Source organism: Enterobacter sp. MF024, assembly GCF_005843915.1.
GTDB classification, from domain to species: domain Bacteria; phylum Pseudomonadota; class Gammaproteobacteria; order Enterobacterales; family Enterobacteriaceae; genus Enterobacter; species Enterobacter barmai.
The window spans coordinates 337,887-393,948 of the sequence record NZ_VCBB01000001.1 but is presented as its reverse complement, the minus strand read 5'-3'; the positions used below and the strand labels follow the sequence as shown (position 1 = coordinate 393,948).

Sequence of the window (56,062 nt, the reverse complement as noted above, 5' to 3'; positions counted from 1 at the left end):
TATACTTATTAGCGCATTCTGATAAATACGAAAATTATTAAGTATTAACGGGAGCCGGAGTGCTCCCGTTTTAGCATGGATGGCCTTTCGGCAAGGGTTATCTCCCTTCCTCTGTTCTACGTCGGATATTAGCCTCGCGGGTCACACCGTGAGATTTCTCACAAACCATAAAGAGCGGCTACGCTGTTTAAGGGTTCTGATCACATCATGTGGTGGAGAAGCTATGAGTTCATCGTGTCTGGAAGAAGTCAGCGTTCGCAAAGATAACTGGTACCGGATAATCAATGAAATGCTGAGCCGTGCAGGGATCACCATCAACGGCCCGGCATCCTTCGATTTGCAGGTCAAACACCCCGATTTTTTTAAACGCGTCCTGCAGGAAGGGTCGCTTGGCCTTGGCGAAAGCTATATGGACGGCTGGTGGGAGTGCGAGCGCCTCGATATTTTTTTCAATAACGTCCTGCGGGCGGGCCTGGAGCAGCAGTTGCCCAGCCACCTGAAGGATACCCTGCGTATTGCCGCTGCCCGCCTGTTCAATCTGCAAAGTAAAAAGCGCGCCTGGATTGTCGGCAAAGAGCATTACGATCTCGGCAACGATCTGTTCAGCCGCATGCTCGACCCGGCCATGCAGTACTCCTGCGGTTACTGGAAACAGGCGGCCAGCCTTGAGCAGGCGCAGCAGGACAAACTGCGCCTCATCTGCGAAAAACTGCAGCTGGAACCCGGCATGAGGGTGCTGGATATCGGCTGCGGCTGGGGTGGTCTGGCGGAGTTTATGGCGCAGCACTATGGCGTCAGCGTGGTGGGCGTCACCATTTCAGCGGAACAGCAGCGCATGGCGCAGGCGCGCTGCGCCGGTCTGGATGTCGCTATTCTGTTGCAGGATTACCGGGATCTCAACGACCAGTTCGATCGCATTGTCTCGGTGGGGATGTTCGAACACGTGGGGCCGAAAAACTACCCGACCTACTTTAAGGTGGTGGATCGCAACCTGAAGCCCGACGGCCTGTTCCTGCTGCACACCATCGGCTCCCGAAAAACCGACCATCGCGTCGATCCCTGGATAGATAAGTACATCTTTCCGAATGGCTGTTTACCGTCAGTACGCCAGATTGCGAATGCCAGCGAACCTCATTTTGTGATGGAGGACTGGCATAACTTTGGCGCTGACTACGATACGACGCTGATGGCCTGGCATGAGCGCTTTATTGCCAGCTGGCCGGAGATCGCCGACAACTATTCTGAACGGTTTAAACGGATGTTCAGCTATTATCTGAACGCCTGCGCCGGGGCGTTTCGCGCCCGTGATATTCAGCTGTGGCAGGTGGTATTCAGCCGCGGCGTGGAGCACGGCCTGCGGGTAGCCCGCTAAATAAAATACCCCGGCATGCCGGGGTATTTTTTATCACGCGTCGTTGAGCGTCTGCTGGATGGCGGCGGCCTCTTTTGCCGCCAGCACGCGCTCCACGGTATCCACCACCGCCTGGGTTTGCGGATCGATTTCGATATTCACCCTGTGGCCCAGCTTTTTGCTGCCGAGCGTCGTGCGCTGCAGCGTCTCCGGGATCAGGTGCACGCAGAAGCGGGTCGGCGTCACTTCACCGACGGTCAGGCTGATGCCATCCACGCCAATAAAGCCTTTATAAAGGATGTATTTCATTAACGACGGATCCTGAACCTTAAACCAGATCTGGCGGTTATTTTCCGAAGTCAGGATTTTGGCAATTTCTGCGGTGGTCATAATATGGCCCGACATTAAATGTCCGCCAATTTCGTCGCTGAATTTCGCGGCGCGCTCAACGTTAACAATATCGCCTTCAGCCAGGTCGCCAAGATTGGTGATGCGCAGCGTCTCTTTCATTAAATCGAAGCTGATCAGGTTACCGTTAATCTCGGTTACCGTCAGGCAACAGCCGTTGTGTGCAACCGATGCCCCGGTCTCCAGCCCATCGAGCATCTCATCCGGCAGGGCGACGACGTGGGTGCGGAAGTTGGGTTTTTCATCAATGGACACCAGCTTCGCGGTGCCCTGCACAATACCAGTAAACATGCTTACGACTCCTGTTTGTTCTTTCGGTGATAACACCGTTTAATCCCACCACAATAACAGTTGAAAAAAGAGGTTGCCAGTACCCACCTTTTCTGGCGATTTTTTCACTAGATAAATAGCTTATCCCCGCTACAATAGCTGGACTTCCCCGCATCTTCTTTTTGCTGTTTTCTCGCAGCGACTTTTATTCTTTCAAATAACAACAATATCAAAGGTGTTCACGTGCAGAAGTACATGAGTGAAGCGCGTCAGTTATTAGCTCTGGCAATCCCGGTGATACTCGCGCAAATCGCCCAGACCGCAATGGGATTCGTTGATACCGTAATGGCGGGCGGCTACAGCGCCACCGACATGGCGGCGGTGGCTATCGGCACCTCTATCTGGCTGCCCGCTATTCTCTTCGGCCACGGCCTGCTGCTGGCGCTAACGCCGGTTATCGCCCAGCTGAACGGCTCCGGGCGTCGCGAACGTATCGCCCATCAGATCCGCCAGGGCTTCTGGCTGGCAGGCTTTGTTTCGGTGTTAATCATGATCGTGCTGTGGAACGCTGGCTATATTATTCACGCCATGCACAATATCGATCCGGCCCTGGCGGATACCGCCGTCGGCTATTTACGCGCCCTGCTCTGGGGTACGCCGGGATATTTATTCTTCCAGGTGATGCGTAATCAGTGTGAAGGCCTGGCGAAAACCAAACCGGGCATGGTGATGGGCTTTATCGGCCTGCTGGTCAATATTCCGGTGAACTACATCTTTATTTATGGTCATTTCGGCATGCCGGAACTCGGCGGTGTCGGCTGCGGCGTCGCTACCGCGGCGGTCTACTGGGTGATGTTCTTCGGCATGCTCTCTTACGTGAAGCGCGCCCGCTCGATGCGTGATATCCGCAGCGAGCCGGGTTTCAACAAGCCGGACATGGAGGTGGTGAAACGCCTGGTGCAGCTCGGCCTGCCTATTGCCCTGGCGCTGTTCTTCGAAGTGACGCTGTTCGCCGTGGTCGCGCTGCTGGTCTCACCGCTGGGGATCGTGAACGTGGCCGGACACCAGATCGCCCTGAACTTCAGCTCGCTGATGTTCGTTCTGCCGCTGTCGCTCGCCGCCGCGGTAACCATTCGCGTGGGCTATCGCCTCGGCCAGGGCTCCACGCTGGAAGCGCAGATCGCGGCCCGCACCGGAATTGGCGTAGGGATCTGCATGGCGGTCTGCACCGCGCTGTTTACCGTCACGCTGCGGGAGCAGATCGCCCTGCTCTATAACGACAACCCGGAAGTGGTGCTCCTCGCCTCCCAGCTGATGATGCTGGCGGCGGTGTATCAGATCTCCGACTCCATCCAGGTGATCGGCAGCGGCGTGCTGCGTGGCTATAAAGATACGCGTTCGATCTTCTTTATTACCTTTATCGCCTACTGGGTGCTGGGCCTGCCGAGTGGTTATATCCTGGCGCTCACCGATCTGGTGGTGGATCGCATGGGCCCGGCCGGTTTCTGGATGGGCTTTATTATCGGCTTAACCTCTGCCGCGATCATGATGATGCTGCGCATGCGGTATTTGCAGCGCCAGCCCTCCAGCGTGATATTGCAACGCGCCGCGCGTTAAATACCCACCAGCCGCCTGCGGGCGGCTACTTTCTCTTCATTTTGCGCGGGAATACAGCAATCGCGTGAAATCTGAAAGAAATTTGCAGTTTGCCTCTTGCCTCGTGCGGCCACTGCCGCTAATATCCGTCCCCGTTGTCACACACAACATTGCGTTCATAGCTCAGTTGGTTAGAGCACCACCTTGACATGGTGGGGGTCGTTGGTTCGAGTCCAATTGAACGCACCATTCTGCGTCCGTAGCTCAGTTGGTTAGAGCACCACCTTGACATGGTGGGGGTCGTTGGTTCGAGTCCAATTGAACGCACCATTCTGCGTCCGTAGCTCAGTTGGTTAGAGCACCACCTTGACATGGTGGGGGTCGTTGGTTCGAGTCCAATTGAACGCACCATTCTGCGTCCGTAGCTCAGTTGGTTAGAGCACCACCTTGACATGGTGGGGGTCGGTGGTTCGAGTCCACTCGGACGCACCATTTCAGTCCTGAAATGGTGCAACTCCTCTTCTTATCTGATTTATCGCTTTCAGCCTCGTTTCTGAGTTGCTCATCACCCGTTTTCTACCACACTTATCCTGCATGGCATTATTCCCATGGATTCGGTAAAAAAACAGCAGGTGGACACAATGAAAAAGATCGCCATTGTCGGGGCTGGCCCCACCGGTATTTATACCCTCTTCTCGCTTCTGAAACTGAACACACCGCTCTGCGTCACCGTCTATGAGCAGGCCGAAGAGGCAGGCGTCGGGATGCCCTACAGCGATGAAGATAACTCGCGCATGATGCTGGCCAATATCGCCAGCATCGAGATCCCGCCCCTGTTTTCGACCTATCTCGAGTGGCTGCGCACCCAGAGCGACGCCCATCTGGCGCGCTACGGCGTGCAAAAATCCGCCCTGCACGACCGGCAGTTCCTGCCGCGTATTCTGCTGGGCCAGTATTTCCGCGATCAGTTCCTGGCGCTTGTCGGGCAGGCAAGAAAACAGGGCTTTGAGGTTAACGTCCTCGAGTCCTGTCAGGTCACCGACGTCGAGGCCACGCCTGACGGAGTCAATCTGTGGGCCGAGGGTGAAACCGAGCCTGAGCCGTTCGATCTGGCCGTTATCGCCACCGGCCACGTCTGGCCTGATGAAGATGCCGCCTCGCGCTCCTTCTTCCCAAGCCCCTGGTCCGGGCTGATGGAGGCCAAAATCCCGGCCTGTAACGTCGGCATTCTTGGCACTTCGTTAAGCGGGCTGGACGCGGCGATGGCCGTGGCCATTCAGCATGGCAAATTCATCGAGACCGATGATGAACAGATCCATTTCCAACTGGATGAGTGCAGCGAGGCGCTGAAGATTGTGCTGATGTCCCGCTCGGGCATCCTTCCCGAAGCCGATTTTTATTGTCCGATCCCCTATGAGCCGTTAACTATCGCCACGGAACAGGCGATTGACGCGGCCATCGAGCAGGGTTCAGAGGGCTTGCTCGACCGCATCTTTGAACTTGTCGTTGCCGAGCTCAAGCATGCCGATCCCCAGTGGAGTGACGCGGTAGCGTTAGAGACCCTGACGGCCGACAGCATTCGCGACGCCTGGTTTGCCGACCGCGAGAAACATGGCCCGTTCCGTTGGGCGGTCTCTAACCTCAATGAAGTGGAGCGCAACAAGCGCGACAAACGCACGGTGCCGTGGCGCTATACGATCCTGCGGCTGCACGAGGCCGTCGAGAAGATTGTTCCCCACCTGACGAAAAAGGACCGGGAGCGCTTTAAGGTCGGGCTGGCGCGCGTTTTTATCGACAACTATGCGGCGATCCCGTCTCAGTCCATCCGCCGACTGCTGGCCCTGCGCGAGGCGGGCATCATCAGCATTCTGACGCTGGGTGACGACTATGAGATGGCGGTAAAAGAGGACCGGACGGTGATCGAGGCCCGGGGCGAGGTCGCGTATTTCGATGTCTTTATCGATGCGCGCGGGCAGAAACCGCTCAAGACCAAAGACCTGCCGTTCCCGGTGCTGCGCCACCAGCTGGAATCCGCCGGAGAAGACATACCCGACGTGGGGGACGATTACACCCTGCTGGCACCGGAGTACCTGCGCGGGCGCATCGCCTTCGGCGCACTGCCGTATCTGATGCACGATCGCCCCTTTGTCCAGGGTCTGGTGGTCTGTGCCGAGATCGGCGAGGCGATAGCGAAAGCCGCCGTCCAGCCCGCCTCGCGGGTGCGCAGACGGCTGGACTTTACGGACGAGTAAACGCGGTTTCGCAGGCGGCGGCCAGCGCCAGCAGCGGGGCTTCATCCGCCGCTGGCGAAAGAATTTCCAGCCCCACCGGAAAGCCGCTCCGCGTTCTGCCGCAGGGCAGCGTGATGGCGGCGAATCCGCTGATTGCTGCAAGCTCCGGCGCGCAGCCGGGGGGCATTTTCTCCAGGCTCTCCGGGATCCGGCTCACCGTCGGGTAAAGAAAACCGTCTAAACGTTCCTGCGCCGCTCGTTGTGCCAGAGCCTGACGCAGCCGACGACGCAGCTGCCGTCCGGCGAGCCATGCCGGAGTTTTCAGCCTGTCGCTGGCGAGCATCTGCGTCAGCAACGGTAAAAACTCTGGCAAAAATCGTCCTGAAGCGACAATCGCCCGCAGATCGCCGGGCGCGCCCGGATGCTGTTTTAGCCAGGCGTCAAACCCCACCCGAAATTCATACAGGCTCAGGCAGGTTACCACCTCAATTTCCCCCAGGATCGGCAGGTCTGTCTCCACAAGCGTCGCGCCGTGACGCGTCAGCCGCGCAAGGGCGGCGTGCCACACCTCATGCTGCTGAGCATCAACGCCCTCCAGGGCGCGGATCGTTCCAAAGCGCACTCCTTTCAGCGAAACCGGCTCAACGGCGCGCGGCCTGTGGCCGTGGAGTATCCCGTGCAGCAGCGCCGCATCCTGCACGCTGTGGACCATCGGCCCCACCGTATCTTTACTCAGGGAGAGCGGCGCAATCCCCTCCATCATGGCCCGGCGCAGGCGGGGTCTTAGCCCCACCAGCCCGGTGTAGCTGCACGGGATGCGGATCGAACCGCCGGTATCGGTGCCGAGTGCCCCTTCCGCCATGCCGGCAGCCACCGCCGCCGCGCTGCCCCCGCTGGAGCCGCCTGCGGTGATGCCGGGAAACAGCGGATGGTGCACGTCCCCGCCGAGTGAGCTGCGGGAGCGGACGTCAAAAGCAAACTCGGACATATTGGCCCGGGCGAGAATAATCGCCCCGGCGGCGCGTAATCTTTGCACCACCAGCGCATCGGTGGTAGGTCGAAGCGCGGCCAGCGCCTCGCACCCTGCCGTGAGCGGTTGTCCGGCGCAGGCAATATTATCTTTGACGATCAGCGGCACGCCGTGCAGGGGCCCCAGCAGCTGGCCGCGACGGCGCAGCGCCTGGCACTGTTCCGCCTCGGCCAGCGCGTCCGGGTTTACCCCAAGTATGGCGTTCAGCTGCGGCTGGGCGGCGATAATCGCCAGCCGCCGGGCTATTTCCTCAACGCAGTCCCTGGGGGGAATCAGCCGTTGTTTTTTCATACCGTCCCTTATCATGCCGGAGGCCAGGCCTGCGCCCGGCCTCCCGTCGCCGTTAGTCGCGCAGCCCGGAGGTGATGGCGTCCAGCGCTTCCGGACGCAGGCGGATCTCCGCCGCACGGCGGTGGCCCTGCATCCCCTCGGTACGGCTCTGGCGGATTGCCGGTTCCGCAATGGCGGCGATGCCCTGCTCGTCGATCCACTGATGGGTACAGATTTTAACGTAGGCTCCCACCCACAGCCCGCCGGTGTAGCGCGCCGCCGCCATGGTGGGCAGGGTGTGGTTGGTGCCGCAGCATTTATCCGAGAAAACCACGCTGGCGTTCTGGCCGATAAACAGCGAGCCGTAATTGCGGATTTTCGCCGCGGTGCCGTGCGGATCCCGGGTATGGACCTGCAGATGCTCGGTGGCCATGTAGTCGGCGAAGGCGATCAGCTGCTCTTCGCTGTCGCACACCACGATCTCCCCCTGGCGACGCCAGGCTTCACCCGCCGTCGCGGCGGTCGGCAGCGTGGTCAGCTGGCGTTCGATCTCGGCCAGGGTTCCCTCGGCAATCGCCCGGCTGGTGGTCGCCAGCCCGACGCGGGTATGAACGTCATGTTCGGCCTGCGCCAGCAGGTCGGCGGCAATAATGCGCGCATCGGCGCTGTCGTCGGCGATGGTGAAGATTTCGCTCGGTCCCGCCAGGGCGTCAATCCCCACCTTGCCGAACACCTGGCGCTTGGCCTCGTTCACAAAGGCGTTGCCCGGCCCGACAATTTTATCCACCGCCGGGACGCTCTCAGTGCCCCAGGCCATCGCCGCTACCGCCTGAGCGCCGCCGATTTTAAAGATGCGATGGGCCCCTGCCAGGTGACAGACCGCAATCATCGACGGGTGCGCCGCGGGCGGCAGGCAGGCGATAATCTGTTCGCATCCGGCCACCGTGGCGGGCACGATGGACATCACCGGCGCGGAGAGGATCGGGTAGCGCCCGCCCGGGACGTAGCAGCCCACCGTCTGGACCGGAATGATCCGGTGCCCCAGATGCACGCCAGGCAGGGTTTCCACCTCCAGCGGCTGCATGGTGGCGAGCTGGGCCTCGGCAAAGCGACGCACCTGGGCGATGGCAAACTCGCTGTCGCGGCGGGTCTGCGGGTCCATCTCGCGCAGCGCGGTTTCGATCTCCTCAGGGGTGACTTCGAACTGCGCCGGGACCACCTTATCAAACTGCTGCGAGAAGTCTCTCAGGGCGGCATCGCCCTCGCCCTTCACGCGCTCGATAATGGCGCTGACCTTATCGGTTAACGATTTGTCGGCCTGCGCGTCCTGCCCCTGGGGACGTTTGATCCAGCTCACCTGGTCCACGATTGACTGTACAGACATTATGCTTCCTCCATTTGACCCAGTTTGATTTGTGCCAGCAGCGCCAGATGATCGTAAATCACCCATTCGTCGACGATTTTGCCGTTGATAATGTGGTAGTGAGACATACCCATCACGAACAGGCGTTCCCCGGTCGGTTTACCCAGCTCGCCGTAGCCCAGGTGATGGCCCTCGATGATCCAGCGAATCGCCACCTTGGTGCCGCCTTCCTCGCACGGATTGGAGCAGATATGCTGCGGCAGCCAGGCGCCATCGGGGATCATGCCGATCAGGGCCAGCGTCTGGTGCGTCACCGACGCCGTGCCGTACAGCTCTTTCATCAGCGGGCCGTGCCACTGGACGTTCGGCGCATAGACCTCTTTGATCTTGCCGAGCATGCGGCGGTTGTAGATTTCGTGCATCCAGCGCAGGCACTGCTCTTCGGTGTCGGTATGGGCAATGGAGACATCGCAGACCATCTCCGGCGGATACTGCCCCAGCATGCGGCCGTTTTCGCCGATGTCGGTGACGCGAAAACCCTTGTCGAACTGCTCTTTCGCCATGTTGTAAGCGATTTCGTCGGTGTTCAGCCCCAGCTGCTTCATCAGGGACATATTGTCGCTCACCACCCACTCACGGTAGATCTTGTTCTCGTGGATCATGCAGTCGGCCACGGTGCGGGTGACAAAGGTGCGGTTGGTCGGTTTGCCAAGGTGGCTGAACTGGGTGTGACGCCCGCTGCCGGTCACCAGGTGCGAGGTATAAAAACCGTCCACGTCGTTACCGTTCCAGATAACCTGCGTTGCCATACCGCGACGTTCCGGGAAGGCCACCAGACGCTGGAGCGTATCCTGCACCACCTGCTCGCGGGTATAGAGGGTGCCGAGCGCGTTATATAAAACGCAGTTGTGGGTATAGTGGGTGTAAATTAATCCCACGTCGCGTTCATCCCATATTTTATGGGTGCAGCGAACAATATAATCGACAATATCGGTATAACACTCATCGAACCCGCGTAATGATTGCGCGCGGGGACGTTTCTCCGGCACTAAATCAATAAAGTCGCGACGCTCAACCTGTAATACCGGTTCCTCACGGGTGGGCTTATTGTTTTTTTCAGGTACGGCTGGTGCTTTATTCGTTGCTTCAGTGGAAGACATATGAACCCCTGCTTCTGTTTTCAGACAATACGATCCCGCACCCGGAATGGATGGAGAGTGGAGCCGCAATATTTATTGCGGCGGATTTAAAAACGTTTCAGAGAAAAAATATAACGGAGGCGAACCTCCGCTTAATTCACGATTTGCGACCAGATAGCTAATTCATCAATACCAAGATATTCGCGAATAATTAACCCATCGCGCAGTTCAAGCTGGCTGATACCGGTAATCGACACCGGTTTACGGGTCGGCACGCCAAATTTACCGTAGCCGTCGTGCCAGGTCAGGAGCGACCAGCGCAGGGAGATGCGCACCGGCTCGCCAGGATCCCGACGCACGATCAGGTGGTGCAGCTGCACTTCGCTGTCGGCGAATGACGCCCGGTAGCCCGACAGCAGCGCGGCGATCTCCTGCTCTCCCGTGCCGCTGCAGTGGCCCGGAGCATAGAGGGTGGCGGCGGGATGGTACAGCCCCGGCACGGTGCCGCTGTTGCCCCCGGCCCACATGGTCAGATAGCGCTCCACCACGCCGGCAATCGGCCCCTCAACGTCATCCCCGTCCGGGCCCCCCGCCCAGCGGGCGTCGAGCGTTTCTGCGGTGGCAGGGGTAATGCCGAGCTGCTCCTGCATCACCGCCAGATTGCGCGCGAACGCCTGCACGTTTAAGCCGAGCTGGGCGACAATCGCCGCCCGGTCCTGCAGGAGCCACTCCTGGCGCACCGCGCCGTCGGCGCAGATGCGGTCGGCCCAGGTGCGCACCCAGAGGGTTTTGCCGCTGGGCGCGCCGAAGAAGCCTTCGCCCATGTGGCGGATGCAGGCGATGGTGCGCTGGGCGGCGTAGTACTCATTGCCCGGATTCTCGGTCGCCAGAATATCTTCCGTCAGCACAGTGCGCTGGGGAAAGCTGTGCATCGCCTCGAGGGTCAGGCGCATAAACTGCTGCAGGTCGGTCAGTTGCTTTTCCGGGGTGATAAAGACCACCGGCGAGGCGTAAAAGTCGGCGAGCTGGCCGATATCTTTTTGCTCCCAGACCACATGAGTCAGGGTGAGAATAAACTGTTGAATGGAATCGAACTGGGGGCTGAAGCCCGGCAATCTGCTCATTTGTCCTCCTGCGTCTGGAACATGTCATAACCCTCTGCGTCGAGGGCACCCGCATGCGGTCGGCGCGCAGAGTGGCGTACCACCAGCTTGCCCGGCACGGTAATTTGTTCAGGTTCGATAGTGCCGCTGTCGATCTGCTTCATCAGTAACTCCACCGTAGCGCTGACCATCTCTTCAACCGGCTGCGACGCGGAGGTTAAGGCGTAGGAGGCCCAGCCGGACGGGCCGATATCGTCGTATCCCACCACCGAGACATCCTCCGGGATGCGCAGGCCAAACTCGTAGCGCGCCACGTCCATAACGATCACCGCCATATGGTCATTGGCGACAAAAATGGCGTCCGGCGCGGGCGACGTGGAGAAGAGCGCGTAGGCCGCGCGGGCGGTTTCCTGGGCATCGTAGTTGCCGTTCACCACCCGAATATCGTCGATCCCCTGCTCCTGCAGGGCCTGCTGATACCCGCGCTGGCGGGCAATATTCACCGACGAGTCCGCCACGCCGCCCACGTAGGCAAAACGCTTATGCCCTGCCGCCAGTAAAAACTCGGCAATCTGGCGGGAGGCCGCTTCGTTATTGCTGTTGACGCTCGAGGCCATTCCGCTCTCTTCGCTGCGGTTAAACAGCACCACCGGGATCCCGGCGGCCAGGCACTCCTGGGAGAGATCCAGCGACAGCGTGACCGAGGCAAGCACGATGCCGTCCACCCGGTACTGCATGATCTGGTCGAAAATGCGATCCACATTGCCGTCACGATCGCCCACGAACAGCAGCAGGTGATAGTTGAGGGTATCCAGCTTTTGCGCCAGCGCCTCAAGCACCTGCGGGTAAAACTGGTTATCAAAATAGGAGATCACCACCCCGATGATGCGGGATCGGGCCGTGTTGAGCGAGCGGGCGATGGCGTTGGGTCGGTAGCCCAGCTCCCGCGCAGCCTTCAGCACCTTCTCACGCGTTGCCGGTGAGATGCTGGCGCCCGGCGTGAAGGTGCGGGACACCGCCGACTGTGATACTCCCGCCAGCTGTGCCACCTGTTGCGAGGTCACCGCTGTAAAAGTCTTACGTTTCATTACCCGTGTTCCTTATCCCTGACGCTTCCCGAACCGGCGTCTGTGGCAGGTCATTCCCCTGTCACCGCGCCGCAGGAAGCGGGTACTTTTTATACTTACACCATGTTTGCATGCGTATGCAACAGCCTAAATTATTTTTTTCACAATGGTGACAAACGACCTTTACAAAATTGAAACCTTTTCGTAACTTCAATTTTTGAATACGTATGCAGCGCAGTTTTCACACCGTCAATTGTACCGGGCAGATTGGGCAGTATCCAAAAGGATTGAGCCGGTAAACGTTGTACTTGGCTGGTTATAACCCATTAATTCTTAAGAGGTTCACAACCATGTTTCGAGCACTGTTACGCCGACCTGAAGCCCGGCTGTTTTTTATCATCAGCGTGTTGTTTTTTATCTGTATTCACAGCATTGATGCGTTTCTGGCCCCGATGATGATCAATCAGGGGATGGAGCCGCAGGTGATGGGGATCATCATGGGGGCCAGCGGCCTCGCCACCCTGCTGATCCGCTTCCCGCTGGGGATTATTTCCGACGTGGTGAAGAGTCGAAAAATCTTTATCCAGGCCGCGCTGGTGCTGCCGATTATCGCCTGGCCGCTGGCCTGGCTGGAGCCGAACGCCATCACCCTGTACCTGGCCAAAGCGGCTGACGGCGTCACCGCCGCCACCTGGGTGCTCTACAACATCCTGTTTATGCGCTACTTTGACCGCAAAGACGCCCCGGCCGCGGTGGCCTTTCTGGCGCTGGCGGGGCCGCTTGGGGTGTTCCTCGGCAACTGCATCGGCGGCCTGTTGATTCACTATTTTGAGAACAACATCGCATTTTTCGTCTCCTGCGTCTCGGCGCTGGTGGCGCTGTTCCTCACCACCCGCATCCGGGATGTGCATGACCCGGTGAAAGCCCCGACCCTGAAAGCCTGTATCGCCGGGGCCCGCCAGCAGTTGGCCGACCGCTCGGTGTGGCTGATTGGTATTCTGGCGACCCTCGTCATCCTGGTGCCTTTTGCCACCCGCGATACGCTGACGCCGATCTACGCCGAGCAGTTAGGCGGGCGTGCCGGGATCTTAACTTTGCTGAGCAACATCCATCTCATCTTCTACGCCCTGGCCATCGCCCTGTGCAGCAGCCTCTTTTACCCGCGCCTGGGGCTGTTGAAGACGGCGGTGCTGGGCATTGTGCTGCAGGTGGTGTCGACCCTTGGCATCCCCTTCACCAGCAATCTGTATGTCATCTATCTGTTGCAGGCGCTGGCCGGCTTCTCCTTCGGGATGGCGTTCGCGGCCTTTATGTCCCTGAGCGTGGTCAATACCACCTCCGATGAGCAGTCCACGCGCATGGGTCTGTTCCAGACCATCTACTCCTGCGGGATGTTTGCCGGGCCGGTGATCATGGGGGTGATGATGCAGCATATTAACCTCTCGTCCGGCTATCTGTTTATTGCTGGCCTGTCGGTTGTGGCGGCGATTGTCACCCCGCTCTCCGTGCGCTGGGTGAATAACCGTAAAATGCCTGCGTCTGCGGAATTATCTATTAACGGTCCACTCGCGCCCGCGCGCGACCAGTAATTTTTAAACACCCATACATTTATCCCGGCCTGCCGGGAGGACAGTCATCATCTTAACTATGCGAGGACGATATTGTGGCTTATATGCTTAAAACCAGTAAACCGGTTCAGGAACGTCAGGATGCACAGCGACAAATAAGGGAAACGGTAGAGCTTATTCTGGCGGATATAGAAAAACGCGGAAATAAAGCCATTCGCGAATTATCGGTTAAGTTCGACCGCTACGATCGTCAGGATTATCGCCTGAGCGACGCGGAAATTAATGCCTGTATCAATAAACTGAGCCGCCAGGATATTCACGATATCGAATTCGCTCAGGAACAGGTATTTAATTTCGCCCGGGCGCAAAAAGGCTGTCTGCTCGATCTGGAAATTGAAACCCGTCCGGGCGTGATTCTCGGGCATAAAAACATTCCTATTAATGCGGTGGGTTGTTATGTCCCTGGCGGGAAATATCCCCTGCTGGCCTCGGCGCATATGTCGATTATCACCGCCAACGTGGCGGGCTGCTCGCGCATCGTCAGCTGTGCCCCGCCGTTCGGCGGCGAGCCTGCCCCTGCTATCGTGGCGGCGCAAAAAATGGCCGGGGCCACTGAGATCTACGCCTTAGGCGGCATCCAGGCCATCGGCGCGATGGCGCTCGGCACCGATTCGCTGGCTCCGGTGGATATGCTTGTCGGCCCCGGCAACGCCTTTGTGGCGGAGGCCAAACGCCAGCTGTTTGGCCGGGTGGGGATCGATCTCTTTGCCGGTCCGACCGAGACGCTGGTGATTGCCGACGACAGCGTGGATGCTGAAATGTGCGCCACCGACCTGCTGGGGCAGGCCGAGCACGGCGTCACCACCCCCGCCATTCTGCTGACCAACTCGATGACGCTGGCTAAAGAGACGCTGCGGGAGATCGAGCGCCTGCTGGAAAAACTGCCCACCGCCGACATCGCCCGTCAGGCCTGGCACGACTACGGGGAGATCATCGTCTGCGACAGCTACGACGAAATGCTCGCCGAAGCCGACCGCATCGCCTCCGAGCACGTGCAGGTAATGACTCACCGCGACGACTGGTTCCTCGCCAACATGACCAACTTCGGCGCGCTGTTCCTCGGCCCGCGCACCAACGTGGCTTACGGCGACAAGGTGATCGGCACCAACCACACCCTGCCGACGCAAAAAGCGGCGCGCTATACCGGCGGCCTGTGGGTGGGCAAATTCATGAAAACCTGCACCTGGCAGAAGGTACTCAGCGACGAGGCCACCGCCGAGATCGGCAGCTACTGCTCGCGCCTGTCCCTGCTGGAAGGCTTCGCCGGTCACGCCGAGCAGGCTAATATCCGCGTGCGCCGCTACGGTCAGGTGGAGGTGCCTTACGCCACCCCTGCGCCGGTCAGAGAGAAGGTATAAGCCATGACCTTTCCTCAGATGCCCTCCTTTAGCCTGCACGGCAAGCGTGCCCTGGTGACGGGCGGCTCCAGAGGGCTGGGGTTCGCCTGCGCCGTCGCGCTGGCCCATGCCGGGGCGCAAGTGTGGATCGCCGCCCGGGATCGCCAGACGCTGAAGGCGGCGACGACCCTCGCCGCCGAGCGCGATCTGCGCCTGCATCCGGTGGTGCTGGATATCACCGATGTCACCCAGGTTGAGGCCGTAACCGATGCCCTGCCCGCGTTCGATATTCTGGTGAACAGCGCCGGGCTGGCGCGCCACGAGCCGTTTCTGGCGGTCAGCGAGGCGAACTTCGATGCGGTCATGGCGATCAACCTGCGGGCCACCTTTTTTGTCAGCCAGCGGGTAGCGGCCCGGATGCGCGAGGCGCGCATTGCGGGCTCGATCGTTCATATCTCCTCCCAGATGGGCCACGTCGGTGGCCCGAAGCGCAGCGTCTACTGCGCGTCGAAATTTGCGCTGGAAGGGTTAACCAAAGCCATGGCGCTGGAGCTGGGCGAGGACGGGATCCGGGTCAACACCCTCTGCCCGACCTTTGTTGAGACGGCGCTCACCGCCTCGTCGCTGGCCGACCCCGACTTTCGCCGCTACGTGCTGGAGAACATCAAGCTCGGACGCACCGGCACGGTTGAGGATGTGATGGGGCCGGTGGTGTTTCTCGCCTCCGGTGCCGCAGGGATGATCACCGGCAGCGCGCTGATGGTCGACGGCGGCTGGACCGCAACCTGAGGAGACATATGAATAATCACGCCCTGCCGCTGGTGCTGATCGGCGGCACGCTCTGTAACCCGCGCCTCTGGCAGCCGGTGCTCGACAGGCTCAAGGTCTCTGACGTGCGGTGCATTACGCTTGCGGACGCTACCTCGGCGGCGCAAGCCTCCCGCTCGCTGCTGAGCGAACTGCCGCCGCGCTTTCTGCTGGCGGGCTTCTCGCTGGGGGCGATTGTGGCGCTACAGATGGTCGCCGACGCGCCTGGGCGCATTGCCGGGCTGGCGCTGCTGTCGGTGAACCCCCTTGCGGATGCGCCAGAAAATGCCGCTCCCCGTCGCGAGGCGGTGCGCGCTGCCCGGCAGCAGGGGCTGACGAACTGGCTCTCCGCCAGCCTGTGGCCGAAGTACGTTGCCCCCTCGCGTGTGGATGACCAGGCCCTGCACGATCTTATTTGTCTGATGGCAGAGGAGAGTGGCCTTGATACCCTCGCCACACAGACCGAAATCGCCATTACCCGGCGGGACAATCGCGCGGCGCTGGCCGCCCTCGCCTGCCCCATCATCGTTATCAACGGCCTGCACGATCCCATCTGCACGCCTCATCACCACCAGCGGGTGGCGCAGAGCGCGCCTCAGGTGAAGCACGTCACCGTCGCCTGTGCCGGGCATTTCACCCTGCTCGAAGCGCCCGACGAGGTTGCCCTCCCGCTACGTCACTGGATCCAGGAGTGTTTACATGCGTAAGAACAGACTCAGGGCAATGCCGGACGGCAGCGCCATTATTAACGGCTGGCTGGCGATCCCGTCGGGCTACAGCGCCGAGATCGTCGGCCATCAGGGCTTTGACGCGGTCACCGTCGATCTTCAGCACGGCATGATCGACTTCGCCAGCGCGCTGTCGATGCTGCAGGCGCTCTCCGCTACCCCGGCGGTGCCGCTGGTGCGGGTCTCCGATAACGACCCGGCGCAGATCATGCGCATGCTGGACGCGGGGGCCTACGGCATTATCTGCCCGATGATCTCCACCCCGGAACAGGCCCGGCGCTTTGTGGCCGCCTGCCGCTATCCGCCGCTGGGCAACCGCTCCTTTGGCCCGGCCCGCGGCCTGCTCTACGGCGGGGCCGATTACCCGCAGCACGCCAACGATGAAATTCTGACCCTGGCGATGATTGAAACCCGTGACGGGCTGGCGAATCTCGATGCGATCCTCGCTACCGAGGGGCTGGATGGAGTATTTATCGGCCCGAACGATCTCTCGTTAACCCTGACCGGCAGCGCCAGCGCCGAATCGCAGCACCCTGAGATGCTGGCCGCCATTGAGCTGGTGGTCAGCCGCTGTCGTCAGTGGCAGAAAATCGCCGGGATCTTTTGTACCTCCGGCGACGCCGCCGCCCGGCGCATCAGCGAAGGTTTTCAGTTTGTCACCCCGGCGAACGATGTCATGCAACTTGGCCGCGCCTCACGCGAGGCTATCGCCCTGGCGCGCGGCAACGCGATCCCTAAACCCGGCGCTTCAGGCTATTAACAGGAGAGAACATGAAAGCACGTCACATTACCCCGGAACTGGCCCGCACCCGTCTGGTTGCCCCTGAAGATATGGTGTCCTGCAATCTGGCCTTTATCGACTGCAAGCTTCCCGGCTCGCACCTGAAACAGAACTACTCCTTTATTGGCCCGGGCGTGACCCAGTCGTCCGCCCAGGTGGTGAATATCCCGGAACCGCACGGCTTTAACATCGGCGCGGCGGCGATGCCAAAAGGGGTGACCAATAACCTGCACCTGCACTTCACCGCCGAAGTGTTTTTGATCCACGAGGGAACCTGGCGCTTTCGCTGGGGCGCCAACGGCGAAAACGAAGCCGAATTCAGCGCCCCGGCTATCCTCTCTATCCCGACCTGGATCTTCCGCGGTTTCACCAACGTCAGTAAAGAAGAGACCTGCGGCATGGTCTACACGGTGCTGGGCGGGAATAACACTGGAGGGATCATCTGGCATCCGTCGATTCTGGCCGCGGCCAGCGAGTATGGTCTCTACCTGAGCAAGGAGAATATGCTCCTCGACGTCAATGCGGGAGATACCCTGCCGGGGCCGGAGGGGCTGCTGACCCTGCTGCCGGAGCACGAAATCGCCGCCCTGCGCCACTACTCCGTGGAGGAGATGCGCCAGCGGGCGGTGACCGGGGAGGATCGTCGCTGGTCGGCGGCGGGGTTACTCGATTCGGTGCTGCCGGGCCACGGCGGCGAGATCGCCCCGGTGATCGGCTTTGGCATTAGCCAGGATAAACACGCGGAACCGGCTATCGTTAACCCGCACGGCTTCTCCGTTGAGTGGCTGCGCCTGAAGTCAGACCACGTGGTGGGCCGCCACCTCTGCCCGGACGTGCAGGTGATCATGGTCTTTAAGGGCACGCTGGAGGTGACCTGGAATGAAGAAGGCGAAGAGGTGAGCATTGTCGCCCCTGAGCGTTCGGTTATTTCGATCCCGGCGAACAGCTGGCGGCGCTACCGCGCCCTGGAGGGCGACATGGAGTGCATTCTGACGACGGAAGGCGATCAGCGTAAGCGCGTGTACTGGGATCGGGAGATACTCCAGCAGGCAAGAGCGGCGAACCGCTGTCTGGATCCGGATGGGTTTGTTACGGCAGTGGATCTGTTACCGGAAACGGCGAAGCGCGCGGGGCTGAAGCTCGAAGCGCTGCCGTAAGGAACGTCAGGGCGGGTTACCCCGCCCTGAATTCGGCACGTTACTCGAAGTAAACGCCTGGGTTTTCGGACAGAGAGACGAAGGTTTTGGTCTCTTTATCCAGGGCGCGAATGTCGCCGCTTTCGATATCGTACACCCAGCCGTGCAGGCGAATGGCGTTGTTACGCAGGCCGACCGCGACGGAAGGGTGAGTTTTGATGTTGCTCAGCTGGGCGAAGACGTTCTCCTGCACCATGGCATTCACTTTGTCGGTCGGGTTATCCCAGGTTTTGTTTTCCACGACCGCTTTCGCCGCATCGGAGTAACGCAGCCAGTGTGAAACGGCAGGCATCGGCTCGAGGTTAGCGTTGTCGGCAATGGCCTTCATCGCGCCGCAGTTAGAGTGGCCGCAGATCACGATGTCGGTAACGCCCAGCGCCACAACCGCGTATTCGATGGTGGCGGACACGCCGCCCGGCTCTGGCCCGAACGGTGGCACGATGTTGCCAGCATTACGAATGACAAAGAGCTGTCCCGGCTCCTGCTGGGTGACTAATTCCGGCACCAGGCGGCTGTCAGAACAGGAGATGAACAGCGCTTTGGGATTCTGACTGGACGCCAGACTGCGGAACAGGTCTTTACGTTGCGGAAAAACTTCTTTTTGAAAGCTGAGAAAACCTTCAATGATATGTTGCATAGCAATGTCTCATTTTTTTGTGATTGTACAGGCATGATCGAGATCACGGTTTTTGGAGTTTACCCACCGGCCCCGAGTTCAGACAAGCAATATATTTCTGCACCGACCGCATAACAATCTCCCTCGCATTCCCGGCAATGTTCTGCCCTTCAAAGGCGCCGTAGAGGCGTTCGAAGGGGACGTTTTCCAGCCGCGCGGCGATTTCCGCCACCTCACGTGCCGGCAGCGGGAGCATGTTCGGGTAGCTCCACATAAACGACACCGCGTCTTTTCCAGGGGTCACCTGCAGGATATCCCCCGCCAGCAGCGTGCCACCGGCGCGGTTCCAGTGCAGCACCGTGCCTCCGGCAAAATGGCCGCCCAGCCTGTGCAGCGTCACGTCCGGGGCGATCTCAAGCGAGTCCCCTTCCCAGAAGCGCAGCGCCGGGCTGCTTCTCATCACCCACTCGCGATCGCTGGCGTGCAGGTACACCGGGGCGTTAAAGGCCTCCGCCCAGTCCTGCATGGTGGTGTAATAGTGCGGGTGCGAGATGGCGATAGCGTCGATACCGCCGAGGGCGGTTATCAGCGCGTGGGTGGCGGGGTCGAGGTTGGCGATGCAGTCCCACAGCACGTTACCCTGCGGGGTGCGCAACAGGATCGCGCGCTGGCTAATGGCAAAGGCAGGCACGGTTTTGAGCGTTAGCAGATCGGGTTCAATCTGTTGCCACTTGTTGGTATGGGTGCGGGTCAGGGTGGCAAAATCTACCCACGCCTGGCCCGTCGCGGGCACGTACTGGCGTTCATCGTCGCAGATGGCGCAGCGTTGGGGTTCGCGGGGGGCGTCATAGGACGTGCCGCAGGTTTTACATAAGACGATCATCACTCCTCCTGAGCGCGGGTGAGTCATCAGTATGGCAAGGATTATCCTTATGTGCGCTGGGGTGCCTCATCCCATTCTTTTGCTCTATAATACGACCTGGAACAATAACCGAACAAAGCAGGTAAACGATGGAAATTGATCTCAACAATCTGGTGTTTGACGGGCTGGATGAAGCCGAAGAACGTAACGCTGAACGCCTTGAAGATGCGGATAAAAAAGCGCAGGCGATTGTCGCGGACGATGATTGCGGCGACGCCTGCAAGATCTGATGTAAAACGCCGGGTGGCGGCTTGCGCCTTACCCGGCCTACAAAACCGTAGGCCCGTGCAAGCGAAGCGCCGCCGGGCGATTGACTACGACTTCGTCAGGCTTTCAATCGCCTGCTGGGCACAGGCTTCATCCAGATGACCGCCCGGTGCACCGCCAATCCCGATGGCGCCAATCACCTCATCACCCTCTTTCACCGGCAGTCCACCCGCCAGCAACAGGAAACCCGGGATATCTTTTAAGTTTTGCGCGCCCGCATTGCTCTGGGCCGACTCCATCACTTTCCCCGACGCGTTTTTGGTGCTGAGCGCGGTGAAGGCTTTCATCTCGCTGGCTTTCAGGGTATGTGGACCGGCGTTATCGGTGCGCTGTACCGCTTTCACCACCCCGGCGCGATCCACCACCGTGACGCTGACCTGATAATTTTTGGCCGTACAGGCCTGAATCGCCGCGCTGGCTAACGCGTTCGCCTGGGTCAGGGAGAGACTCTTTTGCGTCACGGACTGTGCGTGCGCCGATACGCTGACCATCCCTGCTACACACACTGCCGCCATCATTAACTTTTTCATCGCACATCCTCTGGTAAGTGGAAACAGATGCAGCGTATCGAAGCGGGCGAAGAAATGTTATTCGGTTGACTACGGGGTGATCCTGGTAGTTATACGGATTGTAATTTGTCGTATTCCCGGATGGCCTGCACCAGGCTGGAAACGCCCAGCTTGAGGAACACCGCCGCCCTGTGCGCTTCCACCGTCCGGGGCGAGAGATTCAGCCGGGCGGCGACCTCTTTATTACTGCTGCCTTCCATTAACGCCAGCAGCACTTCATGCTCCCGGGAGGTGAGCTGCTCAAACAGCGCCTTTACGCGTTTCGCCTCCTGCCATACCCCCACGCGCCGCTGGCTCTCTGCGAGCGCGGCGGTGATGGACTCGATCAGCTTGTCGGCGTCCAGCGGCTTGGTGAAGAACTCAAACACCCCGTTGTGAAACGCGCGGCGGCAGGCATCAATGGTGCCATGACCGGTCATCAGGATCACCGGCAGCAGCGGCCACGGCCATTTCCCCTCTTCCAGCCAGGCCAGCCCGCCTTTGCCCGGCATGCGCATGTCCAGCAGCAGGCAGCCGGTCAGCTCTTTTCCTGCCTGCTGCGCGGCGGTAAAGGCGGCAATACTCTCAAAGGGCTCCACGCGCCAGTTCATCCCGGTGAAAAGAAAAACCAGCGACTCCCTGACTGACGCATCATCATCAATTAACCAGATGACGTTATCCATGAACCTGACTCCCGTGGTGAGCAAACTGCAATCTGATCCTGGCTCCGCCTTCCGGCGCATTGTCCAGCGCGAGCGTGCCGTTCATTCGGGTAACTAAAGACTCCGTTAAGGTCATCCCCAGCCCCGTACCGCCCTCCCGCCCGCTGTAAAAAGGCATAAAGGCGTTGTGGAGTGCTTCCGGGGTAAAGCCCGGTCCGCCGTCGGCGATCTCGACGTGCACACGTTCGCCCTCACGATGGCTGCGGATATGCACCCAGCCCGCCGCGCGGTCCTGCTGGGCCTGAATGGCGTTGCTGAGCAGGTTATGCAGCACCTGCTCCAGCCACAATCGGTCGGCGCAGAGGGTTCGGGCATCGGTGGCAAAATCATGGGTAAGGTGAATATGTCTGGCGGTGCGTTCGTGCTCCAGCAGGTTGCCGACGTGCTGCCAGCACTCGGCGAGATCCACTTCACCTAAGGTGACGGCATCCTGGGTAACGTGCTCGCGAAAGCGGGTCAGCAGCTCGCTAATCCGCCGGGTCTGCACCAGCGCCGAGCCCAGGGCCTGGGATACCGCTGCGGGGTTATCCTGATCCAGCTGGCGCTGCGCGCCCTGGATCCAGGTCTGAACCGCCGTCAGGGGCTGGTTGATCTCATGCACGATGCCGGCGGTGATCTCCCCCAGGGTATTGAGCCGGGCGTGTTGATAGTACCAGGCGCGCTGGTCGGCATTCTGGCGCTGCTTGCGCTGCCAGAGGATCAGCCCCCCTGCCGCCACCACAACAGCCCAGCCGATAAACAGCAGGACAAACGGCAGCAGCGTCACGTTAAGCCACGCCGGTCGGGCGTCGGCCAGCAGCACGAAGGGTTGAGTATGCTGGGGAAACTGCCGTTGCCAGTGCCAGAAGGCGTCCGTGGGGGGCGGCGGCAAATGGCCAGTAAGATCAAGGCTGATGCGGGTAAACCGGGGCCAGGCGTTGATGACAGGCGCGAGGTCGATCAGCACCCGGTTCTGCCGCCAGGGGTTGTAGAGCCAGTACTGCGTGCCGGACAGGGGTTCAACCCGGGCGGCGTCGAGGGCGCGTCCCTGGGTCTTTTGCAGGTCATGGATCTGCGGGAATTTTTTGCCCAGCGCCGCCAGATCTTCATCGCCATTCAACAGCGGAAGCACCGACTCATTCTGGGTGAGAACCGCGCCGATCTCCGTATACGCCGTGGCAAATTCACGGTCGAGCTCCCAGAACTGGCGGCGGATCTGTTCGGCATACAGCAGCACGCTGCTGAGCAGGCAGAGCATCAGCCAGATCAGAAGCCCACGCTGGAGAAATTTTTTGCTGTTCATTTATTTAACTGGCGCTGGAGGAAGACGCCAGAGACCTTAGCAGGAAGCTAGGCCGGGGACAAAACTTGCGCTGATTTTTGGATGTCAGCGTCCAGAATGGCAGGCGGTGCGGTGAAGAACGCACACCTCATTCCAGTAGGTTTCCCGCACCTGGCGGTGTTCAGCGTGACGTTTTGTCATGGAACCACTCCGGATCGATGTTGGCGATATCCACGCCATACAGGCTGGCTGCCGGCAGAATGGATTCAATAATACGCTGCGCGCTGTTCTCTTCCGATCTTGCGGTAAAAAACCGCCGTAACGTACTCATCAGTTTGCCCATTGCCTTGTCCTCGTTTGCTCAGCCTGAATGCAGTTAACCAGCATTCTGCCCCCCTGAGAAATACCGATTCCGGCAGAGGATTTGCGCCAGACGCAAAAGCAGTTTTCTTTTACAGCCATGTAACACGCTGTTCACTAATGAGTTTTTTCATATAGCAAAGTCAATATTGGCATTTGGCGACCAGTGCCGGTTATGGGAGCGTATGAGGACAAAACAAGAACAGGTGCAGAGGAATTTATGGCAATACACACAAAACGGGCGCTGGTACTGGCTTTACTGGCAGCAGGCGGGATATTTTCTGCAGAGGTGCAGGCCGACCAGCTGGCGGATATCAAGGCGGCGGGGGTCGTTAAGGTCGCCACCTTCGATGCCAACCCGCCGTTTGGCTCAATAGATGCGAAAAGCCACGAGATCGTCGGCTATGACGTCGATTTTGCTAAAGCGCTGGCGAAGACCCTCGGGGTAAAACTGGAGCTGGTCGCCACCAACCCGGCGAACCGCATCCCGCTGCTGCAGTCCGGCAAGGCGGATCTGATCGTGGCCGATATCACCATCACCCCGGAGCGCGCTCAGGTGATTGATTTTTCAACGCCGTACTTTGTTACCGGCCAGCAGTTCCTGGTTCCGGCCAGCGGCGCGGATAAACTCGACGCCTACAGCAAGGCGCGTATCGGGGCGGTGAAGGGTACCACCGGGGAGCAGGCGCTGCATCAGCGTTTCCCGCAGTCCCGCGTGCTCTCCTATGACGATATTCCGCTGGCGCTGACGGCGTTGCGCAACGGCAACGTGCAGGCGATCACTCAGGACAGCACCATTCTGGCGGGGCTGCTGGCCCAGGCACCGGATAAGGCGAATTTTAAAATTCTCCCGGACCTGCTGAGTAAAGAGGAAATTGGCGTCGGGGTGAAAAAAGGCGAAACCGCGCTGCTGAAGGTGGTGAACGATGAGCTGGTGAAGCTGGAGAAAAGCGGCGACGCGGCCAAAATCTACGATGTCTGGTTTGGCCCACAGACGCCCTCCCCGCAGCCGCGCGCCTTTAAAATAGAAGCCCAGTAATATGCTGTCAGGTCTATTTTCTCGCTCCGCGGCCCGTGCCGCGGATTTTTCATATCTGGAGCAGGCCAGCGTCACCTTCAGTGAGGTGGTGAAACGCTACGGCGATCGCCCGGTGCTGAAAGGCATCAACCTCAGCGTGATGCCCGGTGAAGTGGTCGCCATTCTTGGCCCGTCGGGTTCCGGCAAATCGACGCTGATCCGCCTTATCAACCAGCTGGAAGAGCTGACCTCCGGCGACATTCTGATCGACGGGAAATCCACCCGCCAGCTTCCCCGCCAGGCGTTGCGCCAGCTGCGCAGCCGGGTGGGTTTTGTCTTCCAGCAGTTCAATCTGTACAGCCATCTGACGGCGCGGCAAAACATCGCCCTGGCGCTGAAGCATGTTCACGGCTGGCAGCCAGCCGGGGCCGATGCCCGCGCCGACGCGCTGCTGGCGCAGGTGGGGATGGCGGATAAAGCCGACCACTACCCGGAGGCGTTATCCGGCGGGCAGCAGCAGCGGGTGGCCATCGCCCGCGCCCTGGCTTCCTCACCGCAGATCGTTCTGTTTGATGAGCCCACCTCGGCCCTCGATCCCGAGATGATCGGCGAAGTGCTGCTGGTGATGAAAGCCCTCGCCCACAGCGGGATCACCATGATTGTCGTCACCCATGAGATGCAGTTCGCCCGGGAGATTGCCGACCGGGTGGTGTTTATCGACGGCGGACACATTCTGGAAGTGGCACCCCCGGCGCAGTTCTTTCAGCATCCTGAGCATCCCCGCACGCAGCGTTTTCTACAGAAGGTGCTTAACCCGCTGCATCCGGGAGCGTCCTGATGCCCGCCCTCGACTGGCAGGGGGTGCTGACCGGCCAGCCTCTGACGTGGATCCTGTCCGATTTTCTGACCACCCTGTGGGTGACGCTCGCCGGGATGGCCGTCGCCAGCCTCATTACCCTCTTCTGCCTGGGATTGCGACTCGCCGGAGGCCGCCCTGGCGCAACGATTGTCGCCGTGTGGGTGTCGCTGTTTCGCAATACCCCGCTGCTGGTGCAGTTGCTGTTCTGGTACTTCGCCGCCTGGAACGGGCTCCCGCAGGGTTTTCGCACCTTTGTGATGGACGATCACAGCTGGTCGGTGCTGCCGGGCCAGGTGTGGTGGTTTACGCCAGAGTTTCTCTGCTCCGCCTGGGGGCTCGGGGTCTTTACCTCGGCGTTTTTGACGGAGGAGATTAGCGCTGGCCTGCGCGCCGTCTCTGCCGGGCAACGCGAAGCCGCCGTGGCGCAGGGGTTTTCTGCCTGGCCGCTGCTGCGGCATATTCTGCTGCCGCAGGGGCTGGCGAACGCCTGGCAACCGGTTGTTGGGCAGTATCTCAACCTGATGAAACTTTCGTCCCTGGCCAGCGGCATCGGCTTTGCGGAACTGACCTATCAGGTGCGCCAGATTGAGAGCTATAACGCCCACGCGCTGGAGGCCTTCACCATCGGCACGGTACTGTACCTGCTCACCGGCGTGGTGATGGGCCTGGTGCTGACCAGACTGGGCACCGCAAACCGGCGGCGTCAAAACGTCGCCCCAGCCACCCGGAGTGAGGAGTGAAGAGAGATGTTAGCCGGACTGAACGTGATTACCGATAACCTGAATTACCTGCTCTGGGGGCGGGCTGCGGCCGGGGAGCCCGGCGGCGTGCTGCTGACGCTGCTGATGGCCTTCGGCGCTGCGGCGCTGGCGCTACCGGCCGGGGTTGCGCTGGCGGGGCTGGCGTGGCGTTTTCCGGGAGTGATACGCAAAACCCTGTTTGTCTGGGCGGAGATCATCCGCGGCATCCCGCTGATTTTTGTCATCTTCTGGCTGTGGTATCTGCTGCCGCTGATGACCGGCGGCGATCTGCCGGGGGCGCTGACCGTCACCCTGGCGCTGGCGTGGTTTACCGCCGCCGCGGTGATGCACTCGGTGCTGGCCGGGCTGAGGGCGTTGCCGGACGGGCAATATGAAGCGGCGCAGGCGCAGGGGTTTGGCGCGCTGCAGACCCTGGGGTTCGTTTTGCTGCCGCAGGCGTTGCGCAACACGCTGCCTTCGCTGCTGGGGATTTTTATCAGCCTGCTGAAGGACACGTCGCTGGCGTTTATTGTCAATATGCCGGAGCTGACCACCGTGGCAGGCCAGGTGAACAACCGGGTGCAGATTTACCCGGCGGCTATTTTTGTTTTTACCGGTGTGGTCTATTACCTGCTGTGCTGTGGGGTCGAACAGCTGGCAAAACGCTGGCAGCTTAACCGGCCAGCGCTTTAACGACGGTCTCCATCGCCTGGGTGGTCAGTTCACTGCGTTTCACCCGCTGGTTCGCCAGCGAGGTGCGCAGTACCCCGGCGATGACAATATGCTTTGGCTCCTGCCCTAAATCCCGCATTTCAAGCACGACTTTGCCTACCACGCGGCACATCTCCTGATACAGCGCTTCGTCTTTGGTTACATTGCCCATGACTTTCACTCCATTGCCTTAAAACGCCAGCTTAATTCATTCATCGCCCGTATACAAAAAAAGCCCGGCGAGGGACCCGCCGGGCTTTAATATCAAGCTGATAAATCAGTTGTTAACCGGGATCACCGCGCCTTTATACTTGGTGCGGATCCAGTCCTGGATCTCTTTGGAGTGCAGGACGTCTACCAGCGCCACGATGTCCTTCTTCTTCTCATCGCCACGGTGGACGGTGATGATGTTGGCGTACGGGTTGTTCTCACCGCTCTCTACCGCAATCGGGTCGTGAACCGGATCCAGACCAGCGTCGATGGCGTAGTTAGCGTTGATGACGACCGCAGCGCCTTCATCGTTGTTGTACATCTGCGGCAGCAGAGAGGCTTCAACGTTCGGGGTGAACTGCAGCTTTTTCGGGTTCTCAACGATATCGCTGATGCGCGCGGTCACTTTGTCGATGCCCGGCTTCAGCTTGATCACGCCCTCTTTCTCGAAGATAGAGAGGATACGACCCTCTTCAGAGACCGCATCACGCATGATGATTTTGCCGCCTTCCGGCAGATCTTTCAGCGATTTGTACTTTTTAGAGTAGATACCGATCGGCTCGATGTGGATCGCACCGGCGCTGACGAAATCGTACTCTTTATCCCCGGCGTGATCTTTCAGCACGCTGTTCAGGTAAGGGATGTGCTGGAAGTAGTTGGCGTCGATGTCGCGACCCGCCAGGGCGGTGTTCGGCAGGATGTAGTCCTGGAACGGTTTGATCTCCAGATCGATACCCTGTTTCGCCAGAATCGGCTTCGCCTGCTCCAGAATTTCGGCGTGCGGCGTGTTGGACGCGCCCACGGTCAGGGTGTCAGCCCAGGAGGCAAAGCTCAGGGCGCTCAGGGTTGCTGCGGCGATCAACGTCAGTGTCTTTTTCATGATGATGGTTCCTGTGTGTTATTCGTGTTTATCTTTTATCTAACAGTGAAGTAATGATGTCGCCGCAGAACTGGATAATGAAAACGATGATCAAAATGGTCACCGTTGCCACCAGCGTGACGTCACCATGGTTGCGCTGGAATCCTTCCAGATAAGCCAGATTTCCCAGACCACCGGCACCAATCACCCCTGCCATGGCGCTGTAGCTCACCAGGGCAATCAGCGTCACCGTGATCCCCGAGACCAGGGCTGGCGATGATTCCGGCAGTAAAACCCGAAAAATTAAGGTACTCAGACGGGCCCCCATCGAGCGCGTCGCTTCGATCACCCCTTTGTCCACTTCACGCAGGGCAATCTCCACCAGACGGGCATAGAACGGCGCGGCACCGACAATCAGCGCGGGCAGTGCGGCGTTCGCCCCGAGGATGGTCCCCACCACGGTTTTGGTGAAGGGGATCAGCAGCACAATCAAAATAATGAACGGGATAGAGCGGAACACGTTCACCACAATCGAAATGACGCTGTAGACCGTGCGGTTGTGGAACATCCCACCGCGGGCGGTTAAAAACAGCGCCAGGCCGAGGACCAGACCCAGTACAAAGGTGGCGACGCCGGAGAGCGCCGTCATGTACAGCGTTTCCAGGGTGGCGGCCCAGAGCTGGTCCCATTTCAGGTGCGGGAAGAGATTCTCAGCCATGTTTAATTACCTCGCCTTCAATATCACTGTGCTGCAAATCGGCGAGGATATTGTTAAGTTGTTCTTCCGTTGCCACCACGTGCAGCCAGAGCTGGCCGAATACGCCGTGAGCGGTTTGCGTCATTTTGCCGTGCAGGATGTTAAACGGCAGGCCGTAGCGCAGCGTCAGTTCTCCCACCACCGGCTTATGGGTGCTGTGCCCGGTAAAGGTCAGCTTGATGACGGTGCCTTCCAGATCGTTTGCCAGCTCGGTATTGAAGGTCTCTTCTTCCGCATACTGGCTCACCTGGCGCACAAACTGTTGCGTAATCGGCTGCTGCGGGTGGGTAAAGACCTGCAGTACCTCGCCCTCCTCCACCACCTTGCCGTTTTCCATCACCGCCACGCGGTCGCAGATTTTGCGCACCACGTGCATCTCATGGGTGATGAGCACGATGGTCAGCTTAAAACGACGGTTAATGTCGAGGAGCAGATCGAGGATCTGATCGGTGGTCTGCGGGTCCAGCGCCGAGGTGGCCTCATCGCAGAGCAGCACATCAGGGTTATTCGCCAGCGCGCGGGCAATGCCGACGCGCTGCTTTTGTCCGCCGCTCAGCTGGGACGGATAGGCCTGTTCGCGGCCCTTCAGCCCCACCAGCTCAACCAGTTCCGTCACGCGGGCTTTAATTTTGGCCTTTGGCACTCCGGCAATCTGCATGGAGAAAGCGATGTTCTCGCTCACGGTGCGCGACCACAGCAGGTTGAAGTGCTGAAACACCATACTGATTTTCAGCCGCGCCTGGCGCAGGGTTTCGCCTTTCGCCGCCGAGATGTCCTGGCCGTTAATGGTCACGCTGCCGGTGGTCGGTTTTTCGAGGCCGTTAAGCAGGCGAATTAAGGTGCTTTTGCCCGCGCCGCTGTAGCCAATAATTCCATAAATCTGTCCCTGCTCTATCGCCAGGTTCACATTATCAACGGCCGTCAGCGCCACTTTTCCGTTGTCAAAAATCTTCGAAATATTCCTGAGTACAATCATTATTCGGGTAATCCGTTCGCCTGTGGCGGTTTAGCAGTATGGATGTCCAAATGATAGTAAACAGCCGTTATTAGCTTTTAAATGAATGAAAAGGAATATCTTATAACTTTGAGTGATATGCCGCGCCGCGCGCGGGAAACGGCATATTGCTTATTTTCAGCAATCAATAGTTGAGGAGCGGCAATGGGTAATCGCCATAAAAATGGGGCATTTGCCTTAAGGTTTTTCGCTGGCGCAACATCCTTGCAGCGAACCTTAACGCCTTGATAACAATCCTTTGTGAAACTGCATATAAAATTTTTGAAACGCTGTTTTCATTTTCCTTTTGCGCATCTTTAAGCGTATAATGCGCGCCAAACTCCTGATGAATGGTTTCAGCGCTTGGACTACAAAAAACAACGCACACAACTTACCCTCTCCTCCTGGGCTGAAACACAGGCACACATTCTTCTGCACGCTCAATTGATGTCACCTATCCTTACTGCGTGTCATAAAAAATTTCGCAACACAGGTTTGACTCTGAGGCCCTGCGCCCCCGGAGCGAGAATTCCATATCCTTCCCAACTTAAAGACTAAGACTGTCATGAAAAAGACGAAAATTGTTTGCACCATCGGCCCGAAAACCGAATCTGAAGAGATGCTGACCAAAATGCTGGACGCCGGCATGAACGTGATGCGTCTGAACTTCTCTCACGGTGACTATGCTGAACACGGCCAGCGCATCCAGAACCTGCGCAACGTGATGAGCAAGACCGGTAAAAAAGCAGCAATCCTGCTGGATACCAAAGGTCCAGAAATTCGTACCATTAAACTGGAAGGCGGCAACGACGTTTCTCTGAAAGCGGGCCAGACCTTCACGTTCACCACAGACAAGTCTGTTGTCGGCAACAGCGACATCGTTGCTGTAACCTATGAAGGCTTCACCAGCGATCTGTCCGTCGGCAACACCGTTCTGGTGGACGATGGCCTGATCGGTATGGAAGTCACCGCTATCGAAGGCAAAAACGTTGTTTGTAAAGTACTGAACAACGGCGACCTGGGCGAAAACAAAGGCGTTAACCTGCCGGGCGTTTCCATCGCACTGCCAGCGCTGGCTGAGAAAGACAAACAGGACCTGATCTTCGGTTGCGAGCAAGGCGTTGACTTCGTTGCGGCGTCCTTTATCCGTAAACGTTCTGACGTCGTTGAAATCCGTGAGCACCTGAAAGCCCACGGCGGCGAAAACATCCAGATCATCTCCAAAATCGAAAACCAGGAAGGCCTGAACAACTTCGACGAAATCCTCGAAGCGTCTGACGGCATCATGGTTGCGCGTGGCGACCTGGGCGTTGAGATCCCGGTTGAAGAAGTTATCTTCGCGCAGAAGATGATGATCGAGAAGTGTGTCCGCGCGCGTAAAGTGGTTATCACCGCGACGCAGATGCTGGACTCCATGATCAAAAACCCACGTCCAACCCGCGCTGAAGCCGGCGACGTAGCCAACGCCATCCTCGACGGTACCGATGCCGTTATGCTGTCCGGTGAATCCGCGAAGGGTAAATACCCGCTGGAAGCCGTATCCATCATGGCGACCATCTGCGAACGTACCGACCGCGTGATGCAGAGCCGTCTGGACAACAACAACGACAGCCGTAAGCTGCGCATCACCGAAGCGGTGTGCCGTGGCGCGGTAGAGACTGCCGAGAAGCTGGAAGCCCCACTGATCGTTGTGGCGACCCAGGGCGGTAAATCTGCGAAAGCCGTACGTAAGTACTTCCCGAACGCGACCATTCTGGCGCTGACCACTAACGAAGTGACCGCGCGTCAGCTGGTGCTGAGCAAAGGCGTGGTTCCACACCTGGTGAAAGAGATCGCTTCTACTGACGATTTCTACCGTCTGGGTAAAGAAGTGGCCCTGCAGCTGGTTGAGCGTGGCCTGGCGCAGAAAGGCGACGTAGTGGTGATGGTTTCAGGTGCGCTGGTTCCAAGCGGCACCACTAATACCGCATCTGTTCACGTCCTGTAATAATACCGAACGAATTAATTTGTTTAAAAAGCGTCCTTCGGGGCGCTTTTTTTATTTCCGCTATCAGCCAAACTTATTAAAAAAGCAAATCGGGTTTTTCTATTTAACGGGTACGTTTTCTAAGATGAATCCGATGAAAATTGTCTGTTTTAACACAACATTTTTGACGAAATAGTCAAAACAGGTGTTTCTTTGAGCGAACGATCAAAAATAGGCATATTCCCATCAAAAAAATATTCTCAACCTAAAAAACTTTGTGTAATACTTGTAACGCTACATGGAGATTAACTCAATCTAGAGGGTATTAATAATGAATCGTACTAAACTGGTACTGGGCGCGGTAATCCTGGGTTCTACTCTGCTGGCAGGTTGCTCCAGCAATGCTAAAATCGATCAGCTGTCTTCTGACGTTCAGACTCTGAACGCTAAAGTTGACCAGCTGAGCAACGACGTGAACGCAATGCGTTCCGACGTTCAGGCTGCTAAAGATGACGCAGCACGCGCTAACCAGCGTCTGGACAACCAGGCTACTAAATACCGTAAGTAATAGTACCTGTGTTAATAAAATGGCGCACATTGTGCGCCATTTTTTTTGCCCCGCATTTTGCTCTACTGAATCGCCTGCTCCTGCCCACCTTGTGATGCCGCCACCGGCAAGCGCGTGTTCTGCGCCGACAGCCCCGTACTGTTCACCGCCTGTCCGGCTCCTGTTGATACCACTACCGGGATACCTGCCCGACGCGACAAGGCTTTATTCACCAGCAGTTTATCGCTGCCGCCCTGTGAGACAAATGACGTAAAGGCGCTGGACTGCGCGATTGACACCGTCTGTGGGTTTTCGCCCTCTACCATTGCCAGCGGACGATGCACTTCAACGTAGCGCTTACCGTCCGGCTCAACCGAGAACTTTACCGGCTCATTGATGATCTGCACCCGCGTACCGACCCGGGTCTGGGCGAAAAGCGCTTTGATATCCGGGGCGTTCATGCGCATACAGCCGGAGCTGACGCGCAACCCGACGCTGTCCGGCGCGCTGGTGCCATGGATCAGGTATTCACCGTTGCCTATGCCCAGACGCAGCGCAAAGCGTCCTAACGGGTTATTAGGCCCTGCGGGTACCACCGGGGGCAGTTTGATACCCTGCGCCAGCGAGCGCGCTCTGATGCCCGCCGTTGGCGTCCAGGTCGGATTCGGGATCTTCTGGCTGATTCGCGTGGTGGACACCGGCGTCTCCAGCCCCAGTTGGCCAATCCCCAGCGGATAGACCTGCACGCTGTTTTCACCCGGCGGATAGTAGTAGAGCCGCAGCTCCGCCAGGTTCACCACAATCCCTTCCCGGGGGGTATCCGGCAGCAGCATCTGCGACGGAATGGTGATGACCGTTCCCGGCGCCGGATAGACCGGGGCGATGGTATTATTGGTTTCGAGTATTAAATGCGCAGCGGTATTAAACCGACGCGCGATTGCCTGCAGGTTATTATCACCTTCCTGAACAATATACGTCTGGTTTTGCCCGATAAGCCGGCTGCCCGCCGGTGGCAAAGGATAATCCACCGCCCAGGCGCTATTAAGCGCGCTAAGCGAACCAAAAAGAATGAGAGTTAATAGAGACGCGCGCTTCATACTGAGATTCCTTATTCACTGACGGATCGTCAGAAAGCTGAAAAATCCGCGAGGCGGGAGCCGTCTCGCGGAACAGAATGAGGGCTGTTTAGATAGTTTAGCTAATGTTGGCGGCTTTGGAGCGGATTGCGCGGATCATCGCCTCAAGCCCCTGAGAACGGGACGGCGTTAAATGCTGGGTGAGCGCCATTTTTTCAAACCACGGGCGCACGTCAAAGGCGACAATATCCTGAGGGGACATCTGCTGATATAAAATAAACACGACGGCAATAAGGCCTTTCACTATTGCCGCATCACTGTCGCCCGCTAATTCAATCATCCCGGCTTCATTCTGGTGCATTATTATCCACACCTGGCTCTGACAGCCCTGAATACTATTTTCCGGAACATGGTCGCTTTCGCTAAGGGCAGGCAGACGCTGCCCCAGCTCAATGATGTAGAGGTACTTCTCTTCCCAGTTTGCGCAACGGGTAAAGTTGCGCAGCAATTTGTCTCTGTCTGGCAATGCAGCCATCTCTTACCCTCTTGTTAGCCCAGCAGACGGTGGATACGCTTCAGCCCTGCCACCAGTCTGTCGACCTCTTCCGTTGTGTTGTACATCACCAGCGACGCGCGGCACATCGCCGGTACCTGATAGAACGCCATCAGCGGCATGGCGCAGTGGTGTCCGGTGCGCACCGCCACGCCATAGTTATCAAGAAAACTGCCGACGTCATAGGCGTGGTGCTTGCCGAGATTAAAGGCAATCACTCCCAGGCGACCTGCCGGGCCGTACAGCGTCAGATCCGGCACGCTGGCCAGCTCCGCCAGCGCGTAGCGCATCAGCATCTGCTCATACTCGGCGATGGCATCCAGACCAATGGCTGACACATACTCCATCGCCGCGCCCAGCCCGATAATGCCCCCGGTGTTGGGCGTGCCCGCTTCAAATCGCCACGGCGCGCGTGCGTAGGTGGTGCCTTCGTTCAGGCTGACGGTGGCGATCATCGACCCGCCCCCTTCCCACGGCGGCATGGCCTGTAAAATCTCGTCTTTAACGTAGAGGACGCCGATGCCGTTTGGCCCGTAGAGCTTGTGCCCGGAAAAGACGTAGAAGTCGCAGTCCAGCGCCTGCACGTCCACCGTATGGTGCATCACCGCCTGGGCGCCATCGATCAGCACTTTCGCCCCTGCCAGATGGGCTTTGGCGATAATCTCCGCAACCGGGTTTTCGGTGCCCAGCACGTTGGAGACCTGAGTGATGGCCACCAGCCGGGTGCGTTCATCCAGCAGGCTTTCCAGCCGCTCAAGCTGTAAGGTGCCGTCCTGATTAAGCGGGATCACCCGCAGCTCTGCCCCGACGCGCTCGCACAGCATCTGCCAGGGGACAATATTGGCGTGGTGCTCCATCTGGGTGATGATGATGTTATCCCCCGCGTGAACCTCCGCGCTGCCCCAGCTGTTCGCCACCAGGTTGATCCCCTCGGTGGTGCCGCGCACAAAGACCAGCTCCTCCGGCGAGCGGGCATTTAAGAACGCCGCCGCCCGGGTGCGGACGTTTTCCATCCGCTGGGTCGCTTCGGCGCTGAGGGTGTGGATCCCCCGGTGCACCGCCGCGTAGCCGTGCCGGTAAAATTCCGCTTCGGCCTCGATCACCTGGGCAGGCTTTTGCGCGCTGGCGGCGCTGTCGAGATAGGCAAGCGGCAGACCGTTCACTTCACGGGTCAGGACGGGAAAATCCGCCCGCACTTTCTCTACAGGGAAATTCATGCCACACCTCCAGGCAGACGCAGGCCGATACGCGCCAGCACCTGCTGTCTTAATGTTTCATGCCCGAGGGCCTCGGTCAGTTCGGCAGCGAAGGCGTAGATGATCATCTTCTCTGCCGCCTGTTTGTCGATCCCGCGGGAGCGAAGATAGAACATCTGCTCGTCGTCGATCCGGCCCACGGTGGCACCGTGGCTGCACTTCACGTCATCGGCGTAGATTTCCAGCTGCGGTTTGGTGTCCACCTCCGCCAGGCGGCCCATCAGCAGATTGTTGTTGGTCATCTGCCCGTCGGTTTTAATGGCGTGCTGGGCCACGTTGATCAGCCCGTTAAAGACCGCGCGACCTTTGTCGCTGACGATGGTCTTATGCAGCTGACGGCTGTTGCAGTAGCCCTTGTTGTGCTCAAGCCAGGTGCGGGTGTCGCACACCTCGTTTTTCACCGGCATCGCCAGGCTGTTGATGCGCAGGGTGGTGTTTTCACCGTTCAGCTGGGTGCTGGTGTTATGGCGCAGGACCGCGCCGCCCAGCAGGAAGCTGTGGCTGAACGCCGACCCATCGGCGGCCATCTGCAGATCGTTATGGGCGAAGTGGTGGCTCGCCGCATTCTCAAACGCCAGCTTAATATGGTGCAGCCGGGCGTTGGCCGCCACGTTCATGGTCAGGCGCGCGCCGGTGAAATGGCGCATGTCGTTGAGACTGACGTAGTGTTCAACGATCGTGGCTTCCGCCCCCTCGGCAAGTTCCAGATGGTGGCGATAATGAGCGGTGTTGATCTCCTCACCTGCCAGCCCCTGGGTGATATGCAGCAGGAGCAGCGGCTTCGCCGGGCGGGCGTTACGCTTCACGCTGATATGGGTCACGCTCTGGGCCAGGCTTTCGGTCAGATGCAGGAACAGCTCCGGCTGAACCGCTGTCGGCAGGTTCTGACGTTCGTCGTTGATCACCACTTCGAACCCGCTCTCGTCGGTGCTGTCGCTCAGATCCGCGTTAAAGCGCCCGTCGACAAAGACCAGCCGTGTGGCATCCAGGGTCAGCGCCAGCGCATCGCGGTCGCGAGGTTCAACGCTTGCCGGACGCGCCACGAACTCGCCGTTGAGCAGCCCGTCCAGCGGGGTGTATTTCCAGTTTTCGTGCTTACGCGTCGGCAACCCGAGGCGCAGCATCTGCTGCAGGTGCTGTTGCGCCTGCTCCGAGCGCGTCTGGCCCTGCGCTTCAAACAGACGATGCCACTGCTGCAGCGCGTTACTGCTGTTCGCTAAGCCAGCCATAGCCCTGCTCCTCCAGCTGTTTGACCAGCGTGAAATCACCGGATTTCACAATTCGCCCCTGATAGAGCACATGCACGTAATCAGGCTTGATGTAGTCAAGGATGCGCTGATAGTGGGTGACGATGATGAACGACCGCTTGCCGTCGCGCAGGGCGTTAACGCCGTCGGCAACGATCTTCAGGGCGTCGATGTCCAGCCCGGAGTCGGTTTCATCGAGGATGCACAGTTCCGGCTCAAGTACCGCCATCTGCAGGATGTCGTTACGCTTCTTCTCCCCGCCGGAAAAACCGACGTTGACCGAACGGGTAAGCAGATCTTCCGGCATCTTCAGCAGCTGAATTTTCTCTTCCATCAGATCCTGGAAGTCGAAGCGATCCAGCTCCTCTTCGCTGCGGTATTTGCGCACCGCGTTCAGCGCGGTCTGCAGGAAGAACTGGTTGCTGACCCCCGGGATCTCCACCGGATACTGGAAGGCCATAAAGATGCCCTCTCCGGCTCTCTCTTCCGGCGACAGCTCCAGCAGATCTTTGCCCTTAAAGTCCACCGATCCGCCAACCACTTCGTAATCTTCGCGCCCGGCCAGTGTGGCCGACAGCGTACTTTTCCCGGAGCCGTTAGGGCCCATAATGGCATGCACTTCGCCCGGGCGAACCTCAAGGCTCAGGCCGCGCAGGATCGCTTTATCTTCCACACTGACCTGTAAATCTTTAATGCTTAACATGTGCTTTCCTTAATCCTTAACCGACGCTGTGTTCAAGGCTAATCGCCAGTAATTTCTGTGCTTCCACGGCAAACTCCAGCGGCAGTTCAGAGAACACATCCTTACAGAAGCCGTTGACAATCATCGAGATGGCGTCTTCTTCGCTGATGCCGCGCTGCAGGCAGTAGAAGAGCTGATCTTCGCCAATCCGCGAGGTGGTCGCTTCGTGCTCCAGCTGGGCGCTGTTGTTGCGGCACTCGACGTACGGGAAGGTGTGCGCCCCGCAGTCCGGGCCAATCAGCATCGAGTCGCACTGGGTAAAGTTACGCGCGTTGGTCGCCGTCGGCATGATTTTGACTAAGCCGCGGTAGCTGTTCTGGCTTTTACCCGCCGAGATCCCTTTCGAGATGATGGTCGATTTGGTGTTCTTGCCGATGTGGATCATCTTGGTGCCGGTATCGGCCTGCTGATGTCCGCTGGTCAGCGCCACGGAGTAGAACTCGCCGATGGAGTTATCCCCGCGCAGAATGCAGCTCGGGTATTTCCAGGTGATGGCGGAGCCGGTTTCCGACTGGGTCCAGGACATCTTGCTATTTTCACCTTCGCAGAGGGCGCGTTTGGTGACGAAGTTCAGGATGCCGCCGGTGTTGTTATCCCCCGGGAACCAGTTCTGTACCGTGGAGTATTTTACTTCCGCGTCTTTATGGATGATCACTTCCACTACCGCAGCGTGCAGCTGGTAGCTGTCGCGCACCGGGGCGGAACAGCCCTCGATATAGCTGACGTAGCTGCCCTCGTCGGCGACGAGGATAGTGCGTTCAAACTGGCCGGTTTTCTCGGCGTTGATGCGGAAATAGGTGGAGAGTTCCATCGGGCAGCGCACGCCCTTCGGCACGTAGATAAAGGTGCCGTCGGAGGCTACCGCCGCATTCAGGGCGGCAAAGAAGTTGTCGTTGCCCGGCACCACGGTACCGAGATACTTCTTCACAAGCTCAGGGTGATCGTGGATGGCTTCGCCGAAGGAGCAGAAAATAATTCCCTGCTCGCCGAGCTTTTCCCGGTAGGTGGTGGCCACCGACACGGAGTCGAAGATGGCGTCAACCGCCACTTCACGCCCTTCTCGCACCGGCACGCCGAGCTGTTCGAAGGCCTCTTCCACCTCTTTGCTTAAAAAGGCATTGGCCCCGGTCTGCTGCACCGCACCGGGCTCTGAGGCGCAGGTGTCGTCGCAGTTGCCGCAGGATGGCGCGGAGTAGTAGCTGTAATCCTGATAGTTCAGCTTGTCGTAGTGCGCCTTCAGCCAGTGCGGCTCGTCCATCTCCAGCCAGGCCCTGAACGCATTCAGGCGGAACTCCAGCATCCAGTCGGGTTCATTACGTTTGGCCGAAATGGCGCGAATGACCTCTTCATTGATCCCTTTTGCCAGCTCGTCGGTCTGCAATTGGGTGAAGAAGCCCTCTTTATAATTAATATGGCCACCGGACCAGGTGTTGACATCGTCAGTTGCTTCAGTATGTCGAGACATAATACCGCCTATACCCCAAAACTTTCGCCGCAGCCGCATTCGTTCTGGGCTTTCGGGTTATTGAATTTGAATAACTGGTTCAAGCCTTCGCGCACGTAATCCACTTCCGTACCGTCAATAAACGGCATCGCCTGTAGCGGCACATAAAGTCGGGCACCGTCATGTTCAAAGACCAGATCGTCTTTCTCCGGCTGGCTGACGGTCGTCAGGACATAGCCGAAACCGGCGCAGCCGGTCTGCTTCACCCCTAACCGCACGCCAAGCATGCCTGCCTGTTTGCTGACCAGGTCGCGAATGTGCGCCGCAGCGGCAGGCGTAAGCGATAATCCACGCCACGCGAAATCTGTCGGATCAAACGTTTCTGAATGCTGTTCCATAAGTCCACCTCATGTATTGCGCCCCCTGGGCATAACACCATGTTAGTGATAATGATTATCACTTCAACCCCTCAGTTGCAGGGTCATTCGGCTTAATCGCCCTTTTTGCTTACTTTCATTAAGCATAGACCCTGCTGACGGGCTTATCAGGCCTGAGGGCGAATGTTTAATTTGTTGATAATGCTGAGGATTACGAAAGGAAATCGGCAGAAATGGTCAAAAGCGAAAATATGTATAGAAAATGCCTATTTTTGGGATAGCTCTTTCTACGCTCACTTGATTGCGCCGTGACACCGCTTTTATACGCATCCGGATCATCAACTTTCTCTTCTGCGCAACGATGTCGTTTTGGCTATTTAATGCGTATTTCGCGTTTTGCCTGAATATCCGCTTTATCACCTCAACCCGCTCTCACCCTTGCCGATAAAGACCCTGAGAAATGTAATTGCTTCAGTCCATCTTAAAGGAGTCGACTTGAAAAATTTAAAAATTAGCTCAGGGTTAATGATCGTGCTGGGATTATTTACCCTTATGCTTGTGCTCTCCAGCGGGCTGGGGCTTTATTTCCTCAAGCTCAGCAACAGCTATGTGACAAAGATGAGTTATAACTCCAGCGAACAAAAAGCGTTGAATGCCACCCGCGATAATCTGTTAAGCGTGCGTATATTGATTGACTCAACGTTTCAGGCCAGGATCCATAACGAGCCGGTTGATACGCCGGAAACAATGAACAAAATCAATGCCCTGCTTAAAGAAGCCGATCGGCAGTATCAGCTGTTTGTTGAGATCCCCGGCCTGTCTACCTCGCTGCCAGAATTAGGGCAGCAGATGAACCGCAGCTACAATCAAATGGTTGAGACGGTTAAATTGAATCAGGGAGCATTAAATTCAGACGCTTCCGCGCAGGATATAAAAGCGTTTCTGGACAGCCACCGCGAGCAGATTAACAACGCGCGTAAACAGTGGGACAGCGATTATACCGCTTATATTGCTAAAACTCAGTCAGCATTAGATAAAGTTATTCAGTTCAGCAATAACTCTTATTCGTTTTCGTTAATTCTGATGTCGGGCATGATTATCGTCGCGATTATTATGTTCTTCATGATCAATATCTGGATGCGGAAAACGCTGGTGCGTCCATTGCAGGATGTCGCGCACCACTTCGACAATATTGGTAACGGAAATCTGACAGGGGAGATCCGCGTCACCAGCACCAATGAAATCGGGCAACTGTGCGCCTCGCTGCAGGCTATGCAGGCCGGACTGAACGACACTGTCAGGTCGATTCGAAACGGCGTGGAGACGATCAATATCGGTACGCAGGAGATTGCCTCCGGGAATAACGATCTGTCCCGGCGCACGGAAGAGCAGGCCGCAGCCGTTGTCGAGACGGCGGCCAGCATGGAGCAGATCACCTCTACCGTGAAGATGAATACCGATAACGCGCTTAATGCCTCACAGATGGCGCAGAATACGGCGAAGATCGCCAGCGCGGGCGAAAAGCAGATGCAGGATGTGACGCAAAAAATGGATGCCATCAGCCAGAGTGCGCAGAAGATGGTCGACATTATCAGCGTGATCGACGGCATCGCGTTCCAGACCAATATCCTGGCGCTGAATGCCGCCGTGGAAGCGGCGCGCGCCGGGCAGACGGGCCGCGGCTTTGCGGTGGTGGCAGGGGAAGTTCGCAATCTCGCCCGTCGCTGTGCCGAATCGGCCAAAGAGATCACCACCCTGATAAACGAATCGACGCTCTATATTCAGGAAGGTGCTGCGCTTGCCGGTAAAACCAGCCAGACGATGCTTGAAATCAGCCAATCCGTTGGCAAGGTGAACCAGGTGATGGAGAGTATTGCCCTCGCCTCCGAGGAGCAGCGCCGGGGCGTGGAGCAGATCCGGGTTGCAATCACCCAGATGGATCACGTCACGCAGCAAAACGCCGCACTGGTGGAAGAGGTCGCGACCACGGCCGCAGGGGTTAACGATCAGGCGGATCTGCTGGCACAAAGCGTGGCGGTATTCCGAGTGAAGCCGCAAAGCGTCTGACGCTTTGCCAGACAACCAGCCCCTGTGGGCTGGTTGTCGCATTCCAGCGCGCCATCACGTTCTTAGGCATTCGCGCAGCAAATTTATCTGGGTATTTTTTTCCCGCATTCTGGACAGCAGCACCTGCAGGTCGTGGTCGCTGCCCAGCTGGAATTTCTGCATAACGTCATACTTATGCGCATACACCGTTTTGTAATCGATCTGCAGCTTTTTGGCGATTTCAGGCGTCGACAGCCCCTGATACAGGCTCGCCATGATCACGGTTTGCCGGGGCGATAACGTCCGGTGATGGCAATCGGCGCAGGAGAGGCTGTCGCTCTTTTGCTCATCGCTCTGCAGGGTTTGCCATGCCGCCCGGAAAACCTGATAAAAGTCGTTTAACGGGGCATCCCGCGAGATGAAAACCATCTCTTTAAAACAGCCCGGTAACGTCTCTTTATCGTACTGTTCGCCACTGACCATACCAATCATCACCCCTTTATTGCGGGCCAGTAATTCGGGCGTGCAGATAAAAGGCTCGCCCCGGCAAAGAGAGAGCACAATAATATCGGCATCGCTGATGCTCTCCCGGGTAAATTCCGTAATAAAATTAATCTCACTCAGAAACTGCGTTCTGAATACATCGGCAATGAAATTTTTCAGCGCATAACAGTAAAGTGTCTCTGTCTCTTTAATAAGCACGTTGATGGTCATATCTCTCCTCCACTTCCTGTTTATCGTCTTTCGTATTCAGAATTAGTTGTATTCCAGCGTCGCGACCACCGCGACGCTGAGGGTGCCGGGGGTGACACCGCCGGTATCGGAATAAGCAATCGCCTGCATATTCATGGTGGCGGTACGATCGGCAGCAATATTTTGGGTAATGCTGTTACCCGGGCCTTTTAAGCTCCCTGAGCTGGTTTCAATAATGCCCAGTGCGATATTCGTCGCTGAACCGCTGTTCTTGTAATAATTCGTCCCGGCCACGGGATCGGCGGTTCCGCTAAAGGTGGCCGTCACGCTTTGGGTTGCTGCCGGGCAGTCGGTAAAGGTGAGACTGAAAGGCACGGGCGTGGATGCTGAAGCCGGTGTCACCATATTTTGTGCCTGCATGTTCCCGAGACTGACGTTTACAACCGAGTTTCCCCCGTTAAACACACACGGGGAGGCCACAATTCTGCCTTTTACGGCGATACTGACCGCATCCGTTGCTGCCGCCCCGGCGGTAAACAGGCAGGCGAACGCGGCCGCGATGATATTGAGCGTCATCGACCTTTTCCTTTTATTGATAGGTGAGGATCAGGGTGGCACTGGCATTTGCGATTCCTGTGCTTACCGAGGTTTTGGTTTGATAATAGCGGGCGGTGATTGCGAAACTCTCCTGACCGCCTGTCGTCTGTTTCAGCGCAATGGTGCTGTTGAGTACCAGTGGTCTGCCGTCATAAAGCAACTGCACGCCGACACCGTTAGCGACGCCCGGCGAGCCCTGTCCGGATAGCGCCAGCACGCTGTTGTCACTGAATCCTGGGTACTGAACGCCGCTCAGCGTGACGTTAATATTGGCGCCACTGTCGCAGTTGAGGCCGAGGTTCTGCGTGTTCTGCCCCCGTTCCGGGACGGTGCCAACGGTATCGCCGAAATCACCTGCCGGTATGTCGCCCAGGGGGAACACCAGATTTGGCGTCGTGATGTCACAGGCCACCTGAGTAATCGAACCGGTTCCTGCATAAACCGGGATCTCCGGGGCCGCCGCCCCACCCCGATATTGCTCGGTCCAGGCCACAAACGACACCAGTTGCCCGGTTACCGAACCCGAGGTGATATTGCCGGTTTTCCAGAACTGGATGATCGGCTGGAAGTTGCTGGCATCCACTTCATTCGGATTCGACGACCATGAGGCTGTGAACAGATCGGCCCCGAGCCAGGTATCGCCACTGAATGAGTTTGGTCCGGCGGTGGTTTTCTCATAGTAACCGAGTGAGACCCCAACGCCCGGCAGGTTGGTTTGATACACCCGGCGACCATTAGCGGAGGTAAACGCATAGGTTAATACCCCGCTTTTCATCCCGGTGGTTGAGCCTTCATTTCCGGTTGCCGTGCAGCTGTATGCCAGCGCCATCGAGCCATAAATTTCGTTGCTTATCGCCTGCCCGACGGGAACATCGCGCTGGACGATAATATTGCCGTAATTAACGGAATAAGGGGCGCCGATAGTGGTGTAATCACACCCGTATCCGTAAAGCGGAAATACGATCCCCAGCAAAATTAACAGACGTCTGATAATAGACATTTCGAGTAATCCACATAAATTTATTTAACGGCAAACAACATCGGCACGAATAATATCGCTGGCGGGTTGCTTGTTATTAAGTGTGTAATGAGCCTGGCAACGCTGTTGTTCACCTTCGCCCCACTTCACGGTCAATTTCACATCCGGCTGCAAACCGGTTAAATAAACCTGCCCGCTATCGCCGACAATAAAGCCCGAATTCTGCGCCCCGTTCACCGTGGCAATTGCCCCGAACGGAACGGGCTGGCCATTTTGCCGGGTGAGCGTCATCAGGATCCGCTGCCCGACGCTGGCGACATAGCTGGCCCGCACAATGGCCCCCCGGGTCGGCACAACGGTCTGCACCGTCTGTTCCAGTTCAACGTCGGCGGGCAGGGTGTCGGTCAACAGCGAGATATCGTTTTTCCGGTACGGCGTAATATTGCCGCTCAGGGTATAACCGCGGTAATCCGTCCTGGCCCCCGACTGGTTTTGCACCCCTACCCCGGCAGCCCCCGGCGCTTTGATCAGCACGTTGGTTTCGCCCAGCGCCTGAGAAAAGGTGATGCCGTCTTCGTGGGCAACCACCCCACCCTGCAGGCCGTAATTCAGCCGATCGCTGTGCTGGTCGTAGCTGTAGCCAGCGGTCACTTCACCGTAGGTGCCTTTGTAATCCCCGTTAACGTTGCCGGTATACCCCACATTGTTGGTACCGTACCCCTGCTGGACGTTCCAGCTAAGCGCATTATTTTCCAGCGCGGTGCCGTTGATCCCCAGATTGTGCGTGGTGCCACCGTTCTTACTGGCGGTGACGCTGTAGTTCACCCAGGTCTGCGGCAGGAAGGCCGCCAGCGGAACGCTGATATTGAAAGCGACCATCTGGTCTTTAGCATACCGACCGTCGCTGTTGCTCCCGTTGTGACTGTAGGTGTAGGTCAAGCCGTAACTGACACTACGCCAGAAGTTGTTATAGCCCAGGCTCCATGAGGTCTTCGACTGACCATCGTTCCAGTAATCTTCCCTCATGGCGCTTAAAATCAGAGAGCCGAGGTTATTGCCCAGGGACTGGCTCATGGTTAGCTCGGCACGGTTACGACGCCTTTCGATGAGCGCACTGTCGCTGCCATAAGAGTCCAGCACCTCCTGCATCCCGTAAAAGCCGCGGGTGGAGTAGCGATAGCCGGCGATGGCAAAGTTGGTCCCGGTGCCGATAAAATTCTTGCTGTACCGCGCCCGCCAGGACTGACCGTTCGATTTTTGCTCATCTTTCGGCGTGGACCAGCCCTGGGTGACATCCGCGGAAAAGGCGCCGAAATCGCCCATATTTTTTCCCAGCCCGGCGGCCAGCGACTGGTATTTACTCGCACCCTGAAAACCGCCGTACAGGGTCAGGCCATACGGAAGTCCGTAGATCCCGGTCAGCTGGCTGAACGGCGTCTTATCGACGCGGCTATCCCATGAGCGGTACTGCCCGCCGGTGACGGCGTACTTCAGCTGCCCTTCACGCTGCAAAACCGGCAGGGAAGCAAAGGGCACGGTAAAGTGCTGCACGCTGCCGTCGGCCTCGTTAATGGTGACGTCGAGATCCCCTGCGCCACCGGTCGGGTACATATCGGTAATTTCAAACGCGCCCGGTGCAACATAGTTCTGGTAAATCTGGTAGCCGTTCTGGCGGATAATCACCTGCGCGTTGGTTCTGGCAATGCCGCGCACCACCGGGGCGTATCCCCGGAGCGAATCCGGCAGCATGTCATCGTCTGACGCCAGCTGTCCGCCGCGAAAAGGCAGGCTGTCAAACACGTCGGCCGGTGAGGAGCTGTCTCCGAGCGTCAGCTGGGCTTTCAGCGGGACAATGCCGCGCTGGGCATAGGTATAGACGCTATCCCACTGCGTGTGGCCGTCGTTGTCCCGTGACCAGGTGGTGTAGTTGCGCAGTCGCCAGGGGCCGATGTTGAGGCCCGGTCGCAGGTTGGCGTACTGGCTGCTGTCGTTGCCGCCGTTTTTGTTCAGGTTGTTTGCGCCGCTCAGCGAGTAGTTGAGCATCGCGGCGGTGATCCCGTCATCCCACAGCGCAGGCTGAACATAGCCTCTGGCCTGCATCGACAGCGCAGCCTGCGGGACGCTGATCACCAGGCGCTGGCTGGTAAACTGAAAATCAGTGCTGGCCTGGGGAATGGCCCCCAGACGCGCACATGGCGTACCGGGCTGATTAAGCTGTGGAAAGTGCTCCGTCTTAACGCCCCATTTGCTCAGCATTTCGACGCTCAGACAGGGCTCAAGCCGCGTCTCCCCCTGCGTATCACTGACTTTGTTAAAGGTGATGTCCTGGGTATCCGTCAGCTGACCGTCAAGTATGATATCCACATGGTAAATACCTGCCGCCTGGGAACCTGTTTCAAAACCCTGTAGATCGGCCTTGTCGATGCCTGGATTATCGAGCTCGATTAAATCCGGGTTAAAAAATTCTCGTGCATGAGTTTTATTTAAACCACTCGCCAGGGCAAGGGTAATAAACCATGCCAGCCACGTGATTTTATATCTACTGATGTCCATCTTAACGCTGCTCCATGAATATCACCTTTAACCCCTGTTATTGGTCACAGGTTTGCCGTATGTGCTTCCCCTGTACCGCCAAAATCGCTGATCAATTTAAATACCACTGCACCTGACGTGATTTGTGCAGGCAGAGAGATTGCCGTTTGTGAATGCGGCAATATCCAGGTTGCTTCCGGCACTTTTTTACCCCCGACGGTAATTTCGTTGAAATTCATGACATAGTCGGTAGGGTTAGTAACCTCTATTTTATTTCCACTGCGTCGCCAGGTTAATTTATCGGCCTGCTCCTCTGGTGTTGAGCGCTTTAATCCTGCCGGACGGTAAATTAATTTAATGCGTGTTTTTACGGCAATTTGCAGCGAGTTCTCCACCGTGGTTGCTGAAGGAATCGATTTTATATTCAGCCAGAACAGACTCTCACGATCCTGAGGTAATGCCCCGGTTAATACCACCCGCTCAACGTTTTGCTGTCCTTTATCCAGCCGGTAAAGAGGTGGCGTAATAATAAAAGGCGGCTTTTGCGTGCTGTCACCCGCCGCCTCTATCCACGACTGAATAAGATACGGCGAGTTGTCAGGATTATTTACGTTGATAGACGCTTCTTTTTTACTGCCATCAAAGACAAGGCGAGTTCCGCCAATAACGATACCTGCCTGTGCAGTTGATACGCCGGTCAGAATAAGCAGACTGGAGAGCAGGGTTTTGTGAACGAATTTCATTACATACCTCAGTAACAACGGGGCCGTTTTCCGGCCCCATCTGATATCCGGTCAGGAAATCAGTTATAAACAACAGAGAAGTTGGCGACAGAGTTTGCTGGCCCCGCCGTCACGCTTGACGCCGTGGAAATATACTGAGCATAAAACTTCAGTGTATTATCCTGGGTGCTGCTCAGAACATAGTTGTAGTTATTCTCGCCATGCAGCGGCAGATCGGCTTTATCTGCAGACATCAGATTAATCGCCACCCCGGTCGCCGCACCGGCAACTGAAGAGTTAATGGCCAGCAGGCTTGGGTTAACTAAATCCGGCGCACCGTCAAAACGGACTTTTGCTGAGGTGACGGTAACGGGACAATCTTTTAATATAATGTCGAAGTCTTTTGCTGCGGTTCTGTCCCCCATACCTGCGAATTCTGATTTATAGAAGTTACCAATGACCACAGTCTGGTTTTGCGATGCAACGGCAACCTCACAGGCCGAATCCAGAATATTCCCGGAAAAATTAACCGTCCCTGCTGCCGCGAAGACAGAAGAGGACGAAACGGCAGCGAGAGCTGTTAACGCAACAATAATAATATTCTTTTTCATAAAATCATTTCCTTAATTACTTTTGTCATCACCATTTTTGGGCAAAAGCATCCATAAGGTGTTTATCACCTTTTATTTTTGTATGCCCGCTATGCTGGTTCCTGGGTGTAAATAAAAGAACAAAACCCTGTCTGCATATAAAAGACACTGTCTGTTTTTTACTCACATGGCGGCAATTTATATAAAGACCTCCCCAAACTCAAATTGTTTTTCAGTCTAGTTGTAGACTTTGGGTCAGCTTTTTTTCATTGGCATCACCGACGAAATTCAGCACATCGTGAGGGGCCCCATCTCATTCTTATGAATAGAACCATGCCTGCCCTCGTTGGGTCTATTAATAGACTCAGTAGAAAAACAATGATCAATCATGATGTTAACTAACGAGGCTTGTGTCCGGTCTATTTTTAGACCAAACCCACATATTCCCTGCGTCAATGGTTTTTAAGATAATCCTGCCCGGTAATAACCAGCCGATAATTTGCTTAGATTGAGGTCACCTGATGAATACCCGAATGACGGCGGTAAAGGCCGGTCCCAATACATCTTCGCTGGCGTTAAAACCTTTTGCCGATATAGAAAAACTTATTGCGCATCTTCGACCTTTTACCGAGACCCTGACGGTTAATAAGGGCGAAGTGGTACATTATTACGAGGCGGATGTTCGCCAGTGCTGGCTGTTATTAAAAGGCAGTGTGGCGCTGCATCGCCGTGGCGATGGCGTGGTGCTGAATTCAGAATCCGCACCCTTTATCCTGGGTGTGAGCAGCCAATTGTGCTCGGAGCATTTATATGCCAGGGCGCTGGAAGATTCTGAAGTGGCACGTATGCCGCTGGAGTTATTTAATCAAATCATCGCCAATGATGGGTTATGGGAATATTTTTCCCGGCTGCTGATCTACACGGTTTCCCGCATATATGAGCATTGCTCGCAAATATCGCAGATGTCCGCGTATGACATTATTCGGGTGCAACTGGTGGAACTATTACAGGAACCCGATTCGGTCCGGCTCAATACCACCGCGGCGGCTTACATAAAAAGCCGCACCTACCTTTCCCGAAGCGGCATCATGCGCATTCTGTCAGAGTTGCGTACCGGGGGATATATCACCATGCAGCGGGGCGTACTGCTGGATATTCACCACCTGCCGCAAAAATATTGATGCGGCTGTGTAACCCGTACTTCTCAAAGCCGAGTGGCACTATAATAATCGTCATTACGTCACTCTCAGCTCGCAGGTTATTTTATGTCATCGCCAACAACGCTCCCCGGTTCGGTTCCGCGTGGGTCGCCCTGGTCTCAGGAACTTATTACCCATCTGCAACCCCACGCCACCATTTACGACGCTCAGCGGGGGGAACGCTTTGATCTGTGCGTAAAAGGTCAGGGGATCTGTTATCTGATCATCGAGGGAAGCGTGGCGATCTATCGCCGGAGCAACAATATGCTGCTGTCAACCGCCACCAGCCCTGCGGTTTTCGGCCTGGCGAACCTCACGGATATCTATTTTGACGACTATTTCAAAACCATTAAGCCGTGCAAAATTGGCATTATTCCGGCGGATAAGGTCAACGCTATTTGCCAGCAGCAGGATCTGTGGGGATTGGTTTCCAGCCATCTGATGTTTGTCTATAACCGGCTCTACCACCACATCATGCCCGAGGGCACGCCAACGGCGTATGAGTTAATCCGCAAGCACCTGCTGGAACTGATGAACGAAGATGAGAGTTTTCGCGAAAAGATCACCGCAGAGAGGTATATCCGGGATAAGACGCAGCTTTCACGCAGCGGCGTAATGCGTATTCTGGCCGATCTGAAAGCCGGCGGTTATGTGGAAATGGAAGAGGGCCGACTGATTAAAATTAACAAACTCCCCACTAAATATTGAGTGAATTCGCACATGTTCGCATTGTAAGCGTATTCCGAATCTCAGTCGGATGGCTGAGGCGATCCCCTCCTGGTGCGCTATGCTTTGGCAAAAGGGCAGCATACGGAGGGGAAAATGCTCATTGCACTTGTGACCATCGCCGTCGTTGCCGTCGTCATTACCGGGCTGGTTATCCTGTCTGCCATGCAGGACATTAACAACGATTACTGAGTACCAAAAAGAAAGCCCTTAAGACTACCTGAGGTAATCTTAAGGGCTTCTCGCTCCATCCGGCGCTTATCTCCGGCACTCAATATGGCTTAGCTCTTGAAGGAGCATAGGAATAGTCTCATAAATCTGAGGGTGCGAATTAGCATAAATTGCGGCCCGCCAGGAAGCGATGCTATTTCAACGAGATGGAAAAGCAAAAAGGCCGCATTCGCGGCCTTTTCTTATACTACGGCGGTGGTGAGCCGCGACGTGCAGCACAGCCGGTCCTGCTCATCCAGAATCTCAATCTGCCACACCTGGTGACGTCCGCCGGTATGCAGCGCGCGACAGACGCCGCGCACCCGACCGCTGCGCACGGAACGCATGTGGTTGGCATTCACCTCCAGCCCCACCACCTTCTGCTCCCCTTCGGTGCAGAGATAGCCCGCCACCGAACCCAGAGTTTCGGCCAGCACCACAGAGGCGCCGCCGTGCAGCAGGCCAAACGGCTGATGGGTGCGGCTGTCCACCGGCATAGTGGCTTCCAGTTCATCCTCGCCGATGCGGGTAAACTGGATATCCAGCAAGCCCACCATATTTCCGTCGCTCATGGCGTTTAACGCCTGCAACGTGACCGCGCGTTTCCAGATCATCCCATTATCTCCAGTAAGGCCTGCAGTGGATGGCGCACGCCGCTGCCCTCGACGCGTTTGACCTGGCTACGGCATGAGTAGCCGGTCGCCAGACAGCGGTTACGCGGCAGACGCTGCATCGCCTGGTGCCAGGAGAGCTCGTAGATCCCGAGCGAGTTGGCGTGGTTCACCACCTCATGGCCGTAGGTTCCGGCCATACCGCAACAGCCCACGCTGACGCTCTCCAGCTTCGCGCCAAAGCGAGCAAAGATAGCGGCCCACTGCGCAGGCGCCCCCGGCAGCGCGGTTACTTCGGTGCAGTGCCCGAACAGATACCACGGCTCGCCGCTGGTCTCCGGCGCGGTTTGCGCGTTGACAACCGATGGCAGCCACTCGTGCACCAGCATCACGTGGAACTCGCCGCGCTTGTCGCCGAGCGTCTGTTTGTACTCATCGCGATAGCAGAGCACCAGCGCCGGATCGACGCCCACCATCGGCATGCCCAGCTGCGCCACCCGGCTCAGGAAGTCCGAGGTCTTTTGCGCCGTTTTCGCAAAGCGGTTGAGGAAACCTTTAATGTGCTGCGCTTTGCCGTTCGGTGAAAACGGCAGCAGCACCGGCTGGTACCCCAGCCGCTCGGCCAGACGAATAAAATCGGCCACCACCTGCGCATCGTAATAGCTGGTAAAGGGATCCTGCACCACCAGCACCGTTTTCGCTTTTTGCTCGGCGCTCAGGGTCTCAAGCTGCTCGAGGGTCAGGTTAGCGGAGCGGTGGCCGACCATCTGACGCTGCAATGACGGCGTGGAGAGCAGCGGCAGGTCGATCATGCCGATATGCTTCTCGGAGAGTTTGCGCACCAGCGGCTGGTTGATAAAGAAGTTAAAAGTGCGCGGCGCGCGGGCCATCAGCGGGGCATAGCTCTCCACCGTGGCCACCAGATGATCGCGCATCGGGCGCAGATAACGGCTGTGATAGAGCTGCAGGAAGCGCGAGCGGAACTCCGGGACGTCGATCTTAATCGGGCACTGGGTGGAGCAGGCTTTGCAGGCCAGACAGCCCGACATCGCCTCTTTCACCTCGTGGGAGAAGTCATACTCCCCTTTGCGCGCATGCCAGCTGTTGCGGGTGCGTTCGACCAGGGTACGCAGGCTGGCGCGTTTTTCCGGCAGCTCTTTTTCCAGCGCCAGCGGATCCACGCCGCGGTCGGCGAGCAGACGCAGCCACTCGCGTACCAGCGTCGCACGCCCTTTCGGCGAGTGGATGCGGTTGCTGGTGATCTTCATAGACGGACACATCGGGCTTTTAACATCAAAGTTAAAGCACAGGCCGTTGCCGTTACACTCCATCGCCCCGCGCCAGGACGAGCGCACGGCAATGGGGATCTGACGGTCGAAGGTGCCGCGTTTGACCGCATCCACCTGCATCATCGGGGCGTCAATGCCTTCCGGCGGGCAGATTTTACCGGGGTTGAGGCGGTTGTCCGGATCAAAGGCGGCTTTGATTTTGCGCAGTTCGCCGTACAGCTGCTCGCCAAAGAAGGCCGGACTGTATTCCGCGCGGAACCCCTTCCCGTGCTCGCCCCACAGCAGGCCGCCATACTTCGCGGTGAGCGCCACCACGTCGTCGGAGATCTGCTTCATCAGTATCTCCTGCTGCGGATCGCACATATCCAGCGCCGGGCGCACGTGCAGCACTCCGGCGTCGACATGGCCAAACATGCCGTAGCTCAGGCCGTGGCTGTCGAGCAACGCGCGGAACTCGACGATGTAATCCGCCAGGTTTTCCGGCGGGACGCAGGTATCTTCGGCAAAGGGGATCGGCTTGGCCGCCCCTTTGGCGTTGCCCAGCAGCCCCACCGCTTTTTTACGCATCGCATAGATACGCTCGATGCCGGAGAGATCGTTGCACAGCTGCCAGCCAATCACCCCGCCCTCGCCCCGGGCGATGAGCTCGTCCAGGCGCTGGCACAGGTTCTCAACCTGGCTTTCGATAAGCCCGGCGTCATCGCCGGCAAATTCAACGATGTTGAGGCCAAGCATCTCTTTGTCGGGCACGTCGGTAATCAGCTCGCTGACCGAGTGCCAGACGATATCTTCCCGCGCCAGGTTGAGCACTTTGGAGTCGACGGTTTCCACCGACAGCGCGCGGGCATCCACCATAAAGGGCGCGTTACGCAGCGCAGAGTCGAAGGAGTTGTACTTCACATTCACCAGGCGGCGGACTTTGGGCAGACGAGTGATGTCGAGACGCGCCTCGGTGATAAAGGCCAGCGTCCCTTCGGAACCGGTGAGGATGCGGGTCAAATCGAACTGGCTGAGATCGTCATTAAAGACATGGCGCAGATCGTAGCCGGTCAGGAAGCGGTTCAGTTTCGGGAATTTATCGATAATCAGCTGGCGGTTGTCGCGACAGCGTTCCAGTACGGTGCGATAGATGCGCCCGGTGGTGGTGTTGTCTTTTCCGAGCGTTTCGGCAAGCTGAACCGGCATCGGCTGGGTATCGAGAATATCACCGCCCAGCAGCACCGCCCGCACGCCGAGGACGTGATCGGAGGTTTTACCGTACACCAGCGACCCCTGACCGGAGGCGTCGGTATTGATCATGCCGCCGAGGGTGGCGCGGTTACTGGTCGACAGCTCCGGCGCAAAGAAATAGCCGTACGGCTTCAGGTACTGGTTCAGCTGATCCTTAATGACCCCGGCTTCCACCCGCACCCACCCCTCTTCCGGGTTGATCTCAATGATGCGGTTCATGTAGCGGGACATATCGACAACGATCCCCGTGTTCAGCGCCTGGCCGTTGGTGCCGGTGCCGCCGCCGCGAGGGGTAAAGATTAATGAAGCGAAGCGCTCCTGGGACGCCAGACGGGCAAGGAGTGCCACATCAGCGGTAGAACGGGGAAAAACGACTGCATCGGGAAGTAGCTGGTAGATACTGTTGTCGGTCGCCATCGTCAGCCGGTCGGCATAACGTGTGGCGGTATCGCCGGTAAAACCCTGTTGCTCCAGTGCCTGCAAAAAATTCAGCACCAGCTGAACGACGCCGGGTGCCTGAGAAATTTGTGGGATCATTACTGTCGACCCTGCCCAATCTGAATAGTTGTAGATAATCGTTTGCGTTGTGTCTCACATTTTGTATCACATTTTAAACGTATCCGCCCGACAGAATTACAGGCAGAATCTGCCTGTTAAAAATGGCTGAAATCACTAATGATTATAGTGATGCGGTTTCATGTTCTCGCCGGTCTGCCGGTGTTCTCACAAGGTGAATTTCATTTATGGTCAATCGACACCAGCCCAGGGACGTTGCACAAGTTTTGCTGTCGGTGCTGTTCCTGGCAATCATGATTATTGCGTGTCTGTGGATTGTTCAACCCTTTATTCTTGGCTTTGCATGGGCGGGGACCGTGGTGATCGCCACCTGGCCGCTGTTCATTCGCCTCGAGCGTTTACTGTTTGGCCGCCGGACACTGGCGGTGCTGGTAATGATGGTGCTGTTGGTGCTGCTGTTTGTTATCCCGGTTGCGTTACTGGTGAATAGCCTGGTGGACGGCAGCGGCCCGCTCATTTCCAGCATCACCAGCGGCGATATGACGCTGCCGGAAATGGCCTGGCTGAACGACATTCCGCTGATTGGCGACAAGCTCTATGCCGGCTGGCACAACCTGCTGGACATGGGCGGCAGCGCCATTATGGCGAAAGTGCGGCCCTATATTGGCGCCACCACCACCTGGTTTGTGGGTACCGCTGCCCATCTGGGCCGCTTTGTGGTGCACTGCGTGCTGATGCTGCTGTTCAGCGCCCTGCTCTACTGGCGCGGAGAGCGGGTAGCCCTTGGGGTGCGTCATTTTGCCACCCGTCTGGCCTCGACGCGCGGCGACGCGGCGATGCTGCTGGCGGCGCAGGCGGTGCGCGCGGTGGCGTTAGGCGTGGTGGTGACGGCGCTGGTGCAGTCGGTGCTGGGCGGTATTGGTCTGGCGATCGCGGGGGTGCCTTATGCCACCCTCTTTACGGTGCTGATGTTGTTAACCTGTCTGATGCAGCTGGGGCCATTGCTGGTTCTGGTTCCGGCAATTATCTGGCTCTACTGGAGCGGGGATACCACCTGGGGCACGGTGCTGCTGGTCTGGAGCTGCGTGGTGGGTACGATGGATAACGTGATCCGCCCGCTACTGATCCGCATGGGGGCCGATCTGCCGTTGATTCTGATCCTCTCCGGCGTGATCGGTGGGTTGATCGCTTTCGGCATGATCGGTCTGTTTATCGGACCGGTGCTGCTGGCCGTCTCCTGGCGACTCTTCTCCGCCTGGGTGCACGAAGTCCCGCTACCGCCAACCGATCCCGATGTCCTGCTTGCCACGCTTCACGAAACGGACGAGCCGAAACAGTAAATCTCCCATTCTGGTGGGTACGCCCACCAGAATGTTAAGCATCACTTATCAATTAGCTTGGCATTAAGCACCACTAAACCCTTCAGCGCCCCTAATTCCTTCAATCTACTTCATAAATTCTTCATGCTTTTTAAACTATTGAGACGAATCTGATCGACGCAAAAATTCGCTATGCCTACTATTAGGTCACGGTTATGAATCAACAACATCTTGATTTATAAGCATGGAAATCCCCTGAGTGAAACAACGAATTGCTGTGTGTAGTCTTTGCCCATCTCCCACGATGGGCTTTTTTTTACAATAAAATTCATGCTCCTGCCTGTTATACATTCCACCAGTACAAAACGTAGTCGTTATCAGCGTTCACATATGAGATGTGAGCGGTAACAGGCATGTCAGGTGTGACAGGGGTTGGCGCTGGCGTCGGCGCTGGCGTCGGTGCTGGCGCTGGCGTCGGTGCTGGCGTCGGTGCTGGCGTTGGTGCTGGCGTTGGTGCAGGTGTCGGCGTTGGGGTTGGAGTCGGGGTTGGTACAGGCGTCGGTGGAGTGATATCACTAAACGCTTTGTATTTACCGGTGTTCAGATTGGCGACAATCTCAGCGTAATGCGCTGGACCAAAGGCAGCGACAGTTGCAATGCCTTTAGCATCAACAGAACGTTCAAAACCATACTGGCCTTCTTTGGTAACTGACTTGTTCCAGCCACGCACGCCCTCTTCAGTGTCAAGGGAACCACGCGTGTGAACATGGGAGTAGTCACCACTCTTCACATCGACCATATGTGAACGCTGAGTTGGAGAGACAATGTTAAGGCCAACACGGGTCACTTCGTCGTTTTTAACCACACTGGTGCGATAATCGGCATTTGCAACATCGTTGTATAAAGAGACATGACCGACAGTATTCACACCATTATTCACGCCATGCACGCTGATACCACCCATACCGTCTTTATAGCTACCCGTTGCTACCGCCGTCTTCGTGCCGTTGGTTACCGCGACAGAATGCGAGCGATAGTCTGCAGAAATAACGTTAGTTTCCAGTCGTGTGACATTACCCATAGTGGTCGTTTTGGTACCCACTATCGCACCGTCTTTTACAGCAATAGTACGGCTGGTGTCACCCATGTTAATTGAGCCGCGCGAAAAGCCGTTAAAGGTGTGCCCATTATTAATGCGTCCTGCATTACGACCATTAAAACTATGACCATTGAAAGAATGATTATTAAAAGAATGGCCGCCCATATGACCGCCACCGTGATTACCGTGATTACCGTGAGCAGAGGCAGCAAAAGAACTAAGAATAAGCAAAGCTAAGACAGAACGTTTCATTTTAAATTCCACACTTAAATTAACAGAACAGAGCGGGACGATCATATTCATAAGGATCACCCCGATACGTCAGCAACTATTTGCTGACGCTGAAGAAGCACAATCAACTCTTTAACCGTGATAACTGGCATTATACCAACGGTGATAACACCCTAAATTTCAATACCAGAACCCATGCAACAATACAGTGGGATAAAGCACTGCTCACACACCACACCTGTTTCACAATGTTTGAAACGTTCCATAAATGCAGCGTATTTGTGTTTCGCATTGAGCCTTGAGAATATTTAGCTTTCCATCGCGTGTTAATATTAATTATTTGTTAGCTCCCACCACTATTAATAAAGCGTCGTTCACTTGTGCCCGCTAAGAATGTTCTTACAGGATAAAACAGTCAACGCTGACCGTCCTGAATAGCACAAATGCATCAAATAAAATCAGCGTTAATATCACTGGCTATTTTTTAATCAGTTGAAATATTTACAGAAACCGCACTGGTAAACAGAGCGATAACGTAACGGTTAATGTCCTGAGCATGAAGCATAAAAAAAGGCGAGGACCAAAGTCCTCGCCTTTATTTGTTGCAGAAGCGTGACGTTACTTGTTCAGTTCGGCCAGGCTGAGCCAGGTTTGTACCACAGTGTCCGGGTTCAGGGACAGGCTGTCGATCCCCTCTTCCATCAGCCATGCGGCAAAGTCTTCATGGTCGGAAGGACCCTGACCACAGATGCCGACGTACTTGCCCTGTTTTTTCGCGGCGCGGATAGCCATCGACAGCAGCGCTTTCACCGCCTCGTTACGCTCATCAAACAGCGCGGAGACCACGCCGGAGTCGCGATCCAGACCCAGCGCCAGCTGCGTCATATCGTTCGAGCCGATAGAGAAGCCGTCGAAGTGCTCAAGGAACTGCTCTGCCAGCAGGGCGTTGGACGGGATCTCACACATCATGATGATTTTGAGTCCGTTCTCGCCGCGCTTCAGCCCCTGACGCGCCAGCTCGTCAACCACCGCTTTCGCCTGATCCACGGTACGCACGAACGGCACCATGATCTCGACGTTGGTCAGGCCCATCTCGTTACGCACGCGTTTCACCGC

At 57.3% G+C, this 56,062-nt stretch carries 54 protein-coding genes, 4 tRNA genes and 1 other RNA gene (1 of these 59 running past the window's edge); 25 read left to right on the top strand and 34 right to left on the bottom strand.

From position 1 onward, the window contains the following. Positions 1-223 precede the first annotated feature (223 nt). The gene (cfa, locus tag FFB58_RS02065; protein ID WP_138368825.1) at positions 224-1,372 is read left to right on the top strand and encodes a cyclopropane fatty acyl phospholipid synthase; all 1,149 of its coding nucleotides are present in this window, start codon (positions 224-226) and stop codon (positions 1,370-1,372) included. A 33-nt stretch (positions 1,373-1,405) separates the two neighbouring features. Here cfa and FFB58_RS02060 read toward each other — a convergent pair whose 3' ends face one another. Further along, a complete protein-coding gene (locus FFB58_RS02060; protein ID WP_039029133.1) occupies positions 1,406-2,050 on the bottom strand; it encodes a riboflavin synthase in 645 nt (214 codons plus the stop codon). Positions 2,051-2,272: 222 nt separating this feature from the next. On the opposite strand from FFB58_RS02060, the gene mdtK reads away from it, so the two are divergent. The 6 genes from mdtK (at position 2,273) to FFB58_RS02030 (ending at position 5,877) form a co-directional block, all read left to right on the top strand. Next, positions 2,273-3,646 carry an MdtK family multidrug efflux MATE transporter gene (gene mdtK, locus FFB58_RS02055; RefSeq protein ID WP_039029132.1) on the top strand — a complete coding sequence of 458 codons (1,374 nt, stop codon included), beginning with the start codon at positions 2,273-2,275 and terminating at the stop codon, positions 3,644-3,646. 151 nt (positions 3,647-3,797) lie between these two features. Beyond that, positions 3,798-3,874 (top strand) — tRNA-Val (locus FFB58_RS02050). A gap of 4 nt (positions 3,875-3,878) precedes the next feature. Continuing rightward, a tRNA-Val gene (locus tag FFB58_RS02045) sits at positions 3,879-3,955 on the top strand. 4 nt (positions 3,956-3,959) lie between these two features. Then, positions 3,960-4,036 (top strand) — tRNA-Val (locus tag FFB58_RS02040). Positions 4,037-4,040: 4 nt separating this feature from the next. Continuing rightward, positions 4,041-4,117: transfer RNA gene (locus FFB58_RS02035), tRNA-Val, on the top strand. A gap of 149 nt (positions 4,118-4,266) precedes the next feature. Then, complete coding sequence (locus FFB58_RS02030; RefSeq protein WP_138368824.1) at positions 4,267-5,877, top strand: FAD-NAD(P)-binding protein; 1,611 nt, start codon at positions 4,267-4,269, stop codon at positions 5,875-5,877. On the opposite strand, the gene FFB58_RS02025 is transcribed toward FFB58_RS02030, so the two are convergent. From FFB58_RS02025 to FFB58_RS02005, 5 genes are all read right to left on the bottom strand, one after another. Further along, complete coding sequence (locus FFB58_RS02025; protein WP_138368823.1) at positions 5,864-7,177, bottom strand: amidase family protein; 1,314 nt, start codon at positions 7,175-7,177, stop codon at positions 5,864-5,866. The two genes, FFB58_RS02030 and FFB58_RS02025, sit on opposite strands and share 14 nt — an antisense overlap. Positions 7,178-7,229: 52 nt before the next feature. Then, a complete protein-coding gene (hisD, locus tag FFB58_RS02020) occupies positions 7,230-8,540 on the bottom strand; it encodes a histidinol dehydrogenase (RefSeq protein ID WP_171029918.1) in 1,311 nt (436 codons plus the stop codon). Continuing rightward, the gene (locus FFB58_RS02015) at positions 8,540-9,679 is read right to left on the bottom strand and encodes an ester cyclase (RefSeq protein ID WP_039029128.1); all 1,140 of its coding nucleotides are present in this window, start codon (positions 9,677-9,679) and stop codon (positions 8,540-8,542) included. Before FFB58_RS02015 ends, hisD (FFB58_RS02020) begins: the two co-directional genes overlap by 1 nt. Before the next feature lie 131 nt (positions 9,680-9,810). Next, positions 9,811-10,782 (bottom strand): nuclear transport factor 2 family protein, encoded by a 972-nt coding sequence (locus FFB58_RS02010; protein ID WP_138368822.1) that lies wholly within the window; start codon positions 10,780-10,782, stop codon positions 9,811-9,813. Beyond that, positions 10,779-11,849 (bottom strand): LacI family DNA-binding transcriptional regulator, encoded by a 1,071-nt coding sequence (locus tag FFB58_RS02005; RefSeq protein ID WP_138368821.1) that lies wholly within the window; start codon positions 11,847-11,849, stop codon positions 10,779-10,781. The genes FFB58_RS02010 and FFB58_RS02005 overlap by 4 nt, the downstream gene beginning before the upstream one ends. 329 nt (positions 11,850-12,178) lie before the next feature. Between FFB58_RS02005 and FFB58_RS02000 the strand changes: the two genes are divergently transcribed. From FFB58_RS02000 to FFB58_RS01975, 6 genes are all read left to right on the top strand, one after another. After that, on the top strand, positions 12,179-13,417 hold the full coding sequence (locus FFB58_RS02000; protein WP_138368820.1) for an MFS transporter: 1,239 nt from the start codon (positions 12,179-12,181) through the stop codon (positions 13,415-13,417). A gap of 74 nt (positions 13,418-13,491) precedes the next feature. Continuing rightward, positions 13,492-14,814 carry a histidinol dehydrogenase gene (gene hisD / locus FFB58_RS01995; protein WP_138368819.1) on the top strand — a complete coding sequence of 441 codons (1,323 nt, stop codon included), beginning with the start codon at positions 13,492-13,494 and terminating at the stop codon, positions 14,812-14,814. Positions 14,815-14,817: 3 nt separating this feature from the next. Beyond that, complete coding sequence (locus FFB58_RS01990) at positions 14,818-15,582, top strand: SDR family oxidoreductase (RefSeq protein ID WP_138368818.1); 765 nt, start codon at positions 14,818-14,820, stop codon at positions 15,580-15,582. A gap of 8 nt (positions 15,583-15,590) precedes the next feature. Next, positions 15,591-16,307, top strand: a complete 717-nt coding sequence (locus FFB58_RS01985) for an alpha/beta hydrolase (protein WP_138368817.1) — start codon at positions 15,591-15,593, stop codon at positions 16,305-16,307. Continuing rightward, positions 16,300-17,088 carry an aldolase/citrate lyase family protein gene (locus FFB58_RS01980; RefSeq protein WP_138368816.1) on the top strand — a complete coding sequence of 263 codons (789 nt, stop codon included), beginning with the start codon at positions 16,300-16,302 and terminating at the stop codon, positions 17,086-17,088. The genes FFB58_RS01985 and FFB58_RS01980 overlap by 8 nt, the downstream gene beginning before the upstream one ends. Before the next feature lie 11 nt (positions 17,089-17,099). Continuing rightward, entirely contained in the window at positions 17,100-18,266 is a 1,167-nt protein-coding gene (locus FFB58_RS01975; protein ID WP_138368815.1) for a cupin, read from the top strand. Positions 18,267-18,306: 40 nt separating this feature from the next. Here the strand turns inward: FFB58_RS01975 and FFB58_RS01970 are convergent, their stop codons facing one another. Further along, on the bottom strand, positions 18,307-18,942 hold the full coding sequence (locus FFB58_RS01970) for a carbonic anhydrase (RefSeq protein ID WP_138368814.1): 636 nt from the start codon (positions 18,940-18,942) through the stop codon (positions 18,307-18,309). A gap of 43 nt (positions 18,943-18,985) precedes the next feature. Beyond that, positions 18,986-19,804 carry an MBL fold metallo-hydrolase gene (locus FFB58_RS01965; protein ID WP_138368813.1) on the bottom strand — a complete coding sequence of 273 codons (819 nt, stop codon included), beginning with the start codon at positions 19,802-19,804 and terminating at the stop codon, positions 18,986-18,988. A gap of 128 nt (positions 19,805-19,932) precedes the next feature. On the opposite strand from FFB58_RS01965, the gene FFB58_RS01960 reads away from it, so the two are divergent. Next, positions 19,933-20,073 carry a hypothetical protein gene (locus FFB58_RS01960; protein WP_032617828.1) on the top strand — a complete coding sequence of 47 codons (141 nt, stop codon included), beginning with the start codon at positions 19,933-19,935 and terminating at the stop codon, positions 20,071-20,073. 84 nt (positions 20,074-20,157) lie between these two features. Here the strand turns inward: FFB58_RS01960 and FFB58_RS01955 are convergent, their stop codons facing one another. From FFB58_RS01955 to FFB58_RS22850, 4 genes are all read right to left on the bottom strand, one after another. Beyond that, positions 20,158-20,640: a heme-binding protein gene (locus FFB58_RS01955; RefSeq protein ID WP_039029118.1), complete on the bottom strand. Its 483-nt coding sequence runs from the start codon at positions 20,638-20,640 to the stop codon at positions 20,158-20,160. A gap of 89 nt (positions 20,641-20,729) precedes the next feature. Then, positions 20,730-21,341, bottom strand: a complete 612-nt coding sequence (locus tag FFB58_RS01950) for a LuxR C-terminal-related transcriptional regulator (RefSeq protein WP_138368812.1) — start codon at positions 21,339-21,341, stop codon at positions 20,730-20,732. Next, positions 21,334-22,662: a HAMP domain-containing sensor histidine kinase gene (locus FFB58_RS01945; protein ID WP_138368811.1), complete on the bottom strand. Its 1,329-nt coding sequence runs from the start codon at positions 22,660-22,662 to the stop codon at positions 21,334-21,336. Before FFB58_RS01945 ends, FFB58_RS01950 begins: the two co-directional genes overlap by 8 nt. Before the next feature lie 160 nt (positions 22,663-22,822). Further along, positions 22,823-22,984, bottom strand: coding sequence for a hypothetical protein (locus FFB58_RS22850; protein WP_072036633.1), 162 nt, complete (start codon positions 22,982-22,984; stop codon positions 22,823-22,825). Positions 22,985-23,221: 237 nt separating this feature from the next. Here FFB58_RS22850 and FFB58_RS01940 point away from each other — a divergent pair, with 237 nt between their 5' ends. From FFB58_RS01940 to FFB58_RS01925, 4 genes are read left to right on the top strand one after another with little or no spacing between them, the layout of a single operon-like run. Next, a complete protein-coding gene (locus tag FFB58_RS01940; RefSeq protein ID WP_138368810.1) occupies positions 23,222-24,040 on the top strand; it encodes an ABC transporter substrate-binding protein in 819 nt (272 codons plus the stop codon). A gap of 1 nt (position 24,041) precedes the next feature. Then, positions 24,042-24,857, top strand: a complete 816-nt coding sequence (locus FFB58_RS01935; RefSeq protein WP_138368809.1) for an amino acid ABC transporter ATP-binding protein — start codon at positions 24,042-24,044, stop codon at positions 24,855-24,857. Beyond that, the gene (locus FFB58_RS01930; RefSeq protein ID WP_138368808.1) at positions 24,857-25,618 is read left to right on the top strand and encodes an amino acid ABC transporter permease; all 762 of its coding nucleotides are present in this window, start codon (positions 24,857-24,859) and stop codon (positions 25,616-25,618) included. Before FFB58_RS01935 ends, FFB58_RS01930 begins: the two co-directional genes overlap by 1 nt. Before the next feature lie 6 nt (positions 25,619-25,624). Beyond that, entirely contained in the window at positions 25,625-26,311 is a 687-nt protein-coding gene (locus FFB58_RS01925; RefSeq protein WP_138368807.1) for an ABC transporter permease subunit, read from the top strand. Here FFB58_RS01925 and fumD read toward each other — a convergent pair. The 5 genes from fumD to FFB58_RS22845 all read right to left on the bottom strand — a co-directional run bounded on the left by fumD (position 26,292) and on the right by FFB58_RS22845 (position 29,537). Next, entirely contained in the window at positions 26,292-26,501 is a 210-nt protein-coding gene (fumD, locus tag FFB58_RS01920) for a fumarate hydratase FumD (RefSeq protein WP_032617775.1), read from the bottom strand. The two genes, FFB58_RS01925 and fumD, sit on opposite strands and share 20 nt — an antisense overlap. 105 nt (positions 26,502-26,606) lie before the next feature. After that, on the bottom strand, positions 26,607-27,419 hold the full coding sequence (locus FFB58_RS01915; RefSeq protein WP_039029111.1) for a MetQ/NlpA family ABC transporter substrate-binding protein: 813 nt from the start codon (positions 27,417-27,419) through the stop codon (positions 26,607-26,609). Positions 27,420-27,447: 28 nt separating this feature from the next. After that, positions 27,448-28,116 (bottom strand): methionine ABC transporter permease, encoded by a 669-nt coding sequence (locus FFB58_RS01910; protein WP_032617773.1) that lies wholly within the window; start codon positions 28,114-28,116, stop codon positions 27,448-27,450. Then, a complete protein-coding gene (locus FFB58_RS01905) occupies positions 28,109-29,131 on the bottom strand; it encodes an ATP-binding cassette domain-containing protein (RefSeq protein ID WP_039029110.1) in 1,023 nt (340 codons plus the stop codon). Before FFB58_RS01905 ends, FFB58_RS01910 begins: the two co-directional genes overlap by 8 nt. A gap of 163 nt (positions 29,132-29,294) precedes the next feature. Continuing rightward, positions 29,295-29,537: a hypothetical protein gene (locus FFB58_RS22845; protein ID WP_072036632.1), complete on the bottom strand. Its 243-nt coding sequence runs from the start codon at positions 29,535-29,537 to the stop codon at positions 29,295-29,297. A gap of 177 nt (positions 29,538-29,714) precedes the next feature. Here FFB58_RS22845 and pykF point away from each other — a divergent pair, with 177 nt between their 5' ends. Further along, on the top strand, positions 29,715-31,136 hold the full coding sequence (pykF, locus tag FFB58_RS01895; protein ID WP_039029109.1) for a pyruvate kinase PykF: 1,422 nt from the start codon (positions 29,715-29,717) through the stop codon (positions 31,134-31,136). A gap of 310 nt (positions 31,137-31,446) precedes the next feature. Then, on the top strand, positions 31,447-31,683 hold the full coding sequence (lpp, locus tag FFB58_RS01890) for a murein lipoprotein Lpp (RefSeq protein ID WP_001082307.1): 237 nt from the start codon (positions 31,447-31,449) through the stop codon (positions 31,681-31,683). 62 nt (positions 31,684-31,745) lie between these two features. On the opposite strand, the gene FFB58_RS01885 is transcribed toward lpp, so the two are convergent. The 7 genes from FFB58_RS01885 to sufA all read right to left on the bottom strand — a co-directional run bounded on the left by FFB58_RS01885 (position 31,746) and on the right by sufA (position 38,378). Beyond that, positions 31,746-32,759, bottom strand: a complete 1,014-nt coding sequence (locus tag FFB58_RS01885; RefSeq protein WP_039029108.1) for a L,D-transpeptidase family protein — start codon at positions 32,757-32,759, stop codon at positions 31,746-31,748. A 97-nt stretch (positions 32,760-32,856) separates the two neighbouring features. After that, positions 32,857-33,273, bottom strand: a complete 417-nt coding sequence (sufE, locus tag FFB58_RS01880) for a cysteine desulfuration protein SufE (RefSeq protein WP_039029107.1) — start codon at positions 33,271-33,273, stop codon at positions 32,857-32,859. Positions 33,274-33,287: 14 nt separating this feature from the next. Further along, entirely contained in the window at positions 33,288-34,508 is a 1,221-nt protein-coding gene (gene sufS, locus FFB58_RS01875) for a cysteine desulfurase SufS (protein WP_138368805.1), read from the bottom strand. Continuing rightward, on the bottom strand, positions 34,505-35,776 hold the full coding sequence (gene sufD / locus FFB58_RS01870; RefSeq protein WP_138368804.1) for a Fe-S cluster assembly protein SufD: 1,272 nt from the start codon (positions 35,774-35,776) through the stop codon (positions 34,505-34,507). The genes sufS and sufD overlap by 4 nt, the downstream gene beginning before the upstream one ends. Continuing rightward, the gene (sufC, locus tag FFB58_RS01865) at positions 35,751-36,497 is read right to left on the bottom strand and encodes a Fe-S cluster assembly ATPase SufC (RefSeq protein ID WP_039029104.1); all 747 of its coding nucleotides are present in this window, start codon (positions 36,495-36,497) and stop codon (positions 35,751-35,753) included. The genes sufD and sufC overlap by 26 nt, the downstream gene beginning before the upstream one ends. 16 nt (positions 36,498-36,513) lie before the next feature. After that, the gene (gene sufB / locus FFB58_RS01860) at positions 36,514-38,001 is read right to left on the bottom strand and encodes a Fe-S cluster assembly protein SufB (protein WP_039029103.1); all 1,488 of its coding nucleotides are present in this window, start codon (positions 37,999-38,001) and stop codon (positions 36,514-36,516) included. An 8-nt stretch (positions 38,002-38,009) separates the two neighbouring features. Continuing rightward, complete coding sequence (sufA, locus tag FFB58_RS01855) at positions 38,010-38,378, bottom strand: Fe-S cluster assembly scaffold SufA (protein WP_138368803.1); 369 nt, start codon at positions 38,376-38,378, stop codon at positions 38,010-38,012. A 474-nt stretch (positions 38,379-38,852) separates the two neighbouring features. Between sufA and FFB58_RS01850 the strand changes: the two genes are divergently transcribed. After that, a complete protein-coding gene (locus FFB58_RS01850) occupies positions 38,853-40,424 on the top strand; it encodes a methyl-accepting chemotaxis protein (protein WP_138368802.1) in 1,572 nt (523 codons plus the stop codon). A gap of 54 nt (positions 40,425-40,478) precedes the next feature. Here FFB58_RS01850 and FFB58_RS01845 read toward each other — a convergent pair whose 3' ends face one another. The 6 genes from FFB58_RS01845 to FFB58_RS01820 are packed head-to-tail and all read right to left on the bottom strand — an operon-like array spanning position 40,479 to position 46,537. Next, positions 40,479-41,117: a LuxR C-terminal-related transcriptional regulator gene (locus FFB58_RS01845; protein WP_138368801.1), complete on the bottom strand. Its 639-nt coding sequence runs from the start codon at positions 41,115-41,117 to the stop codon at positions 40,479-40,481. A gap of 42 nt (positions 41,118-41,159) precedes the next feature. After that, on the bottom strand, positions 41,160-41,672 hold the full coding sequence (locus FFB58_RS01840; RefSeq protein WP_138368800.1) for a fimbrial protein: 513 nt from the start codon (positions 41,670-41,672) through the stop codon (positions 41,160-41,162). Between the two features lie 13 nt (positions 41,673-41,685). Then, a complete protein-coding gene (locus tag FFB58_RS01835; RefSeq protein ID WP_138368799.1) occupies positions 41,686-42,693 on the bottom strand; it encodes a fimbrial protein in 1,008 nt (335 codons plus the stop codon). A 24-nt stretch (positions 42,694-42,717) separates the two neighbouring features. Next, positions 42,718-45,225: a fimbria/pilus outer membrane usher protein gene (locus FFB58_RS01830; protein ID WP_138368798.1), complete on the bottom strand. Its 2,508-nt coding sequence runs from the start codon at positions 45,223-45,225 to the stop codon at positions 42,718-42,720. A gap of 44 nt (positions 45,226-45,269) precedes the next feature. Further along, a complete protein-coding gene (locus tag FFB58_RS01825; protein ID WP_138368797.1) occupies positions 45,270-45,947 on the bottom strand; it encodes a fimbria/pilus periplasmic chaperone in 678 nt (225 codons plus the stop codon). Between the two features lie 59 nt (positions 45,948-46,006). Beyond that, positions 46,007-46,537, bottom strand: a complete 531-nt coding sequence (locus FFB58_RS01820) for a fimbrial protein (protein WP_039029096.1) — start codon at positions 46,535-46,537, stop codon at positions 46,007-46,009. 500 nt (positions 46,538-47,037) lie between these two features. Here FFB58_RS01820 and FFB58_RS01815 point away from each other — a divergent pair, with 500 nt between their 5' ends. Together FFB58_RS01815 and FFB58_RS01810 are read left to right on the top strand one after the other, a co-directional pair. Then, positions 47,038-47,697: a helix-turn-helix domain-containing protein gene (locus tag FFB58_RS01815; RefSeq protein ID WP_039029095.1), complete on the top strand. Its 660-nt coding sequence runs from the start codon at positions 47,038-47,040 to the stop codon at positions 47,695-47,697. Between the two features lie 84 nt (positions 47,698-47,781). Further along, complete coding sequence (locus FFB58_RS01810; protein ID WP_039029094.1) at positions 47,782-48,423, top strand: winged helix-turn-helix transcriptional regulator; 642 nt, start codon at positions 47,782-47,784, stop codon at positions 48,421-48,423. A 431-nt stretch (positions 48,424-48,854) separates the two neighbouring features. Here FFB58_RS01810 and menI read toward each other — a convergent pair whose 3' ends face one another. Beyond that, complete coding sequence (gene menI / locus FFB58_RS01805) at positions 48,855-49,265, bottom strand: 1,4-dihydroxy-2-naphthoyl-CoA hydrolase (protein ID WP_039029093.1); 411 nt, start codon at positions 49,263-49,265, stop codon at positions 48,855-48,857. Then, the gene (locus FFB58_RS01800; protein WP_138368796.1) at positions 49,262-52,318 is read right to left on the bottom strand and encodes an FAD-binding and (Fe-S)-binding domain-containing protein; all 3,057 of its coding nucleotides are present in this window, start codon (positions 52,316-52,318) and stop codon (positions 49,262-49,264) included. Before FFB58_RS01800 ends, menI begins: the two co-directional genes overlap by 4 nt. A 206-nt stretch (positions 52,319-52,524) precedes the next feature. Between FFB58_RS01800 and ydiK the strand changes: the two genes are divergently transcribed. Beyond that, a complete protein-coding gene (gene ydiK, locus FFB58_RS01795) occupies positions 52,525-53,637 on the top strand; it encodes an AI-2E family transporter YdiK (RefSeq protein ID WP_138368795.1) in 1,113 nt (370 codons plus the stop codon). Positions 53,638-53,825: 188 nt separating this feature from the next. Beyond that, positions 53,826-53,936: antisense sRNA RprA (gene rprA / locus FFB58_RS01790), an RNA gene on the top strand. A 23-nt stretch (positions 53,937-53,959) separates the two neighbouring features. Here the strand turns inward: rprA and FFB58_RS22930 are convergent. Both FFB58_RS22930 and ppsA read right to left on the bottom strand, forming a co-directional pair. Continuing rightward, entirely contained in the window at positions 53,960-55,018 is a 1,059-nt protein-coding gene (locus FFB58_RS22930) for a hypothetical protein (RefSeq protein WP_205735733.1), read from the bottom strand. Between the two features lie 546 nt (positions 55,019-55,564). Next, on the bottom strand, positions 55,565-56,062 hold the 3' end of the coding sequence (gene ppsA / locus FFB58_RS01780) for a phosphoenolpyruvate synthase (protein ID WP_039029089.1). Its footprint extends 1,881 nt past the window's final position; the window shows 498 of its 2,379 coding nt (coding positions 1,882-2,379); its start codon lies off the right edge, out of view; its stop codon occupies positions 55,565-55,567.

What these genes read in the sequence shown, in the direction of transcription:
- cfa (WP_138368825.1), top strand. Translation starts at nt 224, where the DNA reads ATGAGTTCATCGTGTCTGGAAGAAGTCAGCGTTCGCAAAGATAACTGG.
- FFB58_RS02060 (WP_039029133.1), bottom strand. Translation starts at nt 2,050, where the DNA reads ATGTTTACTGGTATTGTGCAGGGCACCGCGAAGCTGGTGTCCATTGAT.
- FFB58_RS02030 (WP_138368824.1), top strand. Translation starts at nt 4,267, where the DNA reads ATGAAAAAGATCGCCATTGTCGGGGCTGGCCCCACCGGTATTTATACC.
- FFB58_RS02025 (WP_138368823.1), bottom strand. Translation starts at nt 7,177, where the DNA reads ATGAAAAAACAACGGCTGATTCCCCCCAGGGACTGCGTTGAGGAAATA.
- hisD (WP_171029918.1), bottom strand. Translation starts at nt 8,540, where the DNA reads ATGTCTGTACAGTCAATCGTGGACCAGGTGAGCTGGATCAAACGTCCC.
- FFB58_RS02015 (WP_039029128.1), bottom strand. Translation starts at nt 9,679, where the DNA reads ATGTCTTCCACTGAAGCAACGAATAAAGCACCAGCCGTACCTGAAAAA.
- FFB58_RS02010 (WP_138368822.1), bottom strand. Translation starts at nt 10,782, where the DNA reads ATGAGCAGATTGCCGGGCTTCAGCCCCCAGTTCGATTCCATTCAACAG.
- FFB58_RS02005 (WP_138368821.1), bottom strand. Translation starts at nt 11,849, where the DNA reads ATGAAACGTAAGACTTTTACAGCGGTGACCTCGCAACAGGTGGCACAG.
- FFB58_RS02000 (WP_138368820.1), top strand. Translation starts at nt 12,179, where the DNA reads ATGTTTCGAGCACTGTTACGCCGACCTGAAGCCCGGCTGTTTTTTATC.
- FFB58_RS01990 (WP_138368818.1), top strand. Translation starts at nt 14,818, where the DNA reads ATGACCTTTCCTCAGATGCCCTCCTTTAGCCTGCACGGCAAGCGTGCC.
- FFB58_RS01985 (WP_138368817.1), top strand. Translation starts at nt 15,591, where the DNA reads ATGAATAATCACGCCCTGCCGCTGGTGCTGATCGGCGGCACGCTCTGT.
- FFB58_RS01980 (WP_138368816.1), top strand. Translation starts at nt 16,300, where the DNA reads ATGCGTAAGAACAGACTCAGGGCAATGCCGGACGGCAGCGCCATTATT.
- FFB58_RS01975 (WP_138368815.1), top strand. Translation starts at nt 17,100, where the DNA reads ATGAAAGCACGTCACATTACCCCGGAACTGGCCCGCACCCGTCTGGTT.
- FFB58_RS01970 (WP_138368814.1), bottom strand. Translation starts at nt 18,942, where the DNA reads ATGCAACATATCATTGAAGGTTTTCTCAGCTTTCAAAAAGAAGTTTTT.
- FFB58_RS01965 (WP_138368813.1), bottom strand. Translation starts at nt 19,804, where the DNA reads ATGATCGTCTTATGTAAAACCTGCGGCACGTCCTATGACGCCCCCCGC.
- FFB58_RS01960 (WP_032617828.1), top strand. Translation starts at nt 19,933, where the DNA reads ATGGAAATTGATCTCAACAATCTGGTGTTTGACGGGCTGGATGAAGCC.
- FFB58_RS01955 (WP_039029118.1), bottom strand. Translation starts at nt 20,640, where the DNA reads ATGAAAAAGTTAATGATGGCGGCAGTGTGTGTAGCAGGGATGGTCAGC.
- FFB58_RS01950 (WP_138368812.1), bottom strand. Translation starts at nt 21,341, where the DNA reads ATGGATAACGTCATCTGGTTAATTGATGATGATGCGTCAGTCAGGGAG.
- FFB58_RS01945 (WP_138368811.1), bottom strand. Translation starts at nt 22,662, where the DNA reads ATGAACAGCAAAAAATTTCTCCAGCGTGGGCTTCTGATCTGGCTGATG.
- FFB58_RS22850 (WP_072036633.1), bottom strand. Translation starts at nt 22,984, where the DNA reads ATGGGCAAACTGATGAGTACGTTACGGCGGTTTTTTACCGCAAGATCG.
- FFB58_RS01940 (WP_138368810.1), top strand. Translation starts at nt 23,222, where the DNA reads ATGGCAATACACACAAAACGGGCGCTGGTACTGGCTTTACTGGCAGCA.
- FFB58_RS01935 (WP_138368809.1), top strand. Translation starts at nt 24,042, where the DNA reads ATGCTGTCAGGTCTATTTTCTCGCTCCGCGGCCCGTGCCGCGGATTTT.
- FFB58_RS01930 (WP_138368808.1), top strand. Translation starts at nt 24,857, where the DNA reads ATGCCCGCCCTCGACTGGCAGGGGGTGCTGACCGGCCAGCCTCTGACG.
- FFB58_RS01925 (WP_138368807.1), top strand. Translation starts at nt 25,625, where the DNA reads ATGTTAGCCGGACTGAACGTGATTACCGATAACCTGAATTACCTGCTC.
- fumD (WP_032617775.1), bottom strand. Translation starts at nt 26,501, where the DNA reads ATGGGCAATGTAACCAAAGACGAAGCGCTGTATCAGGAGATGTGCCGC.
- FFB58_RS01915 (WP_039029111.1), bottom strand. Translation starts at nt 27,419, where the DNA reads ATGAAAAAGACACTGACGTTGATCGCCGCAGCAACCCTGAGCGCCCTG.
- FFB58_RS01910 (WP_032617773.1), bottom strand. Translation starts at nt 28,116, where the DNA reads ATGGCTGAGAATCTCTTCCCGCACCTGAAATGGGACCAGCTCTGGGCC.
- FFB58_RS01905 (WP_039029110.1), bottom strand. Translation starts at nt 29,131, where the DNA reads ATGATTGTACTCAGGAATATTTCGAAGATTTTTGACAACGGAAAAGTG.
- pykF (WP_039029109.1), top strand. Translation starts at nt 29,715, where the DNA reads ATGAAAAAGACGAAAATTGTTTGCACCATCGGCCCGAAAACCGAATCT.
- lpp (WP_001082307.1), top strand. Translation starts at nt 31,447, where the DNA reads ATGAATCGTACTAAACTGGTACTGGGCGCGGTAATCCTGGGTTCTACT.
- FFB58_RS01885 (WP_039029108.1), bottom strand. Translation starts at nt 32,759, where the DNA reads ATGAAGCGCGCGTCTCTATTAACTCTCATTCTTTTTGGTTCGCTTAGC.
- sufE (WP_039029107.1), bottom strand. Translation starts at nt 33,273, where the DNA reads ATGGCTGCATTGCCAGACAGAGACAAATTGCTGCGCAACTTTACCCGT.
- sufS (WP_138368805.1), bottom strand. Translation starts at nt 34,508, where the DNA reads ATGAATTTCCCTGTAGAGAAAGTGCGGGCGGATTTTCCCGTCCTGACC.
- sufD (WP_138368804.1), bottom strand. Translation starts at nt 35,776, where the DNA reads ATGGCTGGCTTAGCGAACAGCAGTAACGCGCTGCAGCAGTGGCATCGT.
- sufC (WP_039029104.1), bottom strand. Translation starts at nt 36,497, where the DNA reads ATGTTAAGCATTAAAGATTTACAGGTCAGTGTGGAAGATAAAGCGATC.
- sufB (WP_039029103.1), bottom strand. Translation starts at nt 38,001, where the DNA reads ATGTCTCGACATACTGAAGCAACTGACGATGTCAACACCTGGTCCGGT.
- sufA (WP_138368803.1), bottom strand. Translation starts at nt 38,378, where the DNA reads ATGGAACAGCATTCAGAAACGTTTGATCCGACAGATTTCGCGTGGCGT.
- FFB58_RS01845 (WP_138368801.1), bottom strand. Translation starts at nt 41,117, where the DNA reads ATGACCATCAACGTGCTTATTAAAGAGACAGAGACACTTTACTGTTAT.
- FFB58_RS01840 (WP_138368800.1), bottom strand. Translation starts at nt 41,672, where the DNA reads ATGACGCTCAATATCATCGCGGCCGCGTTCGCCTGCCTGTTTACCGCC.
- FFB58_RS01835 (WP_138368799.1), bottom strand. Translation starts at nt 42,693, where the DNA reads ATGTCTATTATCAGACGTCTGTTAATTTTGCTGGGGATCGTATTTCCG.
- FFB58_RS01830 (WP_138368798.1), bottom strand. Translation starts at nt 45,225, where the DNA reads ATGGACATCAGTAGATATAAAATCACGTGGCTGGCATGGTTTATTACC.
- FFB58_RS01825 (WP_138368797.1), bottom strand. Translation starts at nt 45,947, where the DNA reads ATGAAATTCGTTCACAAAACCCTGCTCTCCAGTCTGCTTATTCTGACC.
- FFB58_RS01820 (WP_039029096.1), bottom strand. Translation starts at nt 46,537, where the DNA reads ATGAAAAAGAATATTATTATTGTTGCGTTAACAGCTCTCGCTGCCGTT.
- FFB58_RS01815 (WP_039029095.1), top strand. Translation starts at nt 47,038, where the DNA reads ATGAATACCCGAATGACGGCGGTAAAGGCCGGTCCCAATACATCTTCG.
- FFB58_RS01810 (WP_039029094.1), top strand. Translation starts at nt 47,782, where the DNA reads ATGTCATCGCCAACAACGCTCCCCGGTTCGGTTCCGCGTGGGTCGCCC.
- menI (WP_039029093.1), bottom strand. Translation starts at nt 49,265, where the DNA reads ATGATCTGGAAACGCGCGGTCACGTTGCAGGCGTTAAACGCCATGAGC.
- FFB58_RS01800 (WP_138368796.1), bottom strand. Translation starts at nt 52,318, where the DNA reads ATGATCCCACAAATTTCTCAGGCACCCGGCGTCGTTCAGCTGGTGCTG.
- ydiK (WP_138368795.1), top strand. Translation starts at nt 52,525, where the DNA reads ATGGTCAATCGACACCAGCCCAGGGACGTTGCACAAGTTTTGCTGTCG.
- FFB58_RS22930 (WP_205735733.1), bottom strand. Translation starts at nt 55,018, where the DNA reads ATGAATATGATCGTCCCGCTCTGTTCTGTTAATTTAAGTGTGGAATTT.